Origin of the sequence: Microbacterium sp. KHB019 (assembly GCF_037285405.1) — a bacterium.
GTDB lineage: Bacteria > Actinomycetota > Actinomycetes > Actinomycetales > Microbacteriaceae > Microbacterium.
Map to the genome: position 1 here is coordinate 620,315 of NZ_JBBDHF010000001.1, position 53,949 is coordinate 674,263.

The window sequence follows — 53,949 nt, forward strand, 5'->3', positions numbered from 1 at the left end:
CCACCGGGTCCCACACGCCGACGCGCAGGTCGCCACCGCTGACCGGGACATCGACGGTGCGATACGTGTGCGTGCTCATCGTGCCGTCCACCCGCCGTCCATCGTGTACGACGAGCCGGTCACCATCGCGGCGTGCGGCGACGCGAGCCATCCCGCCAGCGACGCCACCTCTGATGCATCGACGAGACGCTTGATCGCGCTCTCGGTCAGCATGATCTTCTCGACGACCTCGTTCTCGGGAATGCCGTGCACCTTGGCCTGATCGGCGATCTGCTTCTCGACCAGCGGCGTGCGGACGTAGCCGGGATTGATGCAGTTGCTGGTCACTCCGTGCGGCCCGCCCTCGAGAGCCGTGACCTTCGACAGGCCCTCGAGGCCGTGCTTCGCGGTGACGTACGCGGATTTGAAGGGGCTAGCGCGCAATCCATGGACGCTGGAGATGTTGATCACACGCCCCCACCCCCGCTCGTACATGCCGGGAAGTGCCGCGCGGATGAGCAGGAACGGCGCCTCGAGCATGATGCGCTGGATGGTGCGGAAGGCGTCAGGATCGAACTCGGCGATCGGGCTCACGCGCTGAATCCCGGCGTTGTTGACGAGGATGTCCGCCTCGAGCTCGAGGTCGTCGAGCGCCGACGTGTTCGAGAGGTCGACCGCCCAGGCCTCACCGCCGAGGGCCGCCGCGTGCTCCTCGGCCGCGTCGCGGTTCAGGTCGGCTATGACGACGTGCGCGCCGCGCGAGGCGAACTCCCGAGCGCACGCGAGGCCGATGCCGCTCGCTCCCCCGGTGATGACGGCTCGGCGTCCGGCCAGATCCTGATCAGCCATTGTCGTTCTCCTTCTCCCCCGCACCCGCGGCGGCGTGCGGCCGCAGTGCATTGCCGATGAACCGCGTCATGCCGTCGATGACGGCGGCGTCGATCTGCGCGGGCGGTCGCCCGTCGGCGTCCCGCTCCCAGAGCAGGTATCGCATGCCGATCAGCTCGCCGGCGCCCATGAGCGCCCAGGCGGCCACCTCTGGGTCGAGCGTCGGATCGATGTCTCCGTCCTGCTGCGCGGCGCGCAGACCTGCGCGGTAGCCCTCGACGATCCGCTCGTAGTGCAGTCGCATGGTCGAAGGCGAGACGAACTCCGCCTCGCGGACGACACGATAGAGCGCCGGGTGCGCGGCGGTGAATCGGAAGAATCCCTCGAATCCGAGTCGCTCCGCCTCGATGCGGTTCTTCGCTTCAGCCATCGCTTCGGACATGGAGTGCCGGACGCGACGGTTGAGATCGATGACGAGCGCTTCGAAGATCGTCTGCTTGCTGTCGAAGTACAGGTAGAAGGTGCCGAGAGCCACGCCTGCTCGCTCGGTGATCTTCACGATCGACGCCTCGTGGTACCCGAGGTCGGCGAACACGCCCTCGGCGGCCTCGAGCAGCCGGCGTCTGGTGGCCTCTCCGCGCTTGGTCAGTGGACGGCCAGTGGCGGGCGAGACCAGCTCGTCGGCCATGGTCTCAACGGACGTGGTCTCAACGGACTCGGTCATCTGCGTCCTCTTCTCGTCGCGCCGTCAGCTGTGCGGCCATCGCCCGCAGACGGGCACGGGCGACCTTCTCGATGGTGGAACGGGGCAGCTCGTCCAGGAAGACGATCCGCGCCGGGAGCTTGAACGCCGCCAGTCGATCACGCGCGAACGCGAGCAGTTCGTCGGCCGACAGCGCCTCACGGGCGACGACGAACGCGACACCGCGCTCACCCCAGACGGCGTCCGGCGCTCCGACGACGGCGACAGCCTTCACGAGCGGATGCTCCGACAGAGCCCGCTCGATCTCGGCCGGTGCGACGTTCTCGCCCCCCGAGACGTAGATCTCCTTGAGTCGGTCCACGATCCGGTAGATGCCGTCGGCGTCGCGGTGCGCGAGATCCCCCGAGCGCAGCCAGCCGTCCGAGCGCGCCCTGTCTGTGGCAACCGGATCGTCGAGGTACCCGCTGAACGTGCTGGGGCCGCGCACCCACAGCTCGCCGGTGGCGACGCCCTCGAGCGGCAGCGATGTCGCGACATCCACGAGGCGGACGTCGACGGAGGGGTACGGGCGTCCGACTGCTCCTGGGTGCGATGCGAGCTCGGATGCCGGCAGCGCGAGCACGTTGGGTCCTGCCTCGGTGAGGCCGTATCCCTGAGTGAGGGCCACGCCGCGCGCAGACCACACCTCGGCGAGGTCGACGGGCATCGTGGCTCCGCCGACGAGGACGTGCCGCAGCGACGACAGGTCTGCGTCGGCCCAACCGGCCGTCTCCTGCAGCATCCGGTACTGGGTGGGTACGCCCATCATGGTCGTGACGCGCCGATCGCAGATCAGCTGCAGCACCCGACTCGGCTGGAACGACCGCTCGAGGACGACGGTCGCGCCGGTCCACCAGGCGAGCAGCGGCTGCACGTTCCAGGCCGCGACGTGGTAGTGCGGCAGCATCGCCAGAACCACGTCCGTCGGCACCATCGGCATGGCCTGCGAGAGCGCCATGTTCGTCCAGAAGCAGTTCGCGTGGGTCAGCACGACGCCCTTGGGCGCCGCTTCGCTGCCGGAGGTGAAGATCACCAGCAACGGGTCGTCGTCGCGGACCGCGCGTTGCGCCGCGGACTCCGTGGCCACTGGGACATCGGTCTCGACGCCGGTGCTCCCCAGGAACACGTACGCCGGAGCATCGTCACCCAGCATCCGCAGAGCCGCCCCGGCCAGGGCGACGTACTCGTCCTCCACCAGGACCAGGACCGGGTCGCTCCGGCGCACCAGCTCGGCGAGCTCTGTCGGCGTGAGCCGCCACGACAGCGGGATGAACGCGATGCCGAGGAACGCGCACGCGAAGAAGGCGACCACGTGATCCGCCGAGTTGCCGGACACCGTCGCGATCCGCTGACCAGGGCCGTACCCCGCGTCCGTCAGTCGCTGCGCGAGCAGTTCGGCTCGACGCGCGAGCGTGGCGTAGTCGAGGGCCACACCGCGATCGTCGATCGCGATCTTCGCCGGATTGGATGCCGCGCGATCGCGCAGCCATCTCCCGACCGTGTGGGGGCCGTCGACGTCGGGATTCATCGCACGCTCACCTCGGCCTCGAGCGTCTCGCTGTCTTCGAGCGCGGCCAGCGAGCCGGCCGCCGGTGCGGCGCCACGGCGACGGCGACGCAGGCTGTCGACGGTTCCGGCGATGCCGCCGGGCAGGAACATGACCACGAGGATGAAGAGTACGCCCAACAGGAACAGCGGCTCCGAAAGCGGGATGCGCAGGAAGTCCGGCAGCGCCTGGATGCCCTCTGCGCGAGCGAGCACCGTGAGGCGCTGATCGAGGATCGTGTACAGAACGCCGCCCACGATGGCACCCCATCGGAATCCGACGCCGCCGAGCACCACCATCACCAGAACGGTGATCGTGAGGTCGGCGCCAACGGCGCTCGGCTGCGTGCCGGACTGCAGCAGGAGGTACGCGACGCCGGCGAGGCTGGCACACAGGGCAGCGATCACGAAGACGATGAGCTTCGCACGAGCGGGGCGCAGGCCCAGCACCTGCACGCGCAGTTCGTTCTCGCGCGCCGCTGCGGCGAGGTGACCGAGGCGGGACGTGTCGACCCAGAGCACGATCAGGTAGACGACGACGAGCACGATCAGCGCGAACCAGTAGAGGTTGCGGGTGTTGATCACGCCGACCAGCCAGTCGGGGACGCTCTCGGTGTGCAGTCCGAGGCCCTCCTCACCTCCGGTGATCGCCTGGTTGCGCCGGACGAGCACCGAACCCGCCTGCGCGAACGCCAGGGTCACCATGGCGAACGGGATGCCGTTGACCCGCATCGCCACCGCCCCTGTGACCAGAGCGATGACCATCCCGCCGATCAGGGCGACGAACACGCCCTGCCAGAGCGGCAGGCGGAAGGCGTCGAGCAGGATGCCGAGCCCGTAGGCTCCGGCGCCGAAGTACAGCGCGTGGCCGAACGACAGCATTCCGGCCGAGCCCAGCAGCAGGTTGTACGACAGCGCCAGAGCCGCGAACACCATGCACAGCGAGAGCAGCGCGAGCGATCCAGGCGTGTAGGTGGGCCCTGGCAGGATGCCGGGCAGCGACAGGTTGAGCAGCGGCAGGATCGCCATCACGACGACGAGGACGCCGCCGACGATCGCGGGCGCGAAGCGCTTCGGTCCCTGAGCTTGTCGAAGGGCCATCATGCTTTCCTCCCCATGAGGCCCGCGGGTCGCACGAGCAGGACGACGGCGAGCAGGATGACGACGATGAAGTCGCCCGTGCCGCCGAGATACGTGTTGGCGACCTGCTGGAGCACTGCGACGAGCACCGACGCGATCGCGGCCCCCGTGAGGGACCCGAGACCGCCGACGACGGTGACGATGAAGGCGAAGATCAGCAGCGTCGAGCCGAGGTGGGCCGAGACGTAGGTCATGGCGTGCATGGCGAGCACGCCGCCGATGCCTGCGGCCGCCCCGCCGATCGCGAAGACGAGCGTGAACGAGCGGCGCACGTCGATGCCCAGCGCCGTCACCATCGACCGGTTCTCCACGCCGGCGCGGATGATCATGCCGTAGCGGGTGTTCGTCAGGAACAGCACGAGCCCCGTGAGCACGAGACCTGCGGCGATGATCAGCACCCAGTACTTGTTCGGGATGCTGGCGCCAAGAACATCCGTCGTCTGTCCGAGCCACGACGGGCCGGTCACGTTGATCGCGTCCGTGCCCCAGATGCCCTCGAACAGGGCGATCGCGGCGAACGAGAGGCCGACGGTGACGAGCACCTGCTCGATATGCCGTTCATACAGCGGCCTGATCAGCACTAGTTCGGTCAGGGTGGCGAACACCGCGCCGACCACAGCGCCGACGAGGATCGAAAGCAGGAAACCCGCCCAGGTGTTCGCGCCGATCGCCTGTGCGACGCCCCACCCGACGAAGGCGCTGAGGGTGAGGAACGCGCCGTGCGCGAAGTTCAGCACGTGCATGAGACCGTAGATGAGGCTCAGTCCGCTGGCGACGAGGAAGTACAGGGCGCCGAGCCCGACGCCGATCACGAGGGTGAGGATGAGCGCGCTCATGCGTGGGCCTCCGCACTGACTCCGAGGAGCCTTCGGGTGAGATCGGGGTCGTCGAGGATCGTGCTGGCGTCGCCGGTGTGGACGACACGGCCGCCCGCGATCACGACGGCGCCGCCGGCGAGCTGACGGACGACTTCGAGGTTCTGCTCGACGAGCAGGATCGGTACGGTCTTGGCCGCCTCGGCGAGGGCCTCGGCCACTTCTTGCACGATCTTGGGTGCGAGGCCTTTCGTCGGTTCATCGACGAGGATGATGCGGTTGTCGTTGAGGAGGGCCCTGGCGACCGAGACCATCTGCTGCTGGCCGCCCGAGAGGGTGCCCGCGCGTTGATCCTTGCGCTGCACGAGGTCGGGGAAGAGCTCGGCGACGAACTCGCGGCGCGGTGTGCGCTGGCGCTCCGCGAGGGCGAGGTTCTCGGCGACCGTGAGCCCGGCGAAGACCTCGCGGTCCTCAGGAACGTAGCCGACGCCGCGCTGGACGATCTTGTGGGTGGGGAGGCTGTCGATCCGCTCTCCCTCGAGGAGCACTTCGCCGCGACGGGAGATGAGGCCGAGGATGCCGCGCAGCGTCGAGGTCTTCCCCACGCCGTTGCGGCCGAGCACGGCGGTGATGCCGGTAGCCGGGACATCGAAGGTGACGTCCTCGACAACCTGCTGGCCGGCGATGGATGCCCGCAGTGAGCGGACTTGGAGGATCGGGTCGGTCATGCTGCCGTCCCCGTTCCGAGGTACGCGCTCTGCACCGTGGGGTTCTCCATGATGTTCTGCGGGGTGTCGAACGCGATGATCGTGCCGAAGTACATCACCGCGACGAGGTCGACGAGCCCCATCAGGACGTCGATGTGGTGCTCGACCATCAGCACGGTGCATCCGCTCGCCCGCTGCATCTCGCGGATGTTCTCCACGAGCCCCGCGACATCGCCGGATGCGACGCCCGCCATCGGCTCGTCGAGCAGCACGAGCCGGGAGTCCGTGGCCATCAGCGACGCGATCTCGAGCTTGCGCTTGTCGCCGTGGCTGATGTCACCGGCCGGGGTGTCGAGCCGGTGAGCGAGTCCGACCTTCTCGAGGACCTCGATGGCCTGCCTGGTAGCGCTGTCGTCGCGACGCGGAAACTTCAGCAGCGAGTAACTGCCGCCGTGCGCGGCCTGGACGGCCACCCGGACGTTCTCGAGGATGCTGAGCTTGGGGAACAGGCTCGAAGTCTGGAACGTGCGCCCCAGTCCTGCCCGCGCCCGCTTCGGGACGGACAGGCCAGCGATGTCTTCGCCGTCGAGGAGGATCCGGCCGGCGGTGGGTCGGATCACCCCAGAGATCGCATTGAACAGCGTGGTCTTGCCCGCGCCGTTCGGTCCGATCACTCCCACGAGGGAGCCGGAAGCGACATCGAGGTCGACGTCCTTGAGGATCGTCGCTCCGCCGATCTGGAGGCCGAGGCCCTCGACGCGGAGTGCCGCGCCTTCGGGCTTGCCATCGGACAGGACTGGGGTGTCGTTCATGAACGCGGATCGCCCTTCGGGTTACGGAGCGACGTCGGCGGCGTCGACCGTGGCGACCAGCTCGGGAACGAACCCGGAGCCATCCGCGACGAGCCTCGCCTGGTACATGTCCTGCAGGAGTGCGTGGTCCTCGGCGCGCACAGTGTTGGTGCCCTTCGGACCCTCGAACTCGAAGCCCTCGAGGGCTGCGATCATGGCATCCACGTCGCCCTTGCCCTCCTTCACGGCCTGCACGAGCATGATGGCGGCGTTGAAGCCGTCGGGGCTGAACAGGTCGGGTGTACCCCCCGCTCCCTCGATCGCCTCGACCATCGCGGTGTTCACCTCGTTGTCAGGGGCTGCGGGGAAGTAGTGGTTGAGGAAGTTGATCTTCTCGCTCGCCTCACCGTATGCGCCGAACGTCGCGGCGTCGCCGAGACCGGTGACGACGGGGATGCTCTCGAGCACACCCTGCTGGCTCATCGCCTGCCACATGGCACCAGAGGTGGCGCCGGCCCAGGCGACGAACACGAGGTCGGGCTCGGCGCTCAGCACCTGCTGCGCGAACGGGGTGAACTCGGTGACGTCCTCGGCGACGAGGACGGGCGTGACGGTCGCGCCCTGGCCGCCGAGGATGGCCTCGACCGCTGCGACGTTGCCCTGGCCGAACGCGTTGTTCTGCGCGAACACCGCGACGGTCTTGCCGTCGATGTCGTCGAGGAAGGTACCTGCGGTCGCGACGTCCTGAGCGGACTGACGGCCGGAGCGGAACGTGTAGTCGTTGATGCCGGTGACGGCATCGGCTGCCGCAGGGCCGGAGATGAAGAGCACCTTGTTCTGCTCTGCCTGTTCGGCCATCGCGAGTGCCACCCCGGACGATGCGCTGCCGAGGAGGATGTTCACGCCGTCTCCGATGAGCTCCTTCGCCGCGGTCACGGCGGTGTCGGGATCACCGGCGTCGTCGCGGTACTCGACTGTGATCTTCGTGCCGTCGACCTCGTTCGTTCCATCGGTCGCGTAGTCGAGCCCCGCTTTGAACGCGTCGAGGTACTGCTTGCCGTAGCCGGCGAGCGGCCCGGTCTCGCTTGTGATGACGCCGGCGACGATCTCGGCGGGGCCGTCCCCGCCGCCTTCGCCGCCACCGCCGGTGGCCGCCTGCGGCGCACAGGCCGCCAGAACCAGGGCGGCCGTGGCGACCACGGAGCCCAGGAGCAACTTCTTCGTAACTCGCATGTGAATGCCTTTCGCCCTTGGAAGGTCTTGATGCTGAACCTGAAAGCTGATTCAGGTTACTTGAACTCTAAAGCGCGGCATTGTCGATCGTCAAGTCCGCGATACATACCAGTGGGTATATACTTGCTGGTATGAACCGTGCGGACATCGTCTCTTCGATCGTGGTCTCGGCACATGCGCTGGCTCGCATTGCGGCGCAGGATGCCGAGAACGACGCCCCTGCAGCGCAGTGGCGCGCGCTGACCCTGCTCGAAAGAGAGCCCGATCAGCGCGTCGGCGCTCTGGCTCGCGCGTCGCGGACCACACAGCCCGGGATGACGCGCCTGCTGGGAGAGCTCGAGCGTGCCGGACTCGTCAGCCGCTCCCCCGACGCGTCGGACTCTCGGGCGACGGTCGTCGACATCACCGATGCCGGCCGTACCGCTCTCGAGGAATGGCGTGAAGCCTTCCGGCGCACGCTCGCACCTCGCTTCGCGGATCTGGATGCCGCGGACTGGGATGCACTGCATCGCTCGGCCGAGATCCTCGCCGCGCACAGCATCGAACAGCATCCAGAGTCAGGAGTCGGCGAGTGAACAGCGCCAGTACCAGCGGATCCATCTGGAAGCAGCCGGCCCAAGTGTGGGCGGTGGCCTTCGCCAGCGTCGTCGCCTTCATGGGCATCGGACTCGTCGATCCGATCCTTCCCGCGATCGCCGAGTCGCTGGAGGCGACGCCGACCGAGACGGAACTGCTGTTCACCAGCTACCTGCTGGTCACCGGCCTCGCGATGCTGGTCACCAGCTGGATCTCCAGCAGAATCGGCGCCAAGGCGACGTTGATGATCGGTCTGGGTCTGATCATCCTCTTCTCGCTCGCATCCGCGATGAGCGGGAGCGTCGACGCGATCATCGGCTTCCGCGCCGGCTGGGGCCTCGGCAATGCGTTGTTCATCTCCACCGCCCTCGCCACCATCGTCGGCTCGGCGTCTGGCGGCAGTGGTGCGGCGATCGTTCTGTACGAGGCCGCCCTCGGGCTCGGCATCGCCATCGGACCGCTGCTGGGCGGTCTGCTCGGCGAAGTGAGCTGGCGCGGCCCGTTCTTCGGCGTCGTCGCTCTCATGGCGATCGCGTTCATAGCCGTTTCCGCGCTGCTGCGGGGCCCGCTCGACAAGCGTCAGCCCGTGCCGTTCTCGGCTCCGTTCAAGGCGCTCGGCCGCCCGGCCCTGGCGATCCTCGCCGTCGCCGCTCTCTTCTACAACATCGGCTTCTTCGTGCTGCTCGCGTTCTCCCCGTTCCCGCTGGGTTTCGGAGCGATGGGCATCGGGTTCACGTTCTTCGGATGGGGTGTGGCTCTGGCCATCACCAGCATCTGGGTGGCCCCGTGGATGATGCGGCGGATGTCGCGCACGGCGATCATCCTCACGGTCCTGCCGCTGCTCGCCGTCGACCTGATCGCCGCCGGTCTGGTCGCGGAGACGCCGTCCGCACTTGTCGTCTGCATCGTCATCGGCGGCCTGCTCCTCGGTGTCATGAACACCGTCCTCACCGAGGCGGTCATGGAGGCGACGGATCTCCCCCGCTCCGTCGCCTCATCCGCGTACTCCGCCGTCCGCTTCATCGGCGGCGCGATGGCTCCGCCGATCGCAGCGCTGCTGTGGCACGCGTTCAACGCAACGGTGCCGTACCTGTTCGCCGCAGCATCCGTGCTCGTCGCGACGCTCACCGTCTTCCTGGGTCGCAAGGTGCTCGCGCGCATCGACGACGAGCCGGTGGATGCCGTCGCCGAAGACGCCGAGGCGATCACGGTCGGCGACGCCGCCTGATCCACCCGGTACGTTGGGGCGCATGAGCGAACCACTTCCCGAGCGCAGTCGCCTGGTCAGGCAGCATCTGGCCGACGCCGGTCTCGAACCCGCGATCCGGGTGCTGCCTGATTCTGCCCGTACCGCGGTCGAGGCCGCTGCCGCGATCGGCTGCGACGTCGCGGCGATCGCGAACAGCCTGGTGGTCCTCGCCGATGGCGAACCAGTGCTGGTCATGACCAGTGGAGGGCACCGCGCGGACTTCGCCGTCGTCTCAGCATCCATCGGTGCCGAGCATGTCGCGATGGCGCCGGCATCCATCGTCCGGGAGGCGACGGGACAGGCGATCGGCGGCGTGGCCCCGGTCGGTCATCCTGCGCGACTGCCCACATACATCGACGAGGCGCTGCGCGACTTCGACGAGATCTGGGCTGCGGCGGGTCATCCGCACACGGTCATGCCGCTGACCTTCGAGACCCTGCAGCGCCTCACGAACGGTCGGGTCATCACGGTCGTGTGAGCCGGGGTCGGAAAGCAGAAAAGCCTCGGAGCACTGGCGAGAGTGTTCCGAGGCTGATCCGTGCACCCCCAGGGACTTGAACCCTGAACCCATTGATTAAGAGTCAATTGCTCTGCCGATTGAGCTAGAGGTGCGTGGCCCGGGTTACCCCCGGCCGAGGAATTACATTACCAGTTTCATGAGCTCATGCGAAATCGAGGCGGCATTCGGCGTGGCAACTCGCCGACTATCCTGAGAACGTGACCGCAACCCCCGCCGCCGATGATCTGGCCGCCGATCTCGACCTCGCTCTCCGGCTCGCGGACGCCGCAGACAGCGAGTCCCTTCCCCGCTTCGACGCGAGCGATCTGAGGATCTCGACCAAGTCCGATCGGTCGCATGTCACGGACGCCGATCTCGCCACCGAACGCGCACTCCGCGCGATCCTGGCGGACGAGCGGCCGTCCGATGGCATCTTCGGCGAGGAGTTCGGCGTCTCCGGCGACGCGCGTCGGCAGTGGATCATCGACCCGATCGACGGCACCGCGAATTTCATGCGCGGCATCCCTCTGTGGGGCACGATGATCGCCCTCGCCATCGACGGGGTCCCGCAGGTCGGCGTCGTGAGCATGCCTGCTCTGGGCAGACGGTGGTGGGCATCGACCGGCAACGGGGCATGGACCGCCACGCACGCCCAGCCGCGACGCATCGAGACGTCGGCTGTCGCCTCCGTCGACGACGCAGCGGTCAGTTTTCAGAGCATCACGCAGTGGGCGGATGCCGGGCACCTGCCCGCGCTGCTCCGCATCGCCGACCGGGTGTGGCGCGATCGCGCATATGGCGACGTGTACTCGTACATGATGCTCGCCGAGGGCCGCCTCGAGATGGTCGCGGAGTTCGATGTCAAGGAGTACGACATCGCCGCAGCCGTCCCGATCGTGCGCGAGGCCGGTGGCGCATTCACCTCGTTCGACGGCGCGGACAGCATCTCCGAGCGCTCGGTGCTCGCGACCAACGGCATCCTCCACGACGCCTTCCTCGACCTGACGCACACGAAGGACTGAAGCCCGTGATGAACCGACGACTGCCCGCTGTCTCGCTCGCGTCCGCCGCCCTGCTCTCGCTACTGGCAGGCTGCGCACCGCAGCCGGAGATCGCCCCGACGTCAACGCCGACGCCGACCGCCGCGGCCGACCCCAGCCCGTCACCGGAGCCCGTCGCGACGGAGCCGACCGAGGAACCGGCGCCGGAGGATCCGACCTGCGAGACGCTCCTCGCCCCGAGCACGCTCGCGATGTTCGACGAGCACGGCTGGACGTACCGCGAGCAGGAGTTCCGGTTCGGTGAAGACGTCGTCGACGGCGGCTTCCAGTGCGTGTGGGGCGACTACTCCGTGGCGTCCGATCATGTCCAGGTGTTCGGGTGGGCACCGCTCGATGCGTCAGCATCCGTCGCAGCTCAGCAGAAGCTCCTCTCGCAGGGATGGCTGCGGGCCGATCAGGACGGCCACACGTACATCACCGAGGATCCGTCGTTCGCTTTCGCGGTCGACGAGGACGGCTACGGCATGACGTACGAATTCGGCGACGGCTGGGCGACCCTGGCCGACACCCGCCAGGGACTGGTGCTGATCCAGTTGCCCTGACGACACAACTCGCGTCACGAACGAAGGCCCACCACCGGGAGTTCACCGGGTGGCGGGCCTTCTTTCGTCGTGACAGCGGGTGGTGGAGCTGGGGGGAATCGAACCCCCGTCCAACGCTGATAATCCACGCCTTCTCCGGGCGCAGTCTGTGCAGACGTTCTACTCGGCTCCGACCTTTGTCACAGACACCTAAGTCGACGAGCCCAGCCTGGGAAGAGTCCCGCGTGACGTCCAGACGCCGTCACGCAGCAAGATTCCTAGATGACGCCAGGGTCCGTATCGGAATCACATACGGTCTGACGGACTATCGGGCTCGCTTATGCAGCGAGGGCGAAGTCGTTGCGCTTTGTTTCGGCAACTATTGTTTTGCAGGGAGCGTTCACGAGATAACCCTGCATCCTCGGCCCGCTTCTCGTGGATACACAGGCGCTGTCGAAACCGATCAGCCCCGTGGACCTTCTTGCGAAGGAGCCGCTGTCACTCTGTTGATTTACCACCTCGGACAACACATCATCCGAGCATCACAGGTTACAACGTATCCGGGCCCCACGCCATTCCTGGCGTAGAGTCGCTGCCATGAGCGACGTCACCATCACCGTCCGCGGCGAGAACGAGACGCGCATCGCGCCCGAACGCGCCACGATCCACGTCACCGTGCGCGCTGAAGGCCCAGAACGCTCCGCCGTGGTCGAGCGGGCGATGACCTATGCGGAGCCCGTTCGACAGGGCGTCTCCGAGCGCGAGGCGGCCGGGAGCATCGTCGAGTGGAACAGCAAGCGGCTGTCCGTCCGCGCGGAGCGTCCGTGGAACAGCGAGGGCAAGCAGCTGGCACCCGTGTACTACGCGAGCATCGACCTCAATGCGACGTTCATCGAAGCATCCGAGCTCTCGATCTGGGTCTCGGAGATCTCGGCGTGGGACGGCGTCGAGGTGGGCTGGGTGAATTGGCACCTGACTCCGCAGACACGGGCGGACGCGGAGCGCGAGGTCGCCTCTTCGGCCGTCGGCGTCGCCGTGCAGCGTGCTCAGGCATACGCGGCGGCGCTCGGGCTCGCTTCGGTTACCCCGGTCGAGATCGCCGACACCGGGCTCATCTCCCGCGAGCAGTCCCCCGCGCCTCAGATGATGAAGACGCGTGGCGCTGCGTTCGCGATGTCAGCGGACTCTGCCCCGGCGATGGAGTACGAGCCGGAGGACATCGTCATCTCCGCGACCGTCGAGGCGCGGTTCATCGCGCGCTGACGCTGCGCGCGCTCACGACCGCGCACAGCACGGGGTATCCGCAGTCGATGCCGTATCACTTCGGTCGGTTCTCAGCGATCACAACCGACTGAAGTGATACAGCATGCAGGTTGCGACTCGTGCTCGCGTCAAGCGTGCGCGAACGGCGCCAGGTCGGCCGCGAGGCGCTCTGAGACATGCGCGTGGATCTGCGTGCCGTGCTCAGTGTGCTCCGCAGAGATCAGGATGCCGGTCTCGTGCACGGCTGCGATCAGATCTCCCCTGTCGTAGGGAACGAGCGCATGGACCTCGGCTGCCGGCAGCGGCAGCGCCTCATCGATCGCGGCGCGCAGCTCCTCGATGCCCTCGCCGGAGCGCGACGACACGAAGTGCGCCTTCGGCTCGAGCCCTTGCAGCACCAGACGATCGTCGGCCGGGATGAGGTCGGCCTTGTTGAACACGACGAGCTCCGGGAGGTCCCTCGCGCCGACGTCGCCCATCACATCACGGACGGTCTGCAATTGTCCTGCGGGATCGGGGTGCGAGCCGTCGACGACGTGCAGCACGATGTCGGCGTCCGCCACCTCTTCGAGCGTCGATCGGAACGCCTCGACGAGCTGGTGAGGGAGGTTTCGCACGAAACCGACCGTGTCGGTGAACGTGTACACGCGGCCGTCATCGGTCGCGGTGCGTCGTACCGTGGCATCCAGGGTCGCGAACAGGGCGTTCTCGACCAGCACGCCTGCGCTCGTGAGCGCGTTGAGCAGGCTCGACTTGCCGGCGTTCGTGTATCCGGCGATCGCCACCGAGGGAATCGTGTTGCGCTTGCGCTCAGCGCGCTTCGCGTCGCGGGCTGGAGCGAAGTCGCGGATTTGCCGGCGAAGCATGGCCATGCGGGTGCGGATGCGACGACGATCGAGCTCGATCTTCGTCTCACCCGGTCCACGAGATCCCATGCCGGCACCGCCGGCGCCGACCTGCCCACCGGCCTGGCGGCTCATCGAGTCGCCCCAGCCGCGCAGCCGCGGCAGAAGGTATTCGAGCTGGGCGAGTTCGACCTGGGCCTTGCCCTCCCGGCTCTTCGCGTGCTGGCTGAAGATGTCGAGGATGACGGTCGTACGATCGATGACCTTCACCTTCACGACGTCCTCGAGCGCACGGCGCTGGCTGGGTGCGAGCTCGGTGTCGGCGATCACGGTGTCTGCGCCGGTGGCTGCGACGAGGTCCTTGAGCTCCTGCGCCTTGCCCCGGCCCAGGTACGTCGCGGGGTCCGGGTGCGGGCGCCGCTGCAGGACGCCGTCGAGGACGACGGCGCCCGCGGTCTCGGCCAGGGCCGCCAGCTCGCGCAACGAGTTCTCGGCATCCGTCTGCGCACCCTGCGGGTAGACGCCGACGAGCACGACGTTCTCGAGCCGCAGCTGGCGGTACTCGACCTCGGTGACGTCTTCGAGCTCGGTCGACAGACCGGCCACGCGCCGCAGCGCATGCCGGTCATCGAGGTCCCACTGCTCGCCGTCGCGATCGCCGTAGGAGGCCGTCGCCTTGTCCTGCAGCGCTTGCGCCGCGCCGAAGACTCGAGCCTCTGTGCGCTTCTCTGCGCTGGCGAGCACGCGGTCGAGAGTCTCGTCGCCGTGGGTGTCTTCTGTGGTCTTCGTCATCCTCTGCCTTCTATGTTCGGCGTCTTAACCTTAACCCGCCCGTCCGGTACGCTCACCGTATGGGGTCCGATCACTACTTCTCTGCGACCCCGGCAAGTGCGGAGAACCTTCGGACCATTCGTGTGGTTCTCGCGGGTCGAGACCTCGAGGTCACCACCGCCGGAGGCGTGTTCAGTCCCGACCGCCTTGATGCCGGAACCGCAGTGCTTCTCGCCAACATGCCGCCACTGCCACCGAGCGGGCACTTCCTTGACCTCGGCTGCGGCTGGGGCCCGATCAGCCTGGCCATGGCGATCGCGTCTCCGCACGCCACCATCTGGGCGGTCGACGTGAACGAGCGTGCTCTCGATCTGGTACGGCGGAACGCCGAGGCGCTGGGCCTCACCAATGTCAACGCCGTGCTGCCGGACGATGTTCCCGACGACATCGTGTTCCGCACGATCCGGTCGAACCCGCCGATCCGCGTCGGCAAGAACGTGCTGCACGACATGCTCGAACGGTGGATCCCCCGTCTCGACGAGCGCAGCGACGCCTGGATGGTCGTGCAGCGCAACCTCGGGGCCGATTCGCTGCAGCGATGGATCGCTGCCACGTTCAGCCCCGGGTACAGCGTCTACCGCTCGGCCACGGGCAAGGGGTACCGGGTGCTCAAGGTCCGTCGGCACGGGACCCCTGCGACCGAGCCGATCACGACGCTCTGATCAGGCGTTCACCGCACTGCTGACCTTGAAGCCCGCCCCGCGGTGCTCGCGCGGCAGGTGGTCCCCGCGTCCGTGCAGCTTGTGACGGAGCGTTCCGGGCGTGTAATCGGTCTGGTAGACACCGCGTCGCTGCAGCTCGGGAACGATGAACGTCACGATGTCCTCGAACGTCCCCGGCGTGATCGCATAGGCGAGGTTGAACCCGTCGACGTCGGTCTCATCGACCCACTCCTGCAGGAAGTCGGCGACTTCCTCGGGCGATCCGACCACTCGCGGGCCGAGGCCGCCGATGTTGCCGAGGCGGGCGATGTCGCGGACCTTCCATTCCTTGCCGTCATCATTCGCCTGCTGGAAGTTCGCAACGGTGGACTGGATCGCGTTGCTCTTGACGTTGCCGATCGGCTCGTCGAGGTCGAACTGCGACAGGTCGATGCCCATCCAGCCCGACATGAACACGAGCGCGCCCTCGTCGCTGGCGTACTGCAGGTACTCCTCGTGCTTGGCGTGCGCCTTCTCGCTCGTCTCGTCCGTGATGATCGTGAGCAGCGTGTAGATCTTCGCCGAGTAGCGGTCGCGACCGGCGGCTTCGAGAGCGTCGCGGATGCGCTTCACCGTCCCGGCGAGCACGGTCTTGGTGGGAGCCGCGACGAAGATCGCCTCAGCGTTGCCCGCTGCGAACGCGATGCCGCGCGGCGAGGCGCCGGCCTGGAAGATCACCGGCGTGCGCTGAGGCGACGGCTCCGAGATGTGGATGCCCGGAACGGTGAAGTGCTCGCCGTGGTGCCCGATCTCGTGCACCTTCGCCGGATCGGTGAACACACCGGACTCGCGGTCGCGGACGACCGCGTCGTCCTCCCAGGAGCCCTCCCACAGCTTGTAGGTGACCTCGAGGTACTCGTCGGCGACGTCGTAGCGCTGATCGTGCTCGAGCTGGTCGTCGTGTCCCATGTTGCGGGCGGCGGAGGGCAGGTAGCCGGTGACGACGTTCCAGCCCACGCGGCCGTTCGTCAGGTGGTCGAGCGTGGTCATGCGCCGCGCGAACGGATACGGGTGCTCGTACGCCGTACCGGCGGTCACTCCGAAGCCGAGGTGCTCGGTGACGGCCGCCATGGCACTGACCAGCAGGATGGGGTCGTTGACGGGGACCTGCGCTCCGTGCCGGATCGCCGCCTCGTTCGACGCGCCGTAGACGTCGTAGGTGCCGAGCACGTCCGCGATGAACAGACCATCGAAGTGGCCGCGCTCGAGCAGCTGCGCGAGTTCGGTCCAGTACCCGATCTCCTTGTATCGCGCTGACTGATCGAGAGGATGCCGCCACATGCCCGAGGACTGGTGGGCGACGCAGTTCATGTCGAAGGCGTTGAAGCGGATCTGCTTGCTCATGCGATCCATCGTGAACGATGTCTCCTGCCTACGCCGCATCCGGTGTCACAGAGAGACTCACAGCTGTGGGACACCTCCGAAACGGCTGTCTTCGACAACGACGCAGCGATCCGGAGACACACCGAGACGTGCGGCCGCGTGGAGGAAAAGGTCCGGTGCCGGTTTGCCGGCCGCTACTTCTGTGGCGCTGAAGATTCGACCTTCGAACCGAGAATACAGAGCCGTGATCCCGAGAGTACGCCGAAGCTTCGCGTGTGATCCGCTCGAAGCCCCACACGTCGTCCAGGGGATCCGATCGAGCGCGTCCTCGATGCCCGGCACGGGGACGAGCGAGCATTTCTCAGACGAGATCGACGTTACCGCTGTAGACCAGTTGGGCCGGCCCCGACAGAGCGACGTGCTCGCCGTCTTCTGCTGGGAACATCCGCACACCCAGAGTGCCGCCCGGGACATCGACGCGCCAGTTGTCGGGCGCGCGGTCTCCGGCCCAGTACCGGACGGCGAGGGCCGTCGCTGCGACACCGGTACCGCAGCTGAGGGTCTCGCCGACACCGCGTTCGAAGACGCGCATCGTCACGTGCCCGATGCCGTCGCGGACGAGCGGCTCCCCCGGCACGACGAACTCGACGTTCGCACCACCGGGCAGGGCCGGCTCGAGCTCGGGGATGTACTCGAGTTCGAGCCCGGCGAGCTCTTCGTCTGAAGCCAGTGCGACCACGACGTGGGGATTGCCGACGTTGATGCCGAGACCGGGGCGGGGCACGTCGAGACCACGGGCGTTGGCGAGCGAATCGTCGCCGGACAGCCGCCACCGACCGAGGTCCACCTGATACCCGTTCGCGCTCGCTGTGACGTCGCGCACGCCCGCACGGGTGCCGATCGGCAGCGTCGTGCCGGGCTCGATCGTCGCGAGCCCCGCTCTGACGAGATAATGCGCGAAGACGCGGACTCCGTTGCCGCACATCTCGGCGATCGAGCCATCGGCGTTGCGGTAATCCATGAACCACTCCGCGGCGGGTTCTTCTTCCAGCGCTGCCGCACCCTCGGCGATCGCCGTCGAACGCACGACGCGCAGCACGCCGTCTGCGCCGATGCCGAAGTGCCGGTCGCACAGCGCCGCCACCTGTTCGACGGTGAGATCGAGTTCACCATCGGCATCGGGGATGATCACGAAGTCGTTGCCGGTGCCGTGCCCCTTGGTGAATGCGACCATGCTTCCAGTCTAGGGATGCCCGCTGCCGGCGCCGTTCACTTCAGCACCCGGTAGCGACCGCACATGAATGCACGGTTGCGCGCGATGTCGATGACTTCGAGATCGAGGGCTCGAGGCAGGACCGGCGCTCCGCTGCCCAGGGTCACCGGGGCGTACTGCACCCAGACCTCGTCCAGGAGTCCGGCGTCGGCGAATTGACCGGCGAGATCGCCCCCGCCCACGATCCACAGGTCGTCGCCGTCGGCCGCAGTGACCATGGCGGCGTGGACGTCGCGCACGTCGGCCTGCGTCAGATGTACGGAACCGTCATCGGGGACCGCCAGCTCACGATGCGTGAAAACCCACGTGGGGAGCGTGTACGGCCAGGCGCCTTCGTGATCGAGCACCCATTGGTACGTGGTGGCCCCCAATGCCATCGCACCGAGCATCGCGCGGAAGCCGTCGTACGCCATCGGCCCGTTGTCGTCGATGTCCTGCTTGAGCAGCCAGTCGAGCGAGTTCTCGCTGGTGGCGATGAATCCGTCCAGGCTGCTGGCCGTGTAGTAGTGGGTCGTCATCCCGTCAGAATGTCACGGGGGTCGGACATCGGAGAGATCCACTCGATCTCGGGGTAGCGCTTGAACCACGACACCTGACGCCGGGCATATCGGCGCGTGAGCGCCTGCGTCTCAGCGATCGCTTCTGCCTCGCTCTTCTCACCCGCGAGCTGCGCCAGCGCCTGCGCGTAGCCGATCGCCCGCGGCGCCGTCGTGCCCTTCTCGATGCCGGCGGCGCGCAGTCGCTCAGCCTCGTCGATCATCCCGCTTTCCCACATCTGTCCCACACGGCGGTCGAGCCGCTCGACCAGTTCAGCACGCTCCACATGCAGACCCAGGATGCGGGTGTTCGGATGCCACAGCTGCGGTTCGTCTGGAAGAGCCGCCCCATGCGTCTGGGAGCCCTGCTCGAGAACCTCGAGCGCGCGGACGATGCGGCGACCGTTCTTCGGGTCGACGCGGGCCGCTGTCGCGGCATCCGCCTCGCGCAGCCGCGCGAACAGCACCGCAGCACCCTGCTCATCGAGCTCGCGCTCCAGACGCTCACGGACGGCCTGATCACGCGGTGGGAACCGGAAATCGAAGATCACGCTGGACACGTAGAGGCCGGACCCGCCGACGAGGATCGCATCGCCGCCTCTGGCATGGATATCTGTGATGGCGGCGCGCGCAAGGGGCTGGTACCAGGCGACGGCGGCGTCCTCCGTGACGTCACGGACGTCCAGCATGTGATGCGGGATGCCGCGACGGTCGGGGACGGACAGCTTCGCCGTGCCGATGTCCATGCCGCGGTACAGCTGCATCGCATCAGCATTCACGATCTCCGCCGGATTGCCTTCGTCGCGTAGCCTTTCAGCGAGCGACAGTGCAAGGTCGCTCTTGCCGGTGCCGGTCGCGCCGACGATGGCCCAGACGCGGCTGTCAGCCCCGCTGGAGCTAGACACCGACGCGGAGCGCGGGAAGACCCAGGGATACCGAGCGCGGCGCTCCAGACTCGCCCGCCGGCGCAGGAACACCGCAGGATTCGGTCTGCGCGCGATCCCACGCGTCGCCACCACGGGTGCGACGGATGCGCAGCGGAGCGCCGGATGGGTCATCGGCGAGCAGATGGAACGGCGCACCGTGGGTGATCGTGACCGTGACGACGTCGCCGGGGCGCGGCAGGTCCGAACCCGGTGTGACCTCGAAGTGCACCAGCCGGTTGTCCTCAGCGCGACCCGTGAGGCGGTGCGTCTCGGCATCCTTCTTGCCCTCGCCGACGGAGACCAGCACCTCGACCTCGCGGCCGACCTGCTTCTCGTTCTCTTCGAGGGAGATGCGCTCCTGCAGGGCGATCAGACGGTTGTAGCGCTCCTGGACGACTTCCTTGGGAACCTGGTCCTCCATGGTCGCTGCGGGGGTTCCCTCGCGGATCGAGTACTGGAAGGTGAAGGCGTTCGCGAACCGCGCCTGCTCCACGACGCGCAGGGTGTCTTCGAAGTCCTCATCCGTCTCACCGGGGAAACCGACGATGATGTCCGTGGAGATCGCCGCGTCCGGCATGCGCTCACGCACGCGGTCGAGGATCCCGAGGAACTTCTCGCTGCGATACGAGCGTCGCATCGCTTTGAGAATGCGGTCGCTGCCGGACTGCAGCGGCATGTGCAACTGGGGCATCACGGACGGCGTCTCGGCCATGGCCTCGATGACGTCGTCGGTGAACGCCGCGGGGTGAGGGCTCGTGAACCGGATGCGCTCGAGCCCATCGATCTGTCCAGCGGCTCGCAGCAGTTTGCTGAAGGCCTGACGATCGCCGAACTCGACGCCATAGGAGTTGACGTTCTGCCCGAGCAGGGTGACCTCGATGGCTCCGTCATCGACGAGGAGGCGGATCTCGTTCAGGATGTCGCCCGGCCGGCGGTCCTTCTCTTTGCCTCGCAGGCTCGGAACGATGCAGAACGTGCAGGTGTTGTTGCAGCCGACGGAGATCGAGACCCAGCCGCTGTGGGCGGAGTCGCGCTTGGTCGGAAGCGTCGAGGGGAAGACCTCGAGAGACTCGAGGATCTCGAGCTCGGCGTCGCCGTTGTGCTTGGCCCGCTCGAGGAGAGCCGGCAGCGAGCCCATGTTGTGCGTTCCGAAGACCACGTCGACCCAGGGCGCCTTGTCGAGCACGGCGTCCTTGTCCATCTGGGCCAGGCACCCGCCGACCGCGATCTGCATGCCGTCCTTGCGACGCTTGACCGACGCGAGGTGGCCGAGCGTCCCATAGAGCTTGCCGGCTGCATTGTCACGTACAGCGCAGGTGTTGATGATGACGACGTCGGCCTCTGTGCCGGCATCCGCGCGCAGATACCCGGCGCTCTCGAGAGACCCGGAAAGACGCTCCGAGTCGTGCACGTTCATCTGGCATCCGAAGGTGCGCACCTCGTACGTTCGCCGGCGGCCGTCGGCGTCGACGGCTGCAGAGGATGCCGAGATGATCGTCGGTTCGCTGCGGGGAATAGTCATGGTGCTCTCATTCTACGAGCGGATGCTGACGATCAATCCGAGTCGACGAATCGCACTCCGGAGGGGCGAGCGCCCAGTGATGCTTCGGTCAACGCCGTGCGCGCGGCTGACATCGCCACCGAGCCTCCGTAGCCGCGACGGGCGAGCTGCCCCATGAGTCGACGCAGTGCCGTGTCGAAGTCGAGGCGGGAGAGGGACCGCGCTTTCGTCCGCGCGAACTCGAGGGCCCGGTCGGCGTCATCATCCGGGAGGTCGCCGAGCGCAGTATCGATGACATCGCGTGCGATACCGCGCTGCGCCAGGGCTCGGGATAGCGCCACTCGCCCCTGTCCCTTGCGCTCGACACCGGAGATCACCAGATGCTCCGCCAGGAGCGCATCGTCGAGGTACCCGCGTTCGCAGAACCGGTCGATGATGTCGTCGACGGCCGCGGCGCTGAGGTCGTGGCCCCGGAGCACGCCTCTGGCCTCGGAGATCGACAGCGAGCGCGCGCGAAGCTTGCGAACCAGTGCCTCTTCTGCCTTCTGCGCTGTCTGGTCGGGAACGCGCTCCCCCGACCAGACAGCCGGTGCATGCTGCTCATGAATGACAGAGCGCTTCGCCGGGGTCTGGGTCGGCTCCTCGATCGCATCGGTGGCAGGCAATGCGGAAGCCCGAACGACACGGTCGCCGAAGAGGGGAATGACGGGGGCGAGGCGGTCCACGCCCCCGTCATCGTGATCCTGAGTCATCAGGCCGGGCGACGCTGAGCCAGCTCGTCAGCAGCCGGTGCGGCCTCGGCCGCCGCGGCACCGCCGATGCCGAGCTTCTGCTTGATCTGCGTCTCGATCGTCAGCGCGATGTCGGGGTTCGCGATCAGGAAGTTGCGGGCGTTCTCCTTGCCCTGTCCGAGCTGATCGCCGTCGTAGGTGTACCAGGAGCCGGACTTCTTCACGATGCTGTGCTCGACGCCGAAATCGATCAGGCTGCCCTCGCGTGAGATGCCGACACCGTAGAGGATGTCGAACTCGGCCTGCTTGAAGGGCGGGGCCATCTTGTTCTTGACGACCTTGACGCGCGTGCGGTTTCCGACCGCGTCGGTGCCGTCCTTGAGGGTCTCGATACGACGGATGTCCATACGGACCGACGCGTAGAACTTCAGCGCCTTTCCACCGGCGGTGGTCTCGGGGGAGCCGAAGAACACGCCGATCTTCTCGCGCAACTGGTTGATGAAGATCATGGTCGTGTTGGTCTGGTTCAGGCCACCGGTGAGCTTGCGCAGCGCCTGCGACATGAGGCGCGCCTGCAGACCCACGTGCGAGTCGCCCATCTCGCCCTCGATCTCGGCGCGCGGCACGAGGGCCGCGACGGAGTCGATGACGATGAGGTCGATGGCGCCGGATCGAACCAGCATGTCGGCGATCTCGAGCGCCTGCTCACCCGTGTCCGGCTGAGACACCAGCAGCGCGTCGATGTCGACACCGAGCTTCTTGGCGTACTCGGGGTCGAGCGCGTGCTCGGCGTCGATGAAGGCCGCGATACCGCCGGCGCGCTGTGCGTTGGCGATCGCGTGCAGGGTCAGCGTCGTCTTACCCGACGACTCAGGGCCGTAGATCTCCACGATTCGTCCACGCGGAAGACCGCCGACGCCGAGGGCGACGTCGAGGGCGATGGAGCCTGTCGGGATGACGGCGACAGGCGCGCGCTCATCACTGCCCAGTCGCATGACCGAGCCCTTTCCGAACTGCCGATCGATCTGGGCGAGAGCTGATTCCAGAGACTTCTCGCGGTCTGCGGTGGTTGGCATGACGTGCTCCTCATGTGTTCGCGTGGTGCCGCCTGTAGGCTGTCGCGGCCGCCCCGGCTGGGGCGCACTCTCCGACAAGGCGTATGGCTTTTCGGCCTGTGATCACCGTAAGAGGCACCTCCGACATCGCGTCGGAAACTCCACGAACAGTGGATGACAGCACGTCCAAACCACTTGTGCAGAACGATACGCGCACTTCGAACACATCTTCGACGACACGCCGATCCGGCCGCGCGTCGGCTCAGCGGCGGCGCGGCTCCAGCCGTCCGACACCGTAGCGGCGCTCGGCGGGGACGTCGGTCTCCGCACAGAGCGCCAACCAGATGTCGCGCGGGGGAACACCGGCATCGAGGGCCTCAGCGGCGGTCCGGTTCCCCACCGCGCCGAGCACCAGGTCGTTCATGATCGCGACGGCACGCGCACCGAACTCATCTTCGACCGCACGAAGAAACTCGCTTCGTCGCATCCGCTCTCAGAATCCGTCGTCGCGTCAGTGCAGCGACAGCTCGGGCTCGACCGACGCCACGAGGTCGTCGGGAACCACATCGGGGAAGACCTGGATGCCCTCGAGCACCGAGATGCGGTCGCCCACTTCACGCATGATCATGGAGATGGGAACGTCGAGCGCTTCTGCGACGGAGGCGAGGATCTCGCTGGATGCTTCCTTCTGGCCGCGTTCGACTTCGCTGAGGTATCCGAGCGCGACCGAGGCCTTGCTCGCGACCTGCCGAAGCGTGCGACCCTTCTGCAGGCGGAAGTCCCTCAGCACATCGCCGATTTCCTGCCGTACAAGAATCATCGGAACCTCCTCTCCATTCGCGTCACCGGAGTCTCCTCCGAGCGGATCGCCAGTCTAACGCGACTCCCTGCTGAAAACGCTACCGTTTCACGCTGTGGTTTCGTTGAGAACGACACATGTGTGAGAACGCGAACCTCCGGTCGGCTATTCCCCGAGCGTCGCCAGTGCCATTGCGATCGCTGCGCCAACCGACTCGGCACGGATGGCTGCCCGATCGCCGGCGAAACGGAACTCCTCGGTGCGCACGCCGTCAGACGTCGCGACGGCGATGTGGACGGTACCGACCGGCTGTCCGTCCGGCGAGTCCGGTCCGGCGATACCGGTGGTCGAGATGCCCATGTCCGCCGGGCGACCATCCACCTGAACGGCTGTCCGCACGCCGATCGCCATCTGCGCGGCGACTTCGGCGCGCACAGGTCCGTACTCGTCCAGGAAGGCAGCATCCACGCCCAGCAGAGACGCCTTCACCGGCGTCGCGTAGGCGACCACTCCGCCCAGCAGCGTAGCGGAGGCGCCCGGTACGGAGACGATCTCAGCCGTGAGCGCTCCGCCGCTGAGGGACTCGGCCACTCCGAGCGTCCAACCACGCGCGGTCAGCGCCGCGATCAGCCGTGCGGCCTCGCTCATGCTCGGTCTGCGCGAGATCCGCGCACCTGCGAGATGACGTAGTCGACGCCGCTTGCGACGGTGAGCACGAGGGTGGCGTACATCAGCACGATGCCGATGCCGGTCCACCAGTCCATGCCGATCCACTGATGCAGCGGCAGGAGCCACCAACCGAGCGCGACACCCTGGAATGCGGTCTTGAGCTTGCCCATCCACGCCGCAGCCACGATGTGATTGCCGGCGACGATGAAGCGGTGCACCGTGATGCCCCACTCGCGGATGAGGATGACGATGACGACCCACCAGGGCCACTCCGCGAGGATGGCGAGTCCGACGAATCCGGCACCGGTGAGCAGCTTGTCAGCGATCGGGTCCCAGAGCTTGCCGAAGTCGCTGACGATGTCGTACCTGCGCGCAAGGTATCCGTCGACCCAGTCGGTCGAGATCGCCAGCACGAACAGGGCGCCGGCGACCCAGCGGATGACCACGTCCTCGGCCCCGTACGTGCCGCCGAGCAGGAGAAGCACGAAGAAGACGACGGCGAGCGGGATGCGGGCGATCGTGATCGCGTTCGGCAACTGCCGTGGGATGGCCATCAATCGCGACCCGTCAGACCCCAGGCGTCTTCATCGCCCTGGTCCTCGTCGACTACGGGCTTCCCGTCGAACTGCGCCTCGATCGGATCGCGCCCGTAGTCGACGGACTCGGCAGCCGGGGCCGCAGCAGCGGCAGCAGGGGCAGCGGGCGCGGCAGAAGCCGGGGCATCCTGCCCGCGGAGCTTCGCCATCACCGCAGGCAGCTGCTCGGCGGTCACGAGCACGTCGCGCGCCTTCGACCCCTCGGACGGCCCGACGATCTCGCGGGATTCGAGCAGGTCCATCAGGCGGCCCGCCTTCGCGAAGCCGACGCGGAGCTTGCGCTGCAGCATCGACGTCGAGCCGAACTGCGACGACACGACGAGCTCGGCCGCGGCGAGCAGCACCTCGAGGTCGTCGCCGATGTCTTCGTCGACCTCTTTCTTCTTCGCCGGATCCATCGCCTCTTGAACGTCAGCGCGGTACTCGGGTCGCGCCTGGGCCGTCACGTGCTTGACGACGGCGTCGATCTCGCTCTCCTCGACCCAGGCGCCCTGCAGCCGGAACGGCTTTGACGATCCCATCGGCGAGAACAGGGCATCGCCCTGGCCGATGAGCTTGTCGGCACCTGGCGCGTCGAGGATGACCCGGCTGTCCGTGACGCTCGTCACGGCGAATGCCAGGCGGGAGGGCACGTTGGCCTTGATGAGACCGGTGACGACGTCGACGCTCGGACGCTGCGTCGCGAGGACCAGGTGGATACCGGACGCGCGGGCGAGCTGCGTGATGCGCACGATCGAGTCCTCGACGTCGCGCGGGGCGACCATCATGAGGTCGGCGAGCTCGTCGACCACGACGAGCAGATACGGGTACGGCTTGAGCACGCGTTCACTGCCGACCGGCACCTCGACCTCACCGGCGCGGACGGCCTTGTTGAAGTCATCGATGTGACGGAATCCGAACGACGCGAGGTCGTCGTACCGCATGTCCATCTCCTTCACCACCCACTGCAGAGCCTCTGCGGCCTTCTTCGGATTGGTGATGATGGGCGTGATCAGGTGGGGCACACCCGCGTAGCTGGTGAGCTCCACGCGCTTGGGGTCGATCAGGACCATGCGCACGTCAGCCGGGCGCGCGCGCATCAGCAGGCTCGTGATCATCGAGTTCACGAAGCTCGACTTACCCGATCCCGTGGACCCTGCCACCAGCAGGTGCGGCATCTTGGCGAGGTTCGCCACGACGAAGTTGCCGCCGACGTCCTTGCCGACGCCGACTGTGAGCGGATGAGCGCTCTTCTGCGCGGCTGCGGAGCGGATCACGTCGCCGAGGGCGACGGTCTCGCGGTCGGTGTTCGGGATCTCGATGCCGATCGCGCTCTTGCCGGGGATCGGCGAGAGGATGCGCACGTCGTTGGATGCCACGGCATAGGCGATGTTGTTGCTGAGCTGAGTGATCTTCTCGACCTTGACGCCGTGGCCGACCTCGACCTCGTACTGCGTCACCGTCGGGCCGCGCGAGAAGCCGGTCACCTTGGCGTCGACCTTGAACTGGGTCAGCACGCTCGTGATCTGCTCGACGATCCTGTCGTTCGCCTCGGAGCGTGCGACGGACGGGGGGCCCTCGCTCAGTACGCCGGGCGACGGGAGGACGTACGGAGTGCTGGGCGCCTGCAGACCCCGGTCGCCGGGGCCCTCTGTGCCGAAACCGGAGAGGCCTGGGAGCTCCGGCTGTTCGCCGGTGTCACCGGAGTCGTCGAGCAGCGCGGTGCTGCCGTGCTTGCCGAGGCCAGCCATGACGCCCTCGACGTCGGTGAGCACTTCGGTAGCGGCATCCGAAGCGTCGGCCAGGATCACGGCCTGGTCGTAGGCGTTGTTGTCGTACGGCTCGTCCGTCGGCGTGAGCAGCTCGGTCAGATCCTGCGAGCCGATCCCTTCGTCCGGGTCCTCTTCGCGACCGCTCTTGTTACGACGCCACCACGGCAGGGACTCGTCCTCGGCGATCTCGACGAGGTCACCCGAATCGCCATCGGCGCTGCCGCTCTCCGCTCTCTCCGGGCGCTCGGCGCCGAACATCCAGGCGTACAGATCGCCGAGACGCGCGCCGATCTTGTTCGGCGGAGTCTTGGTGATGATCAGGATGCTGAGCAGCGCCAGCAGCCCCAGAACGATATAGGCGACAATGTCGGTCAGATACGACAGCGGCTCGCCCAGCATCCAGCCGAACAGTCCTCCTGCGGCGCTGAGCGCCGGCATGCCCTGCTTGGGCTCCGGCTGTCCGCCGGCCACGTGGCAGATGCCGGCGATCGAGATGACGAACAGGCCGAAGCCGATGCCGATGCGACCGTTGTCGTGGACGGAAGACGGATGCCGGAACAGCCACCCTGCGAGGATCAGCAGCATCACCGGCATGAGGAACGCGGTGCGGCCGATCAGCCCGCCGACGGTGTACGCGCTGATGTTCTGCGCGATCTCGTTGCCGATGAAGAACCACTCGTCGACCGCGCCGAGGCAGGCCAGGATCACCAGCAGGAACGGGAACCCGTCACGACGCTGGTCCTTCTCGAGAGCCTCGGGGCCGAACGCCCGGAACAGCCCGCCGACGCCGTGCGCGAGTCCGGTCCATGCGCGCACGATGAGCGCGGGCTTGTCGTCCTCGTCGATGTACTTCTTCGGAGCAGCCGGGATCTTCTTCGTCGGAGCCGTCTGCCCCTTGGCGCGCGCCTGAGTCTTCTCCGACGCGCGCGAGGTCTTCGTGGTGCTCCTGGCCATACCCACAGACTACGTTCGGGTGCCGACACAGCCGCGTAATGACGCGGCTTTCCAGACGATCCGGCAGCCCGAACGAACCGTGACGATCAGGCTTCGATGACGAGAGGGACGATCATCGGACGACGGCGCAGCTTCTGGTTGACCCAGCGTCCGATCGTGCGACGGACGACCTGCGAGAGCGCGTGCGTGTCGCGGACGCCGTTGCCGGACGCCTCCTTGAGCGCTGCGACGATCTTCGGCACGACGTCCTCGAACACCGCATCGTCCTCGGCGATCCCTCGGGCGTGGATCTCAGGGCCCGTGATGATGCGCCCGGTGGCGGCATCCACCACGACGATGATCGAGACGAAGCCCTCCTCGCCCAGGATCCGGCGGTCCTTGAGGTCGGCGTCCGTGATCTCGCCGACCGTGGAGCCGTCGACGTACACGAAGCCGATGTCGTACTGGCCGGCGACGCGCGCGTCACCGGCCTTGAGGTCGATGATCGTGCCGTTCGACGCGAGGAACGTGTTCTCGACCGGGATCCCTGTCTCCTGGGCGAGCTTGGCGTTCGCCATCAGGTGCCGGTACTCGCCGTGCACGGGGAGCACGTTCTTCGGCTTGAGGATGTTGTAGCAGTAGATCAGCTCGCCGGCGGCGGCGTGACCGGAGACGTGCACACGGGCGTTGGCCTTGTGCACGACGTTCGCACCGAGCTTGGTGAGGCCGTCGATCACGCGGTACACCGCGTTCTCGTTGCCGGGGATGAGGCTCGAGGCGAGGATGACGGTGTCCCCCTCCCCCGGCTCGATCGCGTGATCCAGGTTCGCCATGCGACTGAGCACGGCCATCGGCTCGCCCTGGGATCCCGTCGACATGTAGACGATCTTGTCGTCTGGCAGGTCCTTGGCCTTCTTGTAGTCGATGAGCACGTTCTCCGGCACCTTCAGGTAGCCGAGGTCTGCGGCGATGCCCATGTTGCGGACCATGCTGCGGCCGAGCAGTGCGACGCGGCGGCCGTTCGCGTGAGCGGCGTCGAGCACCTGCTGCACGCGATGAACGTGGCTCGAGAAGCTCGCGACGATCACTCGCCGCTGCGCCTTGGCGATCACCTGATCGAGCACCGGCCCGATCGAGCGCTCCGTCGGCGTGAAGCCAGGGACATCGGCGTTGGTGGAGTCGACGAGGAACAGGTCGACGCCCTCTTCACCGAGACGCGAGAAGGCGCGCAGGTCGGTGATGCGACCGTCCAGCGGCAGCTGGTCCATCTTGAAGTCGCCTGTTGCGAGGACGAGGCCGGCCGGAGTGCGGATCGCGACGGCGAGGGCGTCCGGAATCGAGTGGTTCACCGCGACGAACTCGAGGTCGAACGGTCCGACCTTCTCGTGCTGCCCCTCCTTCACCGTGAGGGTGAAGGGCTTGATCCGATGCTCCTTGAGCTTCGCCTCGACGAGAGCCAGCGTCAGACCCGAGCCGATCAGCGGGATGTCGCTCTTCAGGCGGAGCAGGTACGGGACCGCGCCGATGTGGTCCTCGTGACCGTGCGTGAGCACGACGCCGACGATGTCGTCGAGGCGGTCCTTGATCGGCTCGAAGTCCGGCAGGATCAGGTCGACACCTGGCTGGTGATCCTCGGGGAACAGCACTCCGCAGTCCACGATGAGGATCTTGCCGTCGAACTCGAAGGTCGTCATGTTGCGGCCGACCTCGCCGAGCCCGCCGAGCGGGATGATGCGGAGCGTTCCCTCCGCGAGCTGTTCAGGGGCGGCGATGGGCATGGACATTCATGTCTCCTCAGTCGAGCACCTGCGGTGCTCGTGTTGCTGTGGGCGCCTTCTGCGCCCGTCGCCTTCACGTATGTGTCAGCGGGTGGTGCCGTGCACCTTCGGAAGCGCGCCGCCGGCGGCCGCATTGCGGTCGGGGCGGAAGTTCGAGAAATCAGCGCCGGTCACATCCTTGACGAGAGCCAGCTCGTCCTCGATGAGAGCGGCCTCCCACTCCTCCGGCCCCACCAGGGGCAGGCGGACGCGGGGGCTGGAGATGCGGCCGAGGCCGTGCAGGATGTACTTCGCCGAAACAGTGCCGGGCACGTGGGTCATCGTGGCCCGCACCAGCGGCTCCAGGCGCTTGTGCTCGGCCGTCGCGGTTGCGAGGTCGCCGCGGTTCACGGCATCCATGATCGTGCGATACGGCGCCGCGGTGATGTTCGCGGTCACGCCGATGAGACCGGACGCGCCGATCGCCAGGTGCGGGAGCACATTGGCGTCGTCACCGGAGAAGTACATCAAGTCGGTCTGGTTCAGCACTCGGCTGACCTCGCTGAAGTCGCCCTTGGCGTCCTTCACGGCGAGGATGTTGGGATGCTTGGCCAGGCGCAGGATCGTCTCGTACTTGATCGGGACGCCCGTTCGGCCTGGGATGTCGTAGAGGATGACCGGCAGATCGGTGGCATCGGCGACGAGTCGGAAGTGCGTGAGGATGCCGGCCTGCGTGGGCTTGTTGTAGTAAGGCGTGACGATCATGATGCCGTCGGCGCCGGCCTTCTCGCTGGCTTTGTACAGCTCGATGGCGTGCGCCGTCTCGTTCGATCCACCGCCCGTGATGATCTTCGCGCGTCCGGCGGACACCGATCGGCCCACCTCGACGAGCTTGAGCTTCTCCGGGTCGGTGAGGGTCGATGTCTCCCCCGTCGTGCCGGTGACGACGATGCCGTCCGCACCGGCGCCGATCACGTCATCCATGTGCTTCTCGGTGGCGGCCCAATCGACTTCGCCGTCTGCCGTCATCGGAGTGACGAGCGCGACGAGGACCTGACCGAAGGGGTTGTCCGAGTGCGTCATGCTCCCAGCGTATCGGTTTCGGCCCTGCCTGACCGCGCCGGATAGGCTCGCGTTCATGACCTGGCAGACCGAGGATTCCCGCGTCGTGTACGAGAATCCGTGGATCTCCGTTCGAGAGGACGCCGTGACCGGGCCTGCCGGCGACGGCATCTACGGCGTCGTGACCCTGCGCAACCCCGCCGTGTTCATCGTGGCTCTGGATGAGACCGACCGGGTCTGCCTCGTCACCCTCGACCGCTACACGGTGGGGCGATCCATCGAGGTCCCTGCCGGCGGCAGCGACGGCGAGGATCCGCTGACCGCCGCGCAGCGAGAGTTGCGCGAAGAGACCGGCCTGCAGGCTGAGCAGTGGACGCCGATCGGCACCATGAACGCCTTGAACGGAGTCACGGTCGCGCCGGAGCACGTGTTCCTCGCGCGCGGCCTGAGCGGCGCCGCCGCCGACGTGGAGGATGCCGAGGACGAAGGCATCGAAGAGGTGTCATGGGTGCCGTTCTCAGACGCGCTGGCCATGGTGGCCGACGGCCGCATCACCGACGGTGAGACCGTGGCTGCGCTGGCATACGCCGGCATCCATCTCGGACGATTCGTGTAACGGGGCAGCCCGCGGTTCAGACGCGCCCGCGGCGAGCGGCGCCTGCCGTGAGCGCCGACGGCAGCACGCGCGTCAGCGCCACGACCGCCTTGTAGCGGAGCGAAGGGACGGACACGGCCTTGCCGCGTGCGGCATCTCTGAGCCCTTGACGGACGACGTCCGGCGCGTTCAGCCACCCGATTGCGGGGATCCCCTCGTGACCCGGTGCGAGGCCCATCCGCTCATGGAAGGTCGTGTGCGTGAATCCTGGACACACCGCGGTCACCGTCACGCCGTCACGGGAGTACTCCGCGTTCGCCCATCGGCTGAAGCCGATCAGCCACTGCTTGCACGCCGAATAGGTCGACCTGGAGATGAATCCGGCGACGGATGCCACGTTGATGATCCGCCCGCCGCGACCGCGCATCGCGCCGAGCGCGGCGTGCATGAGCCGCATCGGCGCTTCGACGTGGATGCGAAGGTGCCGCACCTCGTCTTCGATGTCGTTGTCTGCGAAGTGCAGCGGGAGTCCGAATCCGGCGTTGTTCACGAGGACGTCGATCGGATGCTCCGTGTCACTGACGCGGGTCACGACGCTCTGCATCCCTTCCGCGGTCACCAGGTCTGCGGCGAGGACCTCGACGGCGATGCCGTTCGCTTCGCGGAGTTCCGCTGCCAACGCCTCGAGCGACCCGGCCGAGCGTGCGACGACGACGAGATCGGCACCGCGTGCGGCGAGCTGGCGTGCGAACTCAGCGCCGAGGCCGGCGCTCGCACCCGTGATCAGCGCGACGGGCATCAGCGCTCGTACCCCAGGAACCGGTAGCGGATGCCGCTGCGGGACGTTCGCCACTCCCCCTCGTCGACGAGCCGCCAACCCTCCTTCGAAGGTGCATAGGCGTCTCCGGCCACCTCGAGATCGAGCTCGGTGACCTCCAGTCGGTCGGCGTCGCCGATCACCTGGGCGAAGATCTCGGCCCCGCCGATGATCCACACCTTGTCGAGACCGCGGACGGCGGCGGGCAGATCCGCCGCGCGGCTGGCGCCTTTCGCCTCCCAGTCCTGCTGGCGCGTGATCACGATGTTCTCGCGGCCGGGCAGCGGGCGGAAGCGCTCGGGCAACGAGTCCCACGTTTTGCGCCCCATCACGACCGGGGCGGTGATCGTGACGTCCTTGAAGTGCGCCAGATCCTCCGGGACGTGCCACGGCATCCCGCCCTCTGCACCGATGACGCCGCCGGCGGCCTCGGCCCAGATGAGACCGACCCAGGTCATACGGCCACCGCCGCACGGATCGCGGGGTGGTGCTGGTAGTCCTCGATGACGAGATCGTCGTACGCGTAGTCGAAGATGGACTCCGGCTTCCGCGCGAACCGCAGCGTCGGGTACGGATATGCCTCACGCGAGAGCTGCTCCCGCACCTGGTCGACGTGGTTGTCGTACACGTGGCAGTCGCCGCCGGTCCAGACGAAGTCGCCGGGCTCGAGACCTGCCTGTTGGGCGATCATCATCGTCAGCAGCGCGTAGCTGGCGATGTTGAACGGCACGCCGAGGAACATGTCCGCGCTCCGCTGGTACAGCTGGCACGAGAGTCTGCCGTCCGCGACGTAGAACTGGAAGAGCGCGTGGCAGGGCGCGAGGGCCATGTCGGGGATGTCGGCGGGATTCCACGCCGAGACGATGAGGCGCCGGGAATCCGGTGTCGCGCCGATCTGCTCGACGACCTGGGACAGCTGGTCGATGTGACCGCCGTCCGGTGTCGGCCACGAACGCCACTGCACGCCGTACACCGGCCCGAGCTCGCCGTCGGCATCGGCCCACTCGTCCCAGATCGTGACGCCGTTCTCCTGCAGCCAGGACACGTTCGAGTCTCCGCGCAGGAACCAGAGCAGCTCGTAGGCGATCGACTTGAAATGCACGCGCTTGGTGGTGATGAGCGGGAAGCCCTGCGACAGGTCGAACCGGATCTGACGACCGAAGACACTGGTGGTGCCGGTTCCGGTGCGATCGTCCTTGTGCGTGCCGGTCTCGAGCACGTCTCGGAGCAGATCTTCGTACGGCGTGGGGACGGCTTCGCTCATGCCTCACACGATACCCGGCGTCCGTCATGAGCGGTCATATCCGCGCCCTGGTCCGCGTGGTCGCCCTATCCTCGGAGCATGTCCGTCACGACCGCGCTTCTGATCGCCGGCGCTCTCGTGGTGCTCACCGCCGTGGCCGGGATCGCGCTCCGCGCGCAGGACGGACGCACGCGCACCGGCGGCGGCGTCCTGGTCCGTGCCGACGACCTGCCCGGCGGGCTTCCTGCATCGGCCGCGCTCGTGCAGTTCAGCACCGAGCTGTGCGCGCGGTGCCCGCAGGTACGGCGCCTGCTCGGCGAGATCGCCGGAAATCGGAGCATCCCCCACCTCGAGGTGGACCTCACCACGCGCAGCGACCTCGCGACGAGATACCACGTCCTGCAGACACCGACGACGATCCTCATCGATGCATCCGGCAGAGTCGTGTCCCGCTGGGGAGGCGTTCCGGATCGACGGTCGATCGATGAGGCCGTCAGCGCTCTTGTCGGCGCTCCGTCGGCCCCCCTTCAGAATCAGGAGCAGTCATGACCGGTCCCGCTGGAATCGATCCGAGAGGCCCCCGCTTCGCCGCGACGATCACGTCCGTGCTGCTGCTCGCAGCCCTGGTGCTGAACCTCGTCGGCCTGTCGGAGGCGCCCAGGGCCCTCGGCCCCGGTTTCGTGCTGCTCCTCATCATCGCCCTGCTGTTCCTCTGGGGCGCGGCGTGGCCGCGCACGGCGCCCTGGGGGGCGATCTTCCGCCGGTTCGTCCGGCCACGGCTGTCGGCTCCCGCAGAGTTGGAAGACCCCCGGCCGCCGCGCTTCGCACAGGGCGTCGGACTCGCGGTTGTCGGCATCGGACTCGTCCTGCATCTGATCGGGGTTCCGTTGGCGCTCCCGATCGCAACCGGCGCCGCCTTCATCGCTGCCTTCCTCAACGCCGCCTTCTCGTTCTGCCTCGGATGCCAGATCTACCTGCTGCTGCAGCGTGCCGGGGTGGTCGGTCGCCGGGCTCCCGCGGTCTGAGCGCCGGTTCCCCGCAGGTCGCGTGGTCGATAGGCTGGCCGAACACCAGCCACGACCCCTGGAGGAATCATGCCCGTCACCAGCGAAGCAGCCACGACCTGGACCGGTTCTCTCACGGAGGGATCGGGAACCGTTCGATTCTCGTCGTCGAACCTCGGCACCTTCCCCATCGATTGGAAGTCGCGCAGCGAGGGCTCCGAGACGACCACCACGCCGGAAGAGCTCATCGCCGCAGCGCACGCATCGTGCTTCAGCATGGCGCTCTCGCACGCGCTGTCCGAGAACGGCACTCCGCCGGAGCGCGTCGACACCACGGCGTCGGTGACGTTCAAGCCGGGAACCGGAATCACCGGCAGCCACCTGAACGTGAATGCGAAGGTGCCAGGGCTCACGGCGGAGCAGTTCCAGGAGATCGCCGAGGGCGCGAAGACAGGGTGCCCGGTGTCTCAGGCGCTCTCAGGCATCGAGATCACCCTCGAGGCGACACTCGCCTGACCCTTCGACAGGCTCAGGGACCGATTCAGCGGACCTTCGCGAGCCTGATCGCCTCGCGGATGCTCGCGCGGGCGTCCTTGCGGCGCCCCGCGGCATCCTGCACCACACCGAGGCGGTAACGGGCTCGCCAGTCGGCCGCAGAAGCCTCAGCCTCGGCCGTGTAGCGCTGGACGAGCGGCTCGGCGTCCGACTTCGCCAGGCGCCCGCTCGGGCTCAGCTCCGTCTCCGCTGCCGGCATCCCGCCTTCGGCATCCAGCCGCGTGCCGAGCCGATCCGCGCTGATGCCGAACTGGATCTCGCGGACGAGGGCCCATGCTCCGATCAACGGCAGCACGATGAGCGCGACGCCCATGGCGATGCCGATGGGTTCGCCGCTGGTCAGGTACAGATACGACCACTGGCCGGTGAGGACGAAATAAAGGATCAGGCACAGCCCGACGACGATGACACCGGCTCTGGCCATCACGAGCGCGCCTGGATTCCGATGTCGATCATGTTCTCGAGGCCGACCACGACGCCGCGGGCCTCTGCGGCGTACGGCACAGCGAGGCGGATGCCGGGGGCATACGCCTGAGCGGACTCGACAGTGTCGTGCGTGATGATCAGAGACTCGCCGGGGCCGGAGAGGATCACATCCTGCCTGGCGATCACTCCTGGGCGTCGAAGGGAGTGCACCGGCACGCTCGCGACCTGCTGGCCACGGGCACGCTGGTCGGCGTGCGGCGCGCTGACGGGGCCCTGCTCTCCTCGAGCTGCGGCGATCAGCTCGGCCGTGCGCACGGCCGTGCCGCTCGGGGAGTCCACCTTCGTGTCCCGGTGCGCTTCGATGATCTCGGCGGAGGCGAAGAAGGGCGCAGCGGCGGCGGCCAGGGCTGAACCGAGCACGGAGCCGAGCGAGAAGTTCGGGATGAAGACGGCTCCGGTGCCGGCCGACTCGACAAGAGGACGCATCAACGCGATGCGCTCGGCCGACCATCCGGATGTTCCGACCAGAACGTTGATGCCGCGCTCGATGGCCGCACGGACGACGTCGACGCTCACCTGCGGAGTCGAGGCGTCGACGACGAGGTCGGCACCGTCGAGCTCACGGAGGTCGCTCGACGAGTTCAGCACCCGGGCGACGTCGAAGCCGTCGAGCTCGCCGATCACCTGATGGATGATCGTGCCGAGCTTGCCAGAGCCGCCGACGAGTGCAACCTGCTTGGTCATGCGACCAGTCTATTTGCGCTCAGACCGGCATGGCGTCCGGCAGGCCGGTGCGCAGCTCCATCGGGAGGTGGCTCAACTCGTTGTGGTTGACCAGGGTCCAGGGGCGCCCCTGTTTCTGCCCGATCACGGTGAGCCCGCAATGCGCCTGGTTGAGAGTCATCCAGCGCCAGTCCGGCGCGCCGAGGACCTCTCGGACGAACCACGCGATGACGAAGTTGTGCGTGATGAGGACTTCGTGGACGTCGCCCTGCTTGCGCACGAGGAACTCGTTGACGGCATCCGCCATCTGAGCGCTGCCCGCCTCGATCTCGGCGTCGGTGACCGAGCCGAAGAATGACTCGTACACCGCTGGGGTGTCCTCCGTCATGCCGGTCGGCACGCAGTCGAACAGGAGCGCTGAGGGCTCGGGCGTCACGGACGGGAGTCGCTCTGCGATCGCGCGAGCGGTCTCGGTTGCCCGCAGCAGCGGCGAATGCCAGACGGCGTCCAGCGGGAGCCCAGAGAGCCGATCGGCGATCAGCTCGGCTTGACGCTGCCCCCGCGGGGAGAGGGGTCCGTCGTCGACACCGTGCTCGGCATCCTGATGTTCACCATGTCTGACCAGATATATGTAGTGCGTCACAACCCGCTCGCTTCGTCGCCAGCCTTTACAGAGGCGATTCCACCTTAGCCGGAGTTCGGAGAGCCTCGGCTCGTGTCGATCAGTTGCCGGCGCGAGTGAGCTCGGCGACCTGGGTACGCGACAATGCGATCCCCGCGCCCTGCATGAGCTCGTCGACATGGTCGGTGGCGAACGTGTTCACGATCGGTGCCACGACACTGCGCTGCGCGAGAAGCCACGCGATGGACACCGCGGCGACGGGCGCCTCCACCTCGGCCGCGACCTGGTCGAGCGCGCGGAGGATCCGGATGCCTCGACGATTCAGGTGTCCACGCAGCTGCTCGCCCCGCACACCCCGGGACATGTGCGCCTTGCTGCGATGCCGTCCGGAGAGGAACCCGTGCTCGAGCGCATGCGACGGCGTCACGGCGAGGCTCTGAGCCCCGGCGACGAGCCGCAGGTCGCCCTCGAACGCCTCACGACGGACGAGGTTGTACGGCTCATCGAGCGCCTCGATGCGCGGGTACCCGGCCGATGCCAGGATCCGGGCCTCGACCAGCCGTTCCGGGGCGAGCCCGAAGGCCCCGACCGTGCCGACCTTGCCGGCATCGCGGAGCCACTCGACTGTGGCGAGAGTGTCTTCGAGGTTCGTGTCGCGGTCGAGCGTGGCATCCAGATAGATCACGTCGATGCGTTCGATACCGAGCCGCGTGAGGGATGCTTCCACGGCGCGCACGAGGTTGGTGGACCCCAGCCCCGGGTTGTCGGCGTGGGAGCCGATCCGCACGCTGAGCACGGTGCGGTCGCGCAGGCCGCGTGAGCGCAGCCACTGCCCGATGATGTGCTCGCTGCGACCGCCCGAGAACCCGTCAGCGGTGTGGATCGCGTTGCCGCCGAACTCCACGTAGCGGTCGAGGATCGCGTGGCTCGTCTCGAGATCGACGTTCCAGCCGAACTCCGCCGCCCCGAGCATGAGAGGGAAGATCTGAATGCCGCTCTCACCGAGCGAGATCCGGATGCTCTCCCCCACCCCCGGCCCGACCACCGGGATGGGTGCTGAGGGGTGCTGTGCCCCGGTCTGGGCACGTGCGGACTGAGCATCAGCGGTTCCTGCGCCGAACAATCCCATCCTCACCACCCCCGAGGTGCACACCCTGCGGGTGCGTACTCAAAGGGTAAGCGAGAACGGCGAAGGCGCCGTCCATTGGCGCTAACGAGAGAGGAACTTCCGATAACGTTTCGGTCACGTCAGGCAGAGAAACGGCCCGGATTCCGCACCTGACGGGTGGAATCCGGGCCGTTCTCGGATGACTTAAGCGTCTGCGGACCCGGTCTCAGCAGCGTCGCCCGCCGCCTCGGCCGGAGCGTCGTCGAGCACGGGCTCGAGCGAGAGCTTGCCGCGGTCGTCGATCTTGGTGATCTTGACGAGCAGCTTCTGGCCGACCGAGAGGACGTCGTCGACGTTCTCGACGCGCTTGCCACCGGCGAGCTTGCGCACCTCGGTGACGTGCAGCAGGCCGTCCTTGCCGGGCAGCAGCGAGATGAAGGCGCCGAACGAGGCGATCTTCACGACGGTGCCGAGGAACTGTTCGCCGACCTCCGGGTTGGTGGGGTTGGCGATCGCGTTCACCTGAGCACGAGCAGCCTCGGCCGAGGGGCCGTCGGTCGCGCCGATGTAGACGGTGCCGTCCTCCTCGATGGAGATCTGCGCGCCGGTCTCGTCCTGGATCGCGTTGATCGTCTTGCCCTTCGGGCCGATCAGCTCGCCGATCTTGTCGACCGGGATCTGAACGCTGATGACGCGAGGCGCGGTCGGCGCCATCTCGTCAGGAGCGTCGATGGCGGCGTTCAGGACGCTCAGGATCGTCAGACGTGCGTCCTTGGCCTGCGTCAGAGCGCCGGCGAGGACATCGGACGGGATGCCGTCGAGCTTCGTGTCGAGCTGGATGGCGGTGATGAACTCGCTCGTGCCTGCGACCTTGAAGTCCATGTCACCGAGGGCGTCCTCGGCTCCGAGGATGTCGGTCAGCGCGGCGTAACGGGTCTCGCCGTCGACCTCGTCGGAGACGAGGCCCATCGCGATGCCCGCGACGGCCGCACGCAGCGGCACACCGGCGTTCAGCAGCGACAGAGTAGACGCGCACACGGAGCCCATCGACGTCGAGCCGTTGGAGCTGAGAGCCTCAGACACCTGGCGGATCGCGTACGGGAACTCCTCACGGCTGGGCAGCACCGGCACGAGGGCGCGCTCGGCGAGGAAGCCGTGCCCGATCTCGCGACGCTTCGGCGACCCGACACGGCCGGTCTCACCGGTCGAGTAGGGCGGGAAGTTGTAGTGGTGCATGTAGCGCTTGCTCGTCGTCGGCGAAAGCGAGTCGATCTGCTGCTCCATCTTGAGCATGTTCAGCGTGGTGACGCCCATGATCTGGGTCTCACCGCGCTGGAAGATCGCCGAACCGTGAACGCGCGGGATGACCTGCACCTCTGCGTCGAGCGGACGGATGTCGGCGAGGCCACGGCCGTCCATGCGAACGCCCTCGGAGAGGATGCGTCCGCGGACGATGCCCTTGGTGACGGACTTGTACGCGCCGGAGACCTCGCCTGCGGCGGACTCGGGCAGCGTGCCTGCCTCGACGGCTGCGGCGACCTCGGCCTTGACACGGTCCTTGACCTCGTCATCGGCATTCTGACGCTCGACCTTGTCTGCGATCTGGTAGACCTTCTCGAGGTCTGCCGTCGCTGATGCGGCGATGAAGTCGTACGTGGCCTGCTCGTACGCCGGGAAGACCGGGTAGACACCAGGCTCCTTCGACGAGTGCGACGCCATCTCGGCCTGCGCCTCGACGAGCTGCTTCAGGAACGGCTTGGCGGCCTCGAGACCACCGGCGACGATGTCCTCGCTCGGCTTGACGGCGCCGCCCTTGATGAGGTTCCAGCTGTTCTCGGTGGCCTCGGCCTCGACCATCATGATCGCGACATCTTCGGTGCCGTCAGCCTTCTTGACCACGCGGCCGGCGACCATGAGGTCGAACACGGCCTCTTCGACCTGGGCCTGGTTCGGGAACGCGACCCACTGGTCGGCGTTCTCGCCGTGGCCGGGGATCAGCGCGAGGCGGACACCGGCGATCGGGCCGGAGAACGGCAGACCCGAAATCTGGGTCGACGCGGATGCCGCGTTGATGGCCAGTGCGTCGTAGTACTCGCCAGGGGCGATCGACAGGACGGTGATGACGATCTGGACCTCGTTGCGCAGGCCGTCGACGAACGACGGACGCAGCGGACGGTCGATCAGACGGCAGACGAGGATCGCCTCAGTCGAGGGACGACCCTCACGACGGAAGAACGAACCGGGGATCTTGCCCGCTGCGTACGAACGCTCTTCGACGTCGACGGTGAGCGGGAAGAAGTCGAAGCCTTCGCGCGGGTGCTTGCCGGCGCTGGTTGCGGAGAGAATCATCGTCTCTCCGTCGAGGTAAGCCGCAACCGAACCCTGTGCCTGCTGAGCGAGGCGACCGGTTTCGAAGCGGACAGTGCGAGTGCCGAAGCGGCCGTTGTCGAGAACGGCCTCGGCGGCAGTGATTTCAGGACCTTCCAAGAGGTCTCTCCTTCTTTGTTTAGACTCGTTCGTCCGTGTGACGACCGAGGTCATACGTACCCGTGCGCACAGCGCACGCGGATTGCGCACAGCAATCCAATGTCAGCCTATCAGCGCGAGGCCCGACTTCCCTGGCCTCGTCGAAGGTCCAGCCTCAACGGACCTCGACGTTGCGCATGCTGGACGAGCGTCCGATGTACACGTAGTCGTCGTGCTTGGCGACCCGCCCGTCGCCGGCGACCCGTCCGCGCATGCGGCGCCAGACCCACGGCAGGGCATGCTCACGCCACCAGGTCGCCTTCGTCGTGGCGTCGACCTCGTGCAGCACCGCATCGAGCGCTCCGAGGGTCTCGGCGTGCGGCACCCCGAGCAGATCACCGGCGCAGTACGCGAGGAAGCGATGTCCTCTGCTCCCGAGGTGCACCAGATCCTCGCCCCAGTTCGGACGCGCCGCAAGCGACGGATGCAGATCGGTGTCGAGCAGGATGGCGCCATGGCGCGCCGCAGTCTCGGCGAGCCGGACGGCGAACGCGGCGAACCGGGCGGAGAAGAGACCAGCGGCGCGGCGATCGGGAAGGAACGGCGTGACGAGCAGCACGTCGGCACCATCCTCGCGCAGCACCCGAACCGTCTCGTCGACACGTGCTGCGAGAGCAGGCACGTCCGCGTGGGACTTCACGAGGTCATTCGCCCCGATCAGGATCGACACCAGGTCGGGTCGGAGCTCACGTGCCCTGGCCAGCTGCTCGCCGTGCACGTCGCGCACGCGCCTGGAGCGCACGGCGAGGTTCGCGTAGTGGATGCCGCCGCGGGCGGAGAGCAGCAGAGCAAGACGATCCGCCCACCCGCGCAGCGCTCCGTCTGTTCCCGGATCGCACAGCCCCTCGGTGAGCGAATCGCCGAGAGCGACGTACCGCCGCCACTGACGCGTCTGCGCCGGCGTCGACGGCTCGGGCCGGCGCAGTCGCGGGGCGCGCAGGGAGCGATCGACGCGTTGGAGCTCCTGCGCCTGGTCGAAGTGCTCGAGCAGCTGATCGCACACGACGGTCCAGCTGCGCCCTTCGACTGCGGCGCGTCCAGCGGCACCGAAGGCGCGCCGCTTGCGCGCGTCACCGGCGAGATCGGTCACGCGCATGCGCAGATCCTCGAGGTCCCCCGGGCGGTACAGCCAGCCGTCGATGCCCATCCGAACGAGGTCGAGAGGTCCGCCACGACCGGTGGCGACGATGGGAACGCCGCTGGCGTGCGCCTCCTGCAGCGTCTGTCCGAACGTCTCGCTCTCGCCTGGATGCACGAAGATGTCGAACGACGCCAACGCAGTGGCGAGGCGGTCACCGTCGAGGTGGCCGAGGAACACGGCATCCGGCATGGCCGCCTGCAGGCGGGCGCGTGACGGACCGTCCCCGACGATGACGAGCCGGGTACCCGGCACGCCGTGCAGCACCCGGAGGTCCTCCACCTGCTTCTCGGCTGCGAGGCGGCCGACGTACCCGACGATCGCCTCGTCTCCGAGGCGCTGCCACCGCTCATCCCTGGCTCCGGGGTGGAATCGCTCGGCATCCACTCCTCGGCCCCACCGGCGGACGCGGTCGACGCCGAGAGCAGTGAGCTGCTGCTCCGACTCAGACGACGGAGCCAGTGTGAGCGTGGCACGGCGATGCAGTCGGGTGATGTGGTTCTGCGCGAAGTTCGTGGTGGCGGCGAGCCGGTAGCGCTCGGTGTAGGCGGCGACGTCGGTCTGGTACGCGGCGACGGCGGGGAGGTTCAGTCGGCCGGCGGCCAGAACGCCGCGCCAGCCGAGCGCGAACGGCGACGCCAGATGCACGACATCGGGCCGGAAGCGCGCCAGCGAGGATGCCACGCGCTGAGCGGTCACAGCTCCGACGCGGACATTGCGATACCCGGGCAGAGCCAGGCTGGTGACGGCTTCGATGGTCGCGCCGTGCATCGCGGTCGGGATGCCCGTGGCATCTGGGGCGATGACGTGAGCCTGATGGCCCGTGCGTTCGAGGTGTCGCAGGATCTGCAGCACAGATCCGGTCACCCCGTTCATGTGCGGCAGAAATGATTCGGTCACGATTGCGACTCTCACGATGTCAGGATGCCCCGCGACACGCGCCCGGCTGGGCCACGACAGCCCCTGACGCCGAGAGTTCACCGGTTGCACGACTTTCCTTCACCGGCTGTCCCCGCTTCCGTTTCCGTTCACCTCCGAAGCGCATCGTGAAGGCGTGATCCCCGACGTCCTCCTCGACGCCGTCCACGGCCCGTGGGCGCTGATCGCGATGACACTGCTCGTCCTCGGCGACGCGTTCTTCGTCGTCGTCCCCGGCGAGGTCGCCGTCACGGCTTTGGGGGCGCTGTCGATCGAGTCCGGTGCTCCCCCGCTGTGGGCGGTGGTGCTCTGCGCCACCGCTGCCGCAGCCTGCGGCGACATGCTCTGCTATGCGATCGGCCGGTGGGTCAGCCTCGAACGCTGGCGCTGGATGCGCGCCGCACGCGTGCAGCAGGCTCGCCGGTGGGCGCACGAGCGACTCCAGTCCGGCACTGCGGTGGTGCTCTTCACCGCACGATTCATTCCGTTCGCGCGTCTGGCCGTGAACCTGGTCGCCGGTGCGACACGTATCCCGATCCCCCGCTACTGCGCACTTGTCGTGCTCGCAGCGGCGGGCTGGGCGAGCTATCAGGCCGCTGTCGGAGCCCTGTTCGCCGCGATCCTGCCCGGCGGACCGATGGTCGCCATCTTCGTCTCCGTCGTCGTCGCGATCGTCATCGGCGCGCTGGTCGATCTGCTCATCCGGCGTCGCGATCGCGCACGAGCACGCTTTCGGTCATCGGTCCGGCCCGACTAGGCTGACCGCATGAGCACCGAAGAAGGCGCAGCGTCCCCCTCGGAGGACATGAAGCGCAAGTTCAAGGAAGCGCTCGAGAAGAAGAACGCTCACCACCGCGACGGCGAGTCGCATCTGGACGGCGACTCAGCCGTCCATTCGGTGAATGCTCCGCAGACGCGGCGCGAGTTCCGACGTAAGAGCGGTTGACCACCGAGAAGGCGCCGGCCCATTGGGGCCCGGCGCCTTCATTTCTCGGTCGGTGCGTCTGCGCGGATCACTCCCCTGCCAGCCCGCCGAGCAGATGGCCGAAGGACCGCCCGTCACCCAGGTAGTTGGCCGGATCGAACGGGTCGCTCGAGGTCGCCGCCTCCTTGCGCGAGATGGCCTCAGCGAGCTCCCGCGCACCCTTCTCGACGCGCCGGCTGAGCGGTGCCACGTCGTCGCCCGCGCCGCCCCAATCGCTGGATGCGGCGAAAACGCCGGTCGAGACGGTCTCGGCGTGGAGGTACGCGAACAGCGGACGAATCGCGTAGTCGATCGCCAGCGAGTGCCGCGGCGTGCCGGCGTTCGCGCCGATCAATACTGGTTTGCCGGTGAGAGCGTCGGGGTCCAGCACGTCGATGAACGACTTGAACAGCCCCGAATAGCTCGTCGAGAAGATCGGCGTCACCGCGATCAGGGCATCGGCGGAGTACACCGAATTGATCGCGGATTCCAGTGCGGCGGGCGCGAATCCGGTGAGCAGGTTGTTCGTGATGTCGTGCGCGAGGTCACGCAGCTCGATCACGTCGACGGTCGCCTGGATGTCGAGCTCCGCCAGCTGCTTCACGGTCTCACCTGCCAGTCGATCGGCCAGCATCCTGGTCGATGACGGGTTGGAGAGTCCTGCCGAGATGACGGCGATGCGACGCTCTGTCATGATCATGCCTCCGTCCGGCCGAGGCCGAATGCCGCACCGGCGGGTGCAGCCGAGTCCTGGTAGGGCGATCCGCCGGTGAGGTTGTCACCGCGGTTCGCGCGCGGCCGCGCCTCACGCGCAGGACCGTCCCCGTACGCGGCCTTGACACGTGCGGTATGGGTCGGCGCATCCGGAACGCTCGCCGGACGATTCTTCGCCAGCTCCTTGCGCAGGACAGGGACGACCTCGCCACCGAGGATGTCGAGCTGCTCGAGCACGACCTTCAGCGGGAGTCCGGCGTGGTCGATGAGGAACAGTTGGCGCTGGTAGTCGCCGAACGTGTCGCGCATCGCCGCGTAGCGGTCGATGACCTGCTGCGGCGAGCCGACGGTCAGCGGAGTCATCTCGGTGAAGTCCTCCATGCTCGGGCCGTGGCCGTAGACCGGCGCGTTGTCGAAGTACGGACGGAACTCGTTCACCGCGTCCTGCGAGTTGGCGCGCATGAACACCTGACCGCCGATGCCGACGATGGCCTGCTCCGGCGTTCCGTGGCCGTAGTGCGCGAAGCGCTGACGGTAGAGCTCGATGAGACGCTGGTAGTGCTCCTTGGGCCAGAAGATGTTGTTCGCGAAGAAGCCGTCGCCGTAGTAGGCGGCCTGCTCGGCGATCTCGGGCGTGCGGATCGAGCCGTGCCACACGAACGGCGCCACGCCGTCCAGTGGCCGCGGCGTCGAGGTGAAGCCCTGCAACGGCGTACGGAACTTTCCCTCCCAGTCGACGACGTCCTCGTCCCAGAGCTTGCGCAGCAGCGCGTAGTTCTCGATGGCGAGCGGCAGTCCCTGCCGGATGTCCTTGCCGAACCACGGGTAGACGGGACCGGTGTTGCCGCGGCCCAGCATGAGGTCGGTGCGGCCGTCCGATACGTGCTGCAGCATCGCGAAGTCCTCGGCGATCTTCACCGGGTCGTTCGTGGTGATGAGCGTGGTCGACGTCGAGACGATGATGCGCTCTGTCTGCGCGGCGATCGCGGCAAGAGTGGTGGTCGGAGATGAGGACCAGAACGGCGGGTTGTGGTGCTCACCGAGTGCGAAGACGTCGAGCCCCACCTCTTCGGCGTGCTTCGCGATCGTGATCGCGTCCTTGATCTTCTGACGCTCGCTGGGTGTCTCACCCGTGACCGGGTTCTGGGTGACGTCGCTGACGCTGAAGAGTCCGAACTGGATGCCTGAGGTTTCGGCCTGGTCGCTCATCGTGGGTGCTCCGGGTTTCTCGAGGCGGATGCGGGTGGCATCCGTTTCTATGCAATTGAATGTATATGGTAGAACGCCGCCCAGGCAACTTTATTCCCGGCCGGTAGCCTTCATTCATGAGCAGTACCCCGCTGACCGGTCCGATCACCGGATCCGTCGCCCGTCCTCGCCGCCGAGTACCGTTCTGGGACAACGCCAGGTACGCCTGCATCGTCCTCGTCGTCCTCGGTCACGCGATTCAGCGCCTGACGTACGACTCCGATATCGCGATGGCTCTGTACCTGTCGTTCTACGCGTTCCACATGCCTGCGTTCGCGATCATCGCCGGGTACTTCTCGAAGTCCGCGCCGCCGACGAAGAAGCAGATGGCCCGCGTCATCACCGACATCCTCGTGCCCTACGTGATCTTCGAGGTGCTGTGGACCCTGACGAAGTGGGCATTCGAGGGGCAGGCCAACCCGAACCTGACGCAGCCGTCGTGGACGCTGTGGTTCCTGCTCGCACTCGGCATCTTCCGACTGATCCTCCCCTACCTCGCCCTGTTGCGATGGCCGCTCGTCTGGGCCCTGCTCATATCCGTCGGCGCCGGCTATCTTCCGAACGTCGACAGCACGTTCTCGCTGTCGCGGACACTCGGGTTCCTGCCGTTCTTCGTCCTGGGCTGGTGGGTGCGCGAGAAGGACCTGGTGAATCGGCTGCGGCTGATCGACTTCCGCCCCTGGTGGCTGCGCGCGATTGCGATCGTCATCTTCGCCGTGGACATCTACGTCGCCTGGAACTGGGTGAACCTCTGGAAGCGCGTCGACCTCGACACCTGGTTCTTCTACAACGACTCGTACGCCGACCTCGGCGCGCACGTGTGGTGGTCCGGCGGCATCCGTCTCCTGCTGATCGTCATCGGCCTCGTCCTCAGCGTCGCCTTCTTCGCGCTGATCCCCCGCAGCGAGCACTGGTGGACGAAGTTCGGGCAGTACACGATGTACGTCTATCTGCTGCACTCGTTCGTGCTGTATCCGTTCCGCGAAACCGGCATCCTGCGCAACGCGGAGCCGACCTGGCTCTGGCTGCCCGCCGTGATCGTGCTCTCCGTGGTGATCGCCCTGGCGCTGGCCACCAAGCCAGTCCGCTGGGTGTTCCGCCCATTCATCGAACCGCGCGCACGATGGTTGTTCTCGGACGCGCGCCTTGCCGAGACGTCGCGCAGGGACGACCCGACGGGTTCGCGTCGACCGCGCAGCTGAGCTGCACTCGAGGCGATGAAGGCTGTCCGTAACACTCGCCCTTCCCTCTCGAAATCCGGCTTACTCTCGGGTCATGGCTGATCTGAACCTCCCCATCCTCGACCTGTCCCAGCTGGACCAGGGCCCTGCGGCCGCCGAGAAGTTCCGTGAGGACCTGGCCGTGGCCGCCCACGACGTCGGGTTCTTCTATCTCGTCGGCACCGGCATCGAGCACGAGCTGTTCCGCCGCCTGCAGCAGACCGCACGGGACTTCTTCGCCCTTTCCGATGACGCCAAGCTCGCCATCGAGAATGTTCACAGCCCGCATTTCCGTGGGTACACCCGCGTCGGCGGAGAGCTCACCCAGGGCAAGATCGACTGGCGCGAGCAGATCGACATCGGACCGGAGCGGACGCCGGTCGAAGGCGGCCCCGCGTTCAACCGCCTGATCGGCCCGAACCTCTGGCCCGAAGCCCAGCCGGAGCTTCGCGAGGTCGCAGAGACCTGGCAGGGGCACCTCACCGCCATCTCACGCAAGCTTCTGAGCAGCTGGGCCGAGGCCCTGGGCGCAGACCCCACTCATTTCGACGCCGCCTTCGAAAACGCCGAGAGCCTGCTCAAGATCGTGCGGTATCCCGGCACGGACGCCGCCGAGCCCCAGCAGGGCGTCGGGATCCACAAGGATGGCGGGGTTCTCACTCTGCTGTGGGTCGAACCGGGCAAGGGCGGCCTGCAGGTCGAGCGCGAGGGTGAATGGGTGGACGCCCCGCCTGTTGACGATGCGTTCATCGTGAACATCGGCGAGATGCTCGAGTACGCGACCGGGGGCTATCTCAAGGCGACCAAGCATCGCGTGATCTCGCCGAAGGCTCCGGAGGACCGGGTCTCGGTGCCGTTCTTCTTCAACCCCGCGCTGGACTCGCAGGTGCCGGTCATCGACCTCCCAGAGGACCTGCGTGCACAATCGCGCGGCGTCTCCGGGGAGGGCGAGAATCCGATCGACGGCGTGTACGGCGAGAACGCCCTGCGCTACCGGCTGCGCGCGCACCCGAACGTCGTGGAGATCCACCACGCGGATCTGCTCAGCCCCACGTCCTGAGTCCCGCCTCGGCCCGAATCCCAGACGAACCGCGTCGGTCCCGGCGTGGAGCCCCCGCGACACGCCGCGAGCGGAGCGCAACGTCTGGGATTCGGCACGCGGTGGCGCGACCGGGATACGACGAAGGCCGCCCCACACCCGGGGCGGCCTTCCAAGAAGTTTTGCGCGATTGAACGCTGGTCGTTATCGGCGCAGTCCGAGCTTCTCGATCAGCGAGCGGTAACGCTCGATGTCGACATCCTGGAGGTAGCCGAGCAGACGACGGCGCTGACCGACGAGCAGGAACAGGCCACGACGCGAGTGGTGGTCGTGCTTGTGCTCCTTGAGGTGCTCGGTGAGGTCCTTGATGCGCTGCGTCAGCATTGCGACCTGCACCTCGGGGGATCCGGTGTCACCGGGGTGCGTCGCGTACTCTTCAATGATCGCCTTCTTGACGTCTGCTTCCAGTGCCATAGATTCGATCCCCTTTCAGTCATTGCGCGGCGCCCGACGCCTGATGCGTGGGCTCTCTTTATCCGCGGCCGATCAAACGGCAACCTGTAGAGTCTACCAGCCCTTCGACAGGCTCAGGGAACGATGGAGACCGGCTAGCCTCGACTGGTGAGCAGCGCCCTGATCGATCTTCGCCCCTTCCGCGCGAGCCCGGCGTTCACTCGCCTGTGGATCGGATCGACCCTCGCCGGCATGGGCGGCCAGCTGACACTCGTCACAATCATGCTGCACGTATTCGAGCTGACGCAGAGCACGTTCGCCGTTTCGATGGTCGCCGTCGCCGGGCTCGTGCCCATGATCCTCGCCGGCCTGTACGGCGGGATGCTGGCGGATGCGTTCGATCGCCGCATCGTCGGTCTCATCGCCGCCGTGATCACCTTCGTCTCCACTCTGATGCTGGCGATCCTCACCTGGACGCACCTCGAGACGATCTGGTGGCTGTATGCGCTGAGCATCATCAACGCGGCAGCCAACTCGGTCGGAATGGCGACGCGGACAGCCATCATCCCCCGCCTGATCCCTCGCGAACTGTTGGCGCCGGCATCCGCCCTGAACGGCATCACGATCGGCATCATGGTCATGGTCGGCCCAGCTCTCGCCGGCGTTCTCGTCGCAACGACGGGCTACGGATGGACCTACACGATCGACGTCGTCCTCATGCTGGCGATGTTCCTGGGGCTCTGGACCCTCCCTCCGCTGCGGCCGGAAGGCACCATAGTCCGCCCCGGACTCGAATCGCTCGTCGACGGCTGGCGCTTCCTCAAGCGGGCGAAGAACATCCGGATGCAGTACATCCTCGACATCGTCGCGATGACCTTCGGGCAACCAGTGGCCCTCTATCCCGCTCTCGGCACCCTGCTGCTCGGCGGTGGCGCCGTCACAACCGGCGCACTGACGGCAGCGGTCGCCGCCGGCACCTTCCTGTCGAGCCTGTTCTCCGGTCGCGTCGTGCGCTATCGGTGGCACGGTCGCGGCATCCAGCGGTCCATCCAGGCCTACGGAGCGTCGATTCTCGCGTTCGGCGTCATCCTGCTGATCGGGGTGTGGATGCCGCCGGCCAGTGAGACCGCGGTCAACCTCGGCCTGATCGTCGCAGCCTGCATCGTTCTCGCGGCATCGGGCGCCGCCGACAACGTCAGCTCGATCTACCGCAACACGATGATGCAGGCCGCCGTGCCCGACAGCATCCGGGGTCGGCTGCAGGGCGTTTTCGTCGTCGTCGTCACAGGCGGACCGCGGCTTGGAGCCCTGTACGCCGGCACGCTCGCGACGTTCACGGCGCTCTGGTTCCCGCCCCTGCTTGGCGGCCTCGCCGTCATCGCGCTCGTCGCTCTGCTGGTGCGCCTCACGCCGCATTTCCGTGAGTACGACGCAGAGAACCCCGCGCCCTGAGCGGACGCGGGGTTCGCGAACCGGCGATCAGTCCTGCTGGAGCGAACCCTGCAGATCGAGGTTGATCGTGATGTCCTTGCCGACGAGCACACCGCCGGTCTCGAGGGCTGCGTTCCAGGTCAGGCCGAAGTCCTCGCGGTTGATGACGGTCGTCGCGGAGGCACCGGCCTTGTAATTGCCCCACGGGTCGGCGCCGAAGCCGCCGAACTCGAACTCGAAGCTCACGGGCTTCGTGATTCCACGGATCGTCAGATCTCCGTCGACGAAGAAGTCGCCGTTCTCGACGCGTGCGCCGGTGGAGACGAACTCCATGGTCGGGAAGTTCTCGGTGTCGAAGAAGTCAGCGGAGCGCAGGTGCGTGTCGCGGCCCTCGTCCTTGGTGTCGACGGAGGTGACGTCGACGGATGCCTCGACCTTGGCATCGAGGGGGTTCTCGGGGGCGACGAGCGTCGCGCTCTTCATTCCGAATGTGCCGCGCACCTTCGAGATCATCATGTGGCGGACGCTGAAGGTGACCTCGCTGTGAGCGGGGTCGAGGGTCCAGGTGCCGGAACGGTAACCGGGGACGTCGATCGTGGTCATGCGGGGTTTCTCCTCGAGATCAGGTCTGTGCCGCTTCGCGGCGTTCACACAGACACAACTCGCATGCGTTTGCATGTATTCCGAAATTCTCGAAATTACAGAAGACCCCCGCCCGGGCGATGGACGAGGGTCTTCTCAGCGGGCGCCGGCTCAGCCGACGGCCACCAGGTCGATGATGAAGATGAGGGTCTTCCCCGAGAGGAAGTGGCCGGCGCCAGCAGGACCGTACGCCAGCTGCGGCGGGATCGTGAGCTCACGGCGTCCGCCGACCTTCATGCCGGGAATCCCCTCCTGCCAGCCCTGGATCAGGCCGCGCAGCGGGAACTGGATGGTCTCGCCACGACCCCACGAGGAGTCGAACTCCTCGCCGGTGTCGAATTCGACACCCGCGTAGTGCACGGTCACGGTGTCGCCGGGCTGCGCCTCGGCTCCGTCGCCTTCGATGATGTCTCGGATGACGAGCTCTGCGGGAGCAGGGCCGGTAGGGGCGTCGAACTCGGGCTTTGTGCGATCAGTCATGCCTCCATACAACCCTGCGCCGTCACTCTCGGTCAACGCGATGACGACAGCCGACAGCGAACACGGACCGGGTGGGAGCTGCTCCACAGCAAGACTCAGCGCCCGGTGCTGCGGCGATGCCTGCGAGACTCCCGGGCGCTGAGTTGATCTGAAACCAGGGTGCACCCACTCGTGGCGTGTGTCAAGGGTGCGCGCGTCAATAAGCCAGCAGGGCCGCCCGCGTCGCCGTGCTCCGGGTCAGCAGAGCGCGCTCATCGTCGGCAGCGAGAGCATCCCGACCGGTGATGGCGCGCTGCCGGACGGCGGCCAGAGCCGTGGCGTCCTTGATGAACTGCTTCATCAAGGCTCGGCGGTCGCCGCTGAGCGTCGACGCCCATTTCATGCCCACCTTGCGTCCCGCAGGGGTCGCGAGCATCGTCACCTCCTCCGGTGTGAACCACCCTGCGGCGGCGTACTCCCCCAGCCTCTCCCGCGTCAGTCGCGCTTCCTCGCGTCGCAGCGCGACGATCGCCAGGATGAATCCGATGAACAGCGGCACCTGCAGCGTGATGTATACCGCGAAGAAGTCGCTGAAGACGGCGGAACCGTTCCAGAATCCGTGCAGCAGCATCGCGCCCACGAGCCCGATCAGCCCGGTGCCGAACACGGCGCTCCTGGAAGCGTGGCGGCGCGCCGCGAGCCCCATCGCGAACCCGGTGAGGCTCGTGAACATGGCGTGAGCGAACGGTGAGAGCAGGCCGCGCATGACGAAGGTCGCCGTCAGCTGAGTCCCGCCGCCCTCGATGAGGCTGATCGCGAAGTACTGGATGTTCTCGGTGAATGCGAACCCGCCGCCGATCAGCGCTCCGTAGACGATGCCGTCGATGGGCCCGTCGAACGCGCGCCTGCCGATGAGGAAGATGATGAAGATTCCGATGCCCTTCGCGATCTCCTCGATGATCGGTGCTTGGATGACCGTACTCAGAACTTCGGCGCGCAGACCGATCGCCAGGGTGATCGCGAGGTCGACGAGCAGCGTGATGCCGATCGCAGCGATCGCACCCCACGCGATGGCGAAGGCGATCATCAGCTTCGGCTCCGGCTCCCAGCGGTCGATGATGTACACACCGAGGAACACGATCGCCAGCGGCACGAGAGCGATGACCAGTCCGATGCCGGACGCCACGGCACCCAGGGCCCACACGAAGTACCCGATCAGCGCGACGAGCACGAAGCCGAGGATGCCGAAGAGCCAGATCGACACGGTGCGGCCCCGCCTGGCCGGCACCGGAAGCGCCGGCAGCGCAGGGCCCGGCGCGGTCACCACGGGCGCGGGCGGTGCGTACGCGGTCGGCTGGGCGAGTGCGGAGGCATAGGCCTGCTGCTGCCCGTAGGCCGGCGGTGAGTACTGCGGTCGCCTGTTGCTCGGTTCGGCGGATCCTCCGAAAGTCATAGCCAAAGCCTAGAGGTCGACGGTACGCCGTCACGGATGCGCGACCGGTAGCGTAGAAGCATGCGTTTCGCCCATCTGCGCGGCTCTGACTCCTCCGACTTCCAGCTCGCCGTCATCGAAGAGTCCACCGCGATCCTCGTCTCCGATCTCGTCTCCCCCGCTCCTGCCACGCTGCAGCAGCTCATCGAGGGTGGCGATGATCTGCTCGGGGCCCTGCGCACGGCGGTCGCCGAGGGCACGGCGCCGCGGCATCCGCTCACCGGTTTCGGGTTCGCGTCGGCCGTGGTGGCCCCGCCCGTGGTCCTGGCGGTCGGGCTGAACTACGCGGCCCACTCCAGCGAGCTGGGCCTGAAGACCGACACCGCGCCGACCGTCTTCACACTGTGGCCGAACTCTCTCACCGGCCACGATGCGACCACCGGCTGGCCGCGCTCCCTCAGCGAGTCCGTCGACTACGAGGCGGAGCTGGGCGTGCTCATCGGCAGCCCGGCGAAGGATGTCTCAGTCGACGACGCGCTCGACAGCGTCTGGGGCTACACGGTCGTCAACGACATCACTGCACGCGACATCCAGTTCGCCGAAGCGCAGTGGTCGCGCTGCAAGTCGTTCGACGGCTTCACCCCGACTGGTCCGTTCGTGGTGACAGCCGACGAGATCCCCGACCCGCAGGATCTGCACATCTGGACGGTCGTCGACGGTCAGACCGTTCAGGATGCCAGCACCGGGCAGATGGTCCGATCGGTGGCGACGCTCATCGCCCACCTGTCGCAGTCGATCACGCTGCAGCCAGGGACCCTCATCTCGACCGGCAGTCCTGGCGGCGCCGGCTACTCGCGGGACCCTCAGATCTTCCTGCGGGACCGCTCGACCGTGACGGTCGGCATCGACGGCATCGGCGAGCTCACCACGCACTGCCGAATCTACGACTAAATCTGGATCATGTCCTCCGGCGGGATCACGCTGATCGCCGCCGTCACGGCCTCCAGGCCGGACAGGCGCGCAGGCGAGAGCTGCTTGGTGACCTCCTCGCGCGTCATGAGCTCGGCCTCGACCACGAGGTCCGCGACGTTGCGGTTGGTCAGCAGTGCCGTCTTCGCGAGAGCAGCAGCCGCGGCGTAGCCGATGAACGGCGTCAGCGCCGTGATGACGCCCACGGATGCACCGACCATGGCGCCCAGGCGATCCTCGTTCGCGGTGATTCCGTCGACGCAGTTGACGCGCAGGGTCCACATCGCCTGCCGCATCCACGTGATCGACTGGAAGATCGAGTGCGCGATGACCGGTTCGAAGGCGTTCAGCTGAAGCTGCCCTGCTTCCACCGCCATCGTCACGGTCGTATCGGCGCCGACGACGGAGAAGGCCACCTGGTTGACGACCTCGGGGATGACCGGATTGACCTTGCCGGGCATGATGCTGGAACCTGCCTGCTTCGCGGGGAGGTTGATCTCGCCGAGACCCGCCTGCGGGCCGGACGACAGCAGACGCAGATCATTGCAGATCTTCGACAGCTTGACCGCATTGCGCTTCAGCGACGACGAGAAGGACATGAACGCACCGGTGTCGCTCGTGGACTCGACGAGGTCGCTCGCGGTCTCGAGATCGAGACCGGAGATCCGGCGCAGATGCTTGAGCACTGCCGGCGCGTAGTCGCCGTGCGTGGTGATGCCGGTGCCGATCGCGGTGGCGCCCATGTTGATCTCGAACATGAGCGAGGCGTTCTCGGTGAGGCGCGAGTGGTCCTCGCCGAGGGTGGTCGCGAATCCGTGGAACTCCTGACCCAGCGTCATCGGCACGGCATCCTGCAGCTGGGTGCGGCCCACCTTGAGCACGTCGTGGAACTCGACGGCCTTGCCGAGGAACGAACGACGAAGCAGGTCGAGCTCGTCGAGGAGCGACTGCAGGTTGAGGGACAGACCGATCTTGATGGCCGTCGGGTACACGTCGTTCGTGGACTGGCTGCGGTTGGTGTGGTCGATCGGCGAGAGGAAGTCGTAGTCGCCCTTCTCGCGCCCTGCCATCTCGAGCGCGATGTTGGTGATGACCTCGTTCGCGTTCATGTTCGTCGACGTTCCGGCGCCGCCCTGGATGACGCCGACGGTGAACTGGTCGTGGAACTCTCCGTCGATGACGCGCTGCGCTGCGTCGTCGATCAGATCGGCGCGTTTCGGATCGAGTACCCCGATCTCCTTGTTCGCACGCGCGCTGGCCTGCTTGACCATCGCGAGACCGCGGATCAGGTCCGGGTACACCGAGATCGGGCGCTTCGAGATCGGGAAGTTCGCGTCGGCGCGAGCGGTGTGGATTCCCCAGTATGCGTCTGCGGGAATCTCCATGCTCCCGAGCGAGTCGGTCTCTGTGCGGGTCGATGCGGGCGCGGCAAATGCCATGTCACTTCCTTGTGGGTGGTGGCGGA

Annotated in this window: 58 protein-coding genes, 1 tRNA gene and 1 other RNA gene (1 of these 60 running past the window's edge); 17 read left to right on the forward strand and 43 right to left on the reverse strand. The window is 67.2% G+C overall.

The window, feature by feature from the left end:
* The 9 genes in view from KHB019_RS03075 to KHB019_RS03115 are tightly spaced (at most 21 nt apart) and all read right to left on the reverse strand, a layout consistent with a single transcriptional unit that may run on beyond the window.
* Positions 1–79: the 5' portion of an alpha/beta hydrolase gene (locus KHB019_RS03075; RefSeq protein WP_337458054.1), read on the reverse strand. Its footprint begins 857 nt before the window's first position; the window shows 79 of its 936 coding nt (coding positions 1–79); the start codon lies at positions 77–79; its stop codon lies beyond the left edge, outside the window.
* Positions 76–828, reverse strand: coding sequence for a 3-hydroxybutyrate dehydrogenase (locus KHB019_RS03080; protein ID WP_230103371.1), 753 nt, complete (start codon positions 826–828; stop codon positions 76–78). Before KHB019_RS03080 ends, KHB019_RS03075 begins: the two co-directional genes overlap by 4 nt.
* On the reverse strand, positions 821–1,531 hold the full coding sequence (locus KHB019_RS03085) for a TetR/AcrR family transcriptional regulator (protein ID WP_443193183.1): 711 nt from the start codon (positions 1,529–1,531) through the stop codon (positions 821–823). Before KHB019_RS03085 ends, KHB019_RS03080 begins: the two co-directional genes overlap by 8 nt.
* Positions 1,515–3,077, reverse strand: a complete 1,563-nt coding sequence (locus KHB019_RS03090; protein ID WP_325471454.1) for a class I adenylate-forming enzyme family protein — start codon at positions 3,075–3,077, stop codon at positions 1,515–1,517. Before KHB019_RS03090 ends, KHB019_RS03085 begins: the two co-directional genes overlap by 17 nt.
* Positions 3,074–4,198 carry a branched-chain amino acid ABC transporter permease gene (locus KHB019_RS03095; RefSeq protein ID WP_337458055.1) on the reverse strand — a complete coding sequence of 375 codons (1,125 nt, stop codon included), beginning with the start codon at positions 4,196–4,198 and terminating at the stop codon, positions 3,074–3,076. Before KHB019_RS03095 ends, KHB019_RS03090 begins: the two co-directional genes overlap by 4 nt.
* Positions 4,195–5,070, reverse strand: a complete 876-nt coding sequence (locus tag KHB019_RS03100; RefSeq protein ID WP_337458056.1) for a branched-chain amino acid ABC transporter permease — start codon at positions 5,068–5,070, stop codon at positions 4,195–4,197. Before KHB019_RS03100 ends, KHB019_RS03095 begins: the two co-directional genes overlap by 4 nt.
* Complete coding sequence (locus KHB019_RS03105; RefSeq protein ID WP_337458057.1) at positions 5,067–5,777, reverse strand: ABC transporter ATP-binding protein; 711 nt, start codon at positions 5,775–5,777, stop codon at positions 5,067–5,069. Before KHB019_RS03105 ends, KHB019_RS03100 begins: the two co-directional genes overlap by 4 nt.
* A complete protein-coding gene (locus KHB019_RS03110) occupies positions 5,774–6,568 on the reverse strand; it encodes an ABC transporter ATP-binding protein (RefSeq protein WP_230103376.1) in 795 nt (264 codons plus the stop codon). Before KHB019_RS03110 ends, KHB019_RS03105 begins: the two co-directional genes overlap by 4 nt.
* A 21-nt stretch (positions 6,569–6,589) precedes the next feature.
* A complete protein-coding gene (locus KHB019_RS03115) occupies positions 6,590–7,780 on the reverse strand; it encodes a substrate-binding domain-containing protein (protein WP_230103377.1) in 1,191 nt (396 codons plus the stop codon).
* Positions 7,781–7,911: 131 nt separating this feature from the next.
* On the opposite strand from KHB019_RS03115, the gene KHB019_RS03120 reads away from it, so the two are divergent.
* The 3 genes from KHB019_RS03120 to KHB019_RS03130 are packed head-to-tail and all read left to right on the forward strand — an operon-like array spanning position 7,912 to position 10,083.
* The gene (locus tag KHB019_RS03120) at positions 7,912–8,355 is read left to right on the forward strand and encodes a MarR family winged helix-turn-helix transcriptional regulator (protein ID WP_337458058.1); all 444 of its coding nucleotides are present in this window, start codon (positions 7,912–7,914) and stop codon (positions 8,353–8,355) included.
* The gene (locus KHB019_RS03125; protein ID WP_230103379.1) at positions 8,352–9,584 is read left to right on the forward strand and encodes an MFS transporter; all 1,233 of its coding nucleotides are present in this window, start codon (positions 8,352–8,354) and stop codon (positions 9,582–9,584) included. The genes KHB019_RS03120 and KHB019_RS03125 overlap by 4 nt, the downstream gene beginning before the upstream one ends.
* Before the next feature lie 22 nt (positions 9,585–9,606).
* Positions 9,607–10,083, forward strand: a complete 477-nt coding sequence (locus KHB019_RS03130; protein WP_230103380.1) for a YbaK/EbsC family protein — start codon at positions 9,607–9,609, stop codon at positions 10,081–10,083.
* A gap of 61 nt (positions 10,084–10,144) precedes the next feature.
* On the opposite strand, the gene KHB019_RS03135 is transcribed toward KHB019_RS03130, so the two are convergent.
* Positions 10,145–10,217: transfer RNA gene (locus KHB019_RS03135), tRNA-Lys, on the reverse strand.
* Positions 10,218–10,322: 105 nt separating this feature from the next.
* Here KHB019_RS03135 and KHB019_RS03140 point away from each other — a divergent pair.
* A complete protein-coding gene (locus KHB019_RS03140) occupies positions 10,323–11,126 on the forward strand; it encodes an inositol monophosphatase family protein (protein ID WP_230103381.1) in 804 nt (267 codons plus the stop codon).
* A gap of 8 nt (positions 11,127–11,134) precedes the next feature.
* Positions 11,135–11,707 carry a hypothetical protein gene (locus KHB019_RS03145; RefSeq protein ID WP_414684029.1) on the forward strand — a complete coding sequence of 191 codons (573 nt, stop codon included), beginning with the start codon at positions 11,135–11,137 and terminating at the stop codon, positions 11,705–11,707.
* Positions 11,708–11,787: 80 nt separating this feature from the next.
* Here KHB019_RS03145 and ssrA read toward each other — a convergent pair.
* Positions 11,788–12,157, reverse strand: a transfer-messenger RNA (tmRNA) gene (gene ssrA, locus KHB019_RS03150).
* A 126-nt stretch (positions 12,158–12,283) separates the two neighbouring features.
* On the opposite strand from ssrA, the gene KHB019_RS03155 reads away from it, so the two are divergent.
* The gene (locus tag KHB019_RS03155) at positions 12,284–12,949 is read left to right on the forward strand and encodes an SIMPL domain-containing protein (RefSeq protein ID WP_230103383.1); all 666 of its coding nucleotides are present in this window, start codon (positions 12,284–12,286) and stop codon (positions 12,947–12,949) included.
* 128 nt (positions 12,950–13,077) lie between these two features.
* Here KHB019_RS03155 and hflX read toward each other — a convergent pair whose 3' ends face one another.
* Positions 13,078–14,586 (reverse strand): GTPase HflX, encoded by a 1,509-nt coding sequence (gene hflX / locus KHB019_RS03160; protein ID WP_230103384.1) that lies wholly within the window; start codon positions 14,584–14,586, stop codon positions 13,078–13,080.
* Between the two features lie 59 nt (positions 14,587–14,645).
* Here hflX and KHB019_RS03165 point away from each other — a divergent pair, with 59 nt between their 5' ends.
* Positions 14,646–15,287 (forward strand): class I SAM-dependent methyltransferase, encoded by a 642-nt coding sequence (locus KHB019_RS03165; protein ID WP_230103385.1) that lies wholly within the window; start codon positions 14,646–14,648, stop codon positions 15,285–15,287.
* Here the strand turns inward: KHB019_RS03165 and KHB019_RS03170 are convergent, their stop codons facing one another.
* From KHB019_RS03170 to dapA, 15 genes are all read right to left on the reverse strand, one after another.
* Positions 15,288–16,670 carry an LLM class flavin-dependent oxidoreductase gene (locus KHB019_RS03170; RefSeq protein ID WP_230103386.1) on the reverse strand — a complete coding sequence of 461 codons (1,383 nt, stop codon included), beginning with the start codon at positions 16,668–16,670 and terminating at the stop codon, positions 15,288–15,290.
* 57 nt (positions 16,671–16,727) lie between these two features.
* Positions 16,728–17,123, reverse strand: coding sequence for an HAD-IA family hydrolase (locus KHB019_RS03175; protein ID WP_230103387.1), 396 nt, complete (start codon positions 17,121–17,123; stop codon positions 16,728–16,730).
* Positions 17,011–17,883 carry a diaminopimelate epimerase gene (gene dapF / locus KHB019_RS03180; protein WP_325471450.1) on the reverse strand — a complete coding sequence of 291 codons (873 nt, stop codon included), beginning with the start codon at positions 17,881–17,883 and terminating at the stop codon, positions 17,011–17,013. Before dapF ends, KHB019_RS03175 begins: the two co-directional genes overlap by 113 nt.
* A gap of 35 nt (positions 17,884–17,918) precedes the next feature.
* Positions 17,919–18,440, reverse strand: a complete 522-nt coding sequence (locus KHB019_RS03185) for a dihydrofolate reductase family protein (protein ID WP_230103389.1) — start codon at positions 18,438–18,440, stop codon at positions 17,919–17,921.
* Positions 18,437–19,363, reverse strand: a complete 927-nt coding sequence (gene miaA / locus KHB019_RS03190; RefSeq protein ID WP_230103390.1) for a tRNA (adenosine(37)-N6)-dimethylallyltransferase MiaA — start codon at positions 19,361–19,363, stop codon at positions 18,437–18,439. Before miaA ends, KHB019_RS03185 begins: the two co-directional genes overlap by 4 nt.
* Positions 19,356–20,906, reverse strand: coding sequence for a tRNA (N6-isopentenyl adenosine(37)-C2)-methylthiotransferase MiaB (miaB, locus tag KHB019_RS03195; RefSeq protein ID WP_230103391.1), 1,551 nt, complete (start codon positions 20,904–20,906; stop codon positions 19,356–19,358). Before miaB ends, miaA begins: the two co-directional genes overlap by 8 nt.
* 32 nt (positions 20,907–20,938) lie before the next feature.
* Positions 20,939–21,550, reverse strand: coding sequence for a regulatory protein RecX (locus KHB019_RS03200; protein ID WP_325471449.1), 612 nt, complete (start codon positions 21,548–21,550; stop codon positions 20,939–20,941).
* Positions 21,551–21,636: 86 nt separating this feature from the next.
* Positions 21,637–22,692 carry a recombinase RecA gene (gene recA / locus KHB019_RS03205; protein ID WP_230103393.1) on the reverse strand — a complete coding sequence of 352 codons (1,056 nt, stop codon included), beginning with the start codon at positions 22,690–22,692 and terminating at the stop codon, positions 21,637–21,639.
* A 241-nt stretch (positions 22,693–22,933) separates the two neighbouring features.
* Positions 22,934–23,158, reverse strand: coding sequence for a DUF3046 domain-containing protein (locus KHB019_RS03210; RefSeq protein ID WP_230103394.1), 225 nt, complete (start codon positions 23,156–23,158; stop codon positions 22,934–22,936).
* 24 nt (positions 23,159–23,182) lie between these two features.
* Entirely contained in the window at positions 23,183–23,491 is a 309-nt protein-coding gene (locus tag KHB019_RS03215) for a helix-turn-helix domain-containing protein (protein ID WP_194422266.1), read from the reverse strand.
* A 144-nt stretch (positions 23,492–23,635) separates the two neighbouring features.
* The gene (locus KHB019_RS03220; RefSeq protein ID WP_230103395.1) at positions 23,636–24,118 is read right to left on the reverse strand and encodes a CinA family protein; all 483 of its coding nucleotides are present in this window, start codon (positions 24,116–24,118) and stop codon (positions 23,636–23,638) included.
* A complete protein-coding gene (pgsA, locus tag KHB019_RS03225) occupies positions 24,115–24,693 on the reverse strand; it encodes a CDP-diacylglycerol--glycerol-3-phosphate 3-phosphatidyltransferase (RefSeq protein ID WP_230103396.1) in 579 nt (192 codons plus the stop codon). The genes KHB019_RS03220 and pgsA overlap by 4 nt, the downstream gene beginning before the upstream one ends.
* On the reverse strand, positions 24,693–27,440 hold the full coding sequence (locus KHB019_RS03230) for an FtsK/SpoIIIE family DNA translocase (RefSeq protein ID WP_325471448.1): 2,748 nt from the start codon (positions 27,438–27,440) through the stop codon (positions 24,693–24,695). The genes pgsA and KHB019_RS03230 overlap by 1 nt, the downstream gene beginning before the upstream one ends.
* Before the next feature lie 86 nt (positions 27,441–27,526).
* Positions 27,527–29,203, reverse strand: a complete 1,677-nt coding sequence (locus KHB019_RS03235) for a ribonuclease J (protein ID WP_337458059.1) — start codon at positions 29,201–29,203, stop codon at positions 27,527–27,529.
* Between the two features lie 78 nt (positions 29,204–29,281).
* Positions 29,282–30,259, reverse strand: coding sequence for a 4-hydroxy-tetrahydrodipicolinate synthase (gene dapA / locus KHB019_RS03240; RefSeq protein ID WP_230103399.1), 978 nt, complete (start codon positions 30,257–30,259; stop codon positions 29,282–29,284).
* A 55-nt stretch (positions 30,260–30,314) separates the two neighbouring features.
* Here dapA and KHB019_RS03245 point away from each other — a divergent pair, with 55 nt between their 5' ends.
* A complete protein-coding gene (locus KHB019_RS03245; RefSeq protein ID WP_230103400.1) occupies positions 30,315–30,854 on the forward strand; it encodes an NUDIX domain-containing protein in 540 nt (179 codons plus the stop codon).
* Between the two features lie 16 nt (positions 30,855–30,870).
* Here the strand turns inward: KHB019_RS03245 and KHB019_RS03250 are convergent, their stop codons facing one another.
* Genes KHB019_RS03250 through KHB019_RS03260 form a run of 3 tightly spaced genes read right to left on the reverse strand, consistent with a single transcriptional unit; the run spans position 30,871 to position 32,914 of the window.
* Positions 30,871–31,632, reverse strand: a complete 762-nt coding sequence (locus tag KHB019_RS03250; RefSeq protein WP_337458060.1) for an SDR family NAD(P)-dependent oxidoreductase — start codon at positions 31,630–31,632, stop codon at positions 30,871–30,873.
* On the reverse strand, positions 31,632–32,108 hold the full coding sequence (locus tag KHB019_RS03255; RefSeq protein WP_230103402.1) for a dihydrofolate reductase: 477 nt from the start codon (positions 32,106–32,108) through the stop codon (positions 31,632–31,634). The genes KHB019_RS03250 and KHB019_RS03255 overlap by 1 nt, the downstream gene beginning before the upstream one ends.
* Entirely contained in the window at positions 32,105–32,914 is an 810-nt protein-coding gene (locus KHB019_RS03260; RefSeq protein ID WP_337458061.1) for a thymidylate synthase, read from the reverse strand. The genes KHB019_RS03255 and KHB019_RS03260 overlap by 4 nt, the downstream gene beginning before the upstream one ends.
* Positions 32,915–32,992: 78 nt before the next feature.
* Between KHB019_RS03260 and KHB019_RS03265 the strand changes: the two genes are divergently transcribed.
* The 3 genes from KHB019_RS03265 (at position 32,993) to KHB019_RS03275 (ending at position 34,413) form a co-directional block, all read left to right on the forward strand.
* The gene (locus KHB019_RS03265; RefSeq protein ID WP_230103404.1) at positions 32,993–33,442 is read left to right on the forward strand and encodes a thioredoxin family protein; all 450 of its coding nucleotides are present in this window, start codon (positions 32,993–32,995) and stop codon (positions 33,440–33,442) included.
* Positions 33,439–33,918, forward strand: a complete 480-nt coding sequence (locus KHB019_RS03270) for a DUF4395 domain-containing protein (RefSeq protein ID WP_230103405.1) — start codon at positions 33,439–33,441, stop codon at positions 33,916–33,918. Before KHB019_RS03265 ends, KHB019_RS03270 begins: the two co-directional genes overlap by 4 nt.
* A gap of 69 nt (positions 33,919–33,987) precedes the next feature.
* Positions 33,988–34,413: an OsmC family protein gene (locus KHB019_RS03275; protein ID WP_325471444.1), complete on the forward strand. Its 426-nt coding sequence runs from the start codon at positions 33,988–33,990 to the stop codon at positions 34,411–34,413.
* A 25-nt stretch (positions 34,414–34,438) separates the two neighbouring features.
* On the opposite strand, the gene KHB019_RS03280 is transcribed toward KHB019_RS03275, so the two are convergent.
* The 6 genes from KHB019_RS03280 to KHB019_RS03305 all read right to left on the reverse strand — a co-directional run bounded on the left by KHB019_RS03280 (position 34,439) and on the right by KHB019_RS03305 (position 41,895).
* Positions 34,439–34,876 carry a hypothetical protein gene (locus tag KHB019_RS03280; RefSeq protein ID WP_230103407.1) on the reverse strand — a complete coding sequence of 146 codons (438 nt, stop codon included), beginning with the start codon at positions 34,874–34,876 and terminating at the stop codon, positions 34,439–34,441.
* A complete protein-coding gene (gene dapB / locus KHB019_RS03285) occupies positions 34,876–35,622 on the reverse strand; it encodes a 4-hydroxy-tetrahydrodipicolinate reductase (protein ID WP_325471443.1) in 747 nt (248 codons plus the stop codon). The genes KHB019_RS03280 and dapB overlap by 1 nt, the downstream gene beginning before the upstream one ends.
* Before the next feature lie 19 nt (positions 35,623–35,641).
* Entirely contained in the window at positions 35,642–36,244 is a 603-nt protein-coding gene (locus tag KHB019_RS03290; RefSeq protein WP_325471442.1) for a histidine phosphatase family protein, read from the reverse strand.
* Between the two features lie 79 nt (positions 36,245–36,323).
* On the reverse strand, positions 36,324–37,352 hold the full coding sequence (locus KHB019_RS03295) for an aldo/keto reductase (RefSeq protein WP_230103410.1): 1,029 nt from the start codon (positions 37,350–37,352) through the stop codon (positions 36,324–36,326).
* Between the two features lie 183 nt (positions 37,353–37,535).
* A complete protein-coding gene (locus KHB019_RS03300; RefSeq protein WP_337458062.1) occupies positions 37,536–39,818 on the reverse strand; it encodes a polyribonucleotide nucleotidyltransferase in 2,283 nt (760 codons plus the stop codon).
* 154 nt (positions 39,819–39,972) lie between these two features.
* Positions 39,973–41,895, reverse strand: coding sequence for a GDSL-type esterase/lipase family protein (locus KHB019_RS03305; RefSeq protein WP_230103412.1), 1,923 nt, complete (start codon positions 41,893–41,895; stop codon positions 39,973–39,975).
* A gap of 154 nt (positions 41,896–42,049) precedes the next feature.
* Here KHB019_RS03305 and KHB019_RS03310 point away from each other — a divergent pair, with 154 nt between their 5' ends.
* Both KHB019_RS03310 and KHB019_RS03315 read left to right on the forward strand, forming a co-directional pair.
* Entirely contained in the window at positions 42,050–42,670 is a 621-nt protein-coding gene (locus tag KHB019_RS03310; RefSeq protein WP_337458063.1) for a DedA family protein, read from the forward strand.
* Positions 42,671–42,679: 9 nt separating this feature from the next.
* Complete coding sequence (locus KHB019_RS03315) at positions 42,680–42,859, forward strand: DUF5302 domain-containing protein (protein WP_230103414.1); 180 nt, start codon at positions 42,680–42,682, stop codon at positions 42,857–42,859.
* A gap of 67 nt (positions 42,860–42,926) precedes the next feature.
* Here the strand turns inward: KHB019_RS03315 and KHB019_RS03320 are convergent, their stop codons facing one another.
* Together KHB019_RS03320 and KHB019_RS03325 are read right to left on the reverse strand one after the other, a co-directional pair.
* Positions 42,927–43,571 (reverse strand): FMN reductase, encoded by a 645-nt coding sequence (locus KHB019_RS03320; RefSeq protein ID WP_230103415.1) that lies wholly within the window; start codon positions 43,569–43,571, stop codon positions 42,927–42,929.
* Between the two features lie 2 nt (positions 43,572–43,573).
* Positions 43,574–44,800 (reverse strand): LLM class flavin-dependent oxidoreductase, encoded by a 1,227-nt coding sequence (locus tag KHB019_RS03325; protein ID WP_337458064.1) that lies wholly within the window; start codon positions 44,798–44,800, stop codon positions 43,574–43,576.
* A 116-nt stretch (positions 44,801–44,916) separates the two neighbouring features.
* Here KHB019_RS03325 and KHB019_RS03330 point away from each other — a divergent pair, with 116 nt between their 5' ends.
* Complete coding sequence (locus KHB019_RS03330) at positions 44,917–46,041, forward strand: acyltransferase family protein (protein WP_230103417.1); 1,125 nt, start codon at positions 44,917–44,919, stop codon at positions 46,039–46,041.
* A 73-nt stretch (positions 46,042–46,114) separates the two neighbouring features.
* On the forward strand, positions 46,115–47,119 hold the full coding sequence (locus KHB019_RS03335) for an isopenicillin N synthase family dioxygenase (RefSeq protein ID WP_230103418.1): 1,005 nt from the start codon (positions 46,115–46,117) through the stop codon (positions 47,117–47,119).
* A 183-nt stretch (positions 47,120–47,302) separates the two neighbouring features.
* On the opposite strand, the gene rpsO is transcribed toward KHB019_RS03335, so the two are convergent.
* A complete protein-coding gene (gene rpsO, locus KHB019_RS03340; protein ID WP_230103419.1) occupies positions 47,303–47,572 on the reverse strand; it encodes a 30S ribosomal protein S15 in 270 nt (89 codons plus the stop codon).
* A gap of 144 nt (positions 47,573–47,716) precedes the next feature.
* Between rpsO and KHB019_RS03345 the strand changes: the two genes are divergently transcribed.
* A complete protein-coding gene (locus tag KHB019_RS03345; RefSeq protein ID WP_337458393.1) occupies positions 47,717–49,003 on the forward strand; it encodes an MFS transporter in 1,287 nt (428 codons plus the stop codon).
* A gap of 27 nt (positions 49,004–49,030) precedes the next feature.
* On the opposite strand, the gene KHB019_RS03350 is transcribed toward KHB019_RS03345, so the two are convergent.
* The 3 genes from KHB019_RS03350 to KHB019_RS03360 form a co-directional block, all read right to left on the reverse strand.
* Complete coding sequence (locus tag KHB019_RS03350; protein ID WP_230103420.1) at positions 49,031–49,585, reverse strand: YceI family protein; 555 nt, start codon at positions 49,583–49,585, stop codon at positions 49,031–49,033.
* Between the two features lie 150 nt (positions 49,586–49,735).
* A complete protein-coding gene (locus tag KHB019_RS03355; protein WP_230103421.1) occupies positions 49,736–50,104 on the reverse strand; it encodes an FKBP-type peptidyl-prolyl cis-trans isomerase in 369 nt (122 codons plus the stop codon).
* Positions 50,105–50,300: 196 nt separating this feature from the next.
* The gene (locus KHB019_RS03360; RefSeq protein ID WP_230103422.1) at positions 50,301–51,536 is read right to left on the reverse strand and encodes a PrsW family intramembrane metalloprotease; all 1,236 of its coding nucleotides are present in this window, start codon (positions 51,534–51,536) and stop codon (positions 50,301–50,303) included.
* Positions 51,537–51,596: 60 nt separating this feature from the next.
* Here KHB019_RS03360 and KHB019_RS03365 point away from each other — a divergent pair, with 60 nt between their 5' ends.
* The gene (locus KHB019_RS03365) at positions 51,597–52,466 is read left to right on the forward strand and encodes a fumarylacetoacetate hydrolase family protein (protein WP_230103423.1); all 870 of its coding nucleotides are present in this window, start codon (positions 51,597–51,599) and stop codon (positions 52,464–52,466) included.
* Here KHB019_RS03365 and KHB019_RS03370 read toward each other — a convergent pair.
* On the reverse strand, positions 52,463–53,923 hold the full coding sequence (locus tag KHB019_RS03370; RefSeq protein WP_230103424.1) for an aspartate ammonia-lyase: 1,461 nt from the start codon (positions 53,921–53,923) through the stop codon (positions 52,463–52,465). The two genes, KHB019_RS03365 and KHB019_RS03370, sit on opposite strands and share 4 nt — an antisense overlap.
* Between the last annotated feature and the right edge of the window lie 26 nt (positions 53,924–53,949).

What these genes read in the sequence shown, in the direction of transcription:
- KHB019_RS03365 (WP_230103423.1), top strand. Translation starts at nt 51,597, where the DNA reads ATGCGTTTCGCCCATCTGCGCGGCTCTGACTCCTCCGACTTCCAGCTC.
- rpsO (WP_230103419.1), bottom strand. Translation starts at nt 47,572, where the DNA reads ATGGCACTGGAAGCAGACGTCAAGAAGGCGATCATTGAAGAGTACGCG.
- KHB019_RS03220 (WP_230103395.1), bottom strand. Translation starts at nt 24,118, where the DNA reads ATGAGCGAGGCCGCACGGCTGATCGCGGCGCTGACCGCGCGTGGTTGG.
- dapA (WP_230103399.1), bottom strand. Translation starts at nt 30,259, where the DNA reads ATGACGCACTCGGACAACCCCTTCGGTCAGGTCCTCGTCGCGCTCGTC.
- KHB019_RS03120 (WP_337458058.1), top strand. Translation starts at nt 7,912, where the DNA reads ATGAACCGTGCGGACATCGTCTCTTCGATCGTGGTCTCGGCACATGCG.
- dapF (WP_325471450.1), bottom strand. Translation starts at nt 17,883, where the DNA reads ATGGTCGCATTCACCAAGGGGCACGGCACCGGCAACGACTTCGTGATC.
- hflX (WP_230103384.1), bottom strand. Translation starts at nt 14,586, where the DNA reads ATGACGAAGACCACAGAAGACACCCACGGCGACGAGACTCTCGACCGC.
- KHB019_RS03090 (WP_325471454.1), bottom strand. Translation starts at nt 3,077, where the DNA reads ATGAATCCCGACGTCGACGGCCCCCACACGGTCGGGAGATGGCTGCGC.
- KHB019_RS03145 (WP_414684029.1), top strand. Translation starts at nt 11,135, where the DNA reads ATGAACCGACGACTGCCCGCTGTCTCGCTCGCGTCCGCCGCCCTGCTC.
- KHB019_RS03350 (WP_230103420.1), bottom strand. Translation starts at nt 49,585, where the DNA reads ATGACCACGATCGACGTCCCCGGTTACCGTTCCGGCACCTGGACCCTC.
- KHB019_RS03210 (WP_230103394.1), bottom strand. Translation starts at nt 23,158, where the DNA reads ATGCGACGAAGCGAGTTTCTTCGTGCGGTCGAAGATGAGTTCGGTGCG.
- miaB (WP_230103391.1), bottom strand. Translation starts at nt 20,906, where the DNA reads ATGACTATTCCCCGCAGCGAACCGACGATCATCTCGGCATCCTCTGCA.
- KHB019_RS03105 (WP_337458057.1), bottom strand. Translation starts at nt 5,777, where the DNA reads ATGACCGACCCGATCCTCCAAGTCCGCTCACTGCGGGCATCCATCGCC.
- KHB019_RS03370 (WP_230103424.1), bottom strand. Translation starts at nt 53,923, where the DNA reads ATGGCATTTGCCGCGCCCGCATCGACCCGCACAGAGACCGACTCGCTC.
- KHB019_RS03115 (WP_230103377.1), bottom strand. Translation starts at nt 7,780, where the DNA reads ATGCGAGTTACGAAGAAGTTGCTCCTGGGCTCCGTGGTCGCCACGGCC.
- KHB019_RS03080 (WP_230103371.1), bottom strand. Translation starts at nt 828, where the DNA reads ATGGCTGATCAGGATCTGGCCGGACGCCGAGCCGTCATCACCGGGGGA.
- KHB019_RS03320 (WP_230103415.1), bottom strand. Translation starts at nt 43,571, where the DNA reads ATGACAGAGCGTCGCATCGCCGTCATCTCGGCAGGACTCTCCAACCCG.
- KHB019_RS03170 (WP_230103386.1), bottom strand. Translation starts at nt 16,670, where the DNA reads ATGAGCAAGCAGATCCGCTTCAACGCCTTCGACATGAACTGCGTCGCC.
- KHB019_RS03260 (WP_337458061.1), bottom strand. Translation starts at nt 32,914, where the DNA reads ATGAGCGAAGCCGTCCCCACGCCGTACGAAGATCTGCTCCGAGACGTG.
- KHB019_RS03100 (WP_337458056.1), bottom strand. Translation starts at nt 5,070, where the DNA reads ATGAGCGCGCTCATCCTCACCCTCGTGATCGGCGTCGGGCTCGGCGCC.
- recA (WP_230103393.1), bottom strand. Translation starts at nt 22,692, where the DNA reads ATGCCAACCACCGCAGACCGCGAGAAGTCTCTGGAATCAGCTCTCGCC.
- KHB019_RS03130 (WP_230103380.1), top strand. Translation starts at nt 9,607, where the DNA reads ATGAGCGAACCACTTCCCGAGCGCAGTCGCCTGGTCAGGCAGCATCTG.
- KHB019_RS03095 (WP_337458055.1), bottom strand. Translation starts at nt 4,198, where the DNA reads ATGATGGCCCTTCGACAAGCTCAGGGACCGAAGCGCTTCGCGCCCGCG.
- KHB019_RS03330 (WP_230103417.1), top strand. Translation starts at nt 44,917, where the DNA reads ATGAGCAGTACCCCGCTGACCGGTCCGATCACCGGATCCGTCGCCCGT.
- KHB019_RS03315 (WP_230103414.1), top strand. Translation starts at nt 42,680, where the DNA reads ATGAGCACCGAAGAAGGCGCAGCGTCCCCCTCGGAGGACATGAAGCGC.
- KHB019_RS03275 (WP_325471444.1), top strand. Translation starts at nt 33,988, where the DNA reads ATGCCCGTCACCAGCGAAGCAGCCACGACCTGGACCGGTTCTCTCACG.
- KHB019_RS03085 (WP_443193183.1), bottom strand. Translation starts at nt 1,531, where the DNA reads ATGACCGAGTCCGTTGAGACCACGTCCGTTGAGACCATGGCCGACGAG.
- KHB019_RS03250 (WP_337458060.1), bottom strand. Translation starts at nt 31,632, where the DNA reads ATGCCCGTCGCGCTGATCACGGGTGCGAGCGCCGGCCTCGGCGCTGAG.
- KHB019_RS03175 (WP_230103387.1), bottom strand. Translation starts at nt 17,123, where the DNA reads ATGTCCCGGGCGGCACTCTGGGTGTGCGGATGTTCCCAGCAGAAGACG.
- KHB019_RS03280 (WP_230103407.1), bottom strand. Translation starts at nt 34,876, where the DNA reads ATGGCCAGAGCCGGTGTCATCGTCGTCGGGCTGTGCCTGATCCTTTAT.
- dapB (WP_325471443.1), bottom strand. Translation starts at nt 35,622, where the DNA reads ATGACCAAGCAGGTTGCACTCGTCGGCGGCTCTGGCAAGCTCGGCACG.
- pgsA (WP_230103396.1), bottom strand. Translation starts at nt 24,693, where the DNA reads ATGGCCATCCCACGGCAGTTGCCGAACGCGATCACGATCGCCCGCATC.
- KHB019_RS03265 (WP_230103404.1), top strand. Translation starts at nt 32,993, where the DNA reads ATGTCCGTCACGACCGCGCTTCTGATCGCCGGCGCTCTCGTGGTGCTC.
- KHB019_RS03245 (WP_230103400.1), top strand. Translation starts at nt 30,315, where the DNA reads ATGACCTGGCAGACCGAGGATTCCCGCGTCGTGTACGAGAATCCGTGG.
- KHB019_RS03230 (WP_325471448.1), bottom strand. Translation starts at nt 27,440, where the DNA reads ATGGCCAGGAGCACCACGAAGACCTCGCGCGCGTCGGAGAAGACTCAG.
- KHB019_RS03295 (WP_230103410.1), bottom strand. Translation starts at nt 37,352, where the DNA reads ATGGGATTGTTCGGCGCAGGAACCGCTGATGCTCAGTCCGCACGTGCC.
- KHB019_RS03255 (WP_230103402.1), bottom strand. Translation starts at nt 32,108, where the DNA reads ATGACCTGGGTCGGTCTCATCTGGGCCGAGGCCGCCGGCGGCGTCATC.
- KHB019_RS03155 (WP_230103383.1), top strand. Translation starts at nt 12,284, where the DNA reads ATGAGCGACGTCACCATCACCGTCCGCGGCGAGAACGAGACGCGCATC.
- KHB019_RS03185 (WP_230103389.1), bottom strand. Translation starts at nt 18,440, where the DNA reads ATGACGACCCACTACTACACGGCCAGCAGCCTGGACGGATTCATCGCC.
- KHB019_RS03110 (WP_230103376.1), bottom strand. Translation starts at nt 6,568, where the DNA reads ATGAACGACACCCCAGTCCTGTCCGATGGCAAGCCCGAAGGCGCGGCA.
- KHB019_RS03360 (WP_230103422.1), bottom strand. Translation starts at nt 51,536, where the DNA reads ATGACTTTCGGAGGATCCGCCGAACCGAGCAACAGGCGACCGCAGTAC.
- KHB019_RS03165 (WP_230103385.1), top strand. Translation starts at nt 14,646, where the DNA reads ATGGGGTCCGATCACTACTTCTCTGCGACCCCGGCAAGTGCGGAGAAC.
- KHB019_RS03235 (WP_337458059.1), bottom strand. Translation starts at nt 29,203, where the DNA reads ATGTCCATGCCCATCGCCGCCCCTGAACAGCTCGCGGAGGGAACGCTC.
- KHB019_RS03215 (WP_194422266.1), bottom strand. Translation starts at nt 23,491, where the DNA reads ATGATTCTTGTACGGCAGGAAATCGGCGATGTGCTGAGGGACTTCCGC.
- KHB019_RS03325 (WP_337458064.1), bottom strand. Translation starts at nt 44,800, where the DNA reads ATGAGCGACCAGGCCGAAACCTCAGGCATCCAGTTCGGACTCTTCAGC.
- KHB019_RS03335 (WP_230103418.1), top strand. Translation starts at nt 46,115, where the DNA reads ATGGCTGATCTGAACCTCCCCATCCTCGACCTGTCCCAGCTGGACCAG.
- KHB019_RS03355 (WP_230103421.1), bottom strand. Translation starts at nt 50,104, where the DNA reads ATGACTGATCGCACAAAGCCCGAGTTCGACGCCCCTACCGGCCCTGCT.
- KHB019_RS03270 (WP_230103405.1), top strand. Translation starts at nt 33,439, where the DNA reads ATGACCGGTCCCGCTGGAATCGATCCGAGAGGCCCCCGCTTCGCCGCG.